We start from the raw sequence: 57,671 nt of genomic DNA, 5'->3' as shown, positions 1-57,671 counted from the left end.
CCAATTTTTCTAAAACCGAGCGGGCAACTATCACATTAAGCTCAATATCTTCTACCAATAATACCCTTAAATGGGGTGAAGGTAACTCTTCTTTCTGAGGCGCTTCTTTAATCGCTGCCGGTGCTTTAATAAATACGGTAAAGGTTGTTCCCCTACCCACTTCACTCTTAACAAAAATGTCTCCCCCCATCGCCTGAGCCAGTCGCAGAGATACCGCCAGCCCAATTCCGGTTCCGGTTGCCGGGCGACCACCGTGTTGGCTGGGTACCTGATAGTACATGGCGAAAATCTTATCGATCTCCTCCTGCGGGATACCAATCCCCGAGTCCTCCACTTCAAAATAGAAGCGGTCTTCCCCTTCATGACGTAAGCGAACGGTAATGCCGCCCTGACTGGTAAACTTCACCGCATTACCGATCAAATTCCATAGAATCTGTCTCAGGCGGGTACCGTCAGTCATAATAAATTCAGGTAGATGCTGGCTATATTCCAGAGTAAAGGTTAATCCCTTAGCTTCAACCAGCAGTCCGGACAGATTTTCCAGATCGGAAAGGAAGTTGATTAAATCAACCGGTGCCACTTCCAACTGGGTTTTTCGCCGTTCAATTTTGTCCAGCTCAATCACATCGTTAAAGATATAGCCCAATGTGGTGGCGCTGACATAAATCGTGCGCAGATATTTAAGCTGCTCTTGATTGAGTTCGGTATCCAGCAGAATACGGCTTAAGCCAACAATGCCGTTAAGGGGGGTTCTAAGCTCGTGGCTAATAGTAGAGATAAAGGTGGTCTTATCCCGGCTGGCTTTCTCCAATGCATCCTGATAGCGCTTACGCTCGGTAATATCGCGGCCAAACCCCATTAGGCCATGACGTTTTCCATCCAAAGCATAAAAGGGGACTTTTCGCACTTCAAAACAGGCTTTACGCCCGTCAGGGTAAACCAACCACTGTTCATAAGTGAGGGAAACATTATGACGAAAAACCTTATCGTCAGTTTCAATTACTTTTTCCGCTACGTCTTTGCTGTAAATATCATTGGGCGTCAGGCCAATAAGCTGTTTTTCACTGCGGCCGGTCAGTAATTCCATTGCTCGGTTACAGCCAGAGAATTGGCCGCGTTCGTCGCGGTAATAAACCAGATCTGGCGAAGAATCGAGGAAGGAGCGTAAAAAGACCGACTGTTGTTCATACTCAATTTGAGCCTGTTGGCGTTGAACGATTTCTATCTGTAAATCTTCAATGGCTTGTTCTCTCGCCTCTTCCGCCTTAATCCGTTCACCGATTTCCTGATTCAGTCGCTCGATATTATCCCGTAGTTGATGATTAAGCTGTCGATCGCGATCGCGCATTTCCTCCAGCTTTTCAACCAGATTAGCTAAACGTTGACGAGAGTCTTCCAGTTGCTCCACCACGATGGAGAGAAAATAAACCGCCCACGGCGTTACCAACAACCCAAAAAAGATGGAGCGAATAATATCAATACGCTCTATTTCACCGTGCAATAAGATAGTGACGGAAATCTGTACGATAAAGGCGAGAATGATAATAATCGACGCTAAAAGAAGAGAAAAGCGTACCAGCCCCAATTTTACCATCGCATCGACGTAGTATTGGGCCAGTTTTCTCAGTTGCTTCATTGTCACTCCCGAAATTTTTCTAACCGGATATCTTATTGCTGAGCCGGAATAATAGCGTAAAAATCACCGCCATCGCACCAAATGCGACCTGGCGATAAATAAAAATGTGAAGTACCAACACGACCAACAAGTAAAGCACACATCGGGAAGATCTGGCTATATCAATGTCATCAATCTGATTATGTATGCGGAATCAAAATCTGCCCAAGCGCAGAGCCTTGATTGCCCTTTGCAATCAAATAGTTTGCAATGGCGTTCATGGCATCCCAACGATATTCACACCACAGCGGTGCCAGTAAGGTTGGTTGTCGAGCAGTGGCAGAGATTCGATGATAAATAATCTCTGTCGGCGTATGTCTGATCATCTCCCCGGCAATCTGAACATATTCGTCCAATTCCAAAGCGGAAAGACGCCCGGCTAGCCATGCTTTTCCCATGATACTGCCAGTGACAATGTGCAACGGATGTAGCTTCACACCATCGGTACCGGTGTCGACCACACGAGCCATCGTCTCAAGGTTATCCTGAGCGTTTTCCCCCGGTAACCCGACAATAAGATGAGTACATACTTTAATACCGCGCTGACGCGCCGCAATCGCCGTAGCCTGATAGCAGGCAAAATCATGACCGCGGTTGATTCTCTTCAGCGTTTTATCATTGGCACTTTGCAGACCCAGCTCCAGCCATACTTCATACCCTTGCTCGCAATAGCCAGACAGTAAATCCAGCACCGCTTCAGAGACGCAATCAGGCCGGGTTCCCACACAGATTCCCACCATATTCGCCAAAGAAAGCGCCTGCTGATACATATCGCGCAGCAGACAAATTTCAGCATAGGTGCTGGTATAAGCCTGAAAATAAGCAAGATAACGTTTAGCCCGATCGGCCTTTTCCGCCTGCTGCACCAACTGTTCGGCAATACTTTGGTACTGCATGGTTTCATCAGAAAATGAAGCCACATTACAAAAAGTACAGCCACCACGCCCCACGGTCCCGTCGCGGTTCGGACAACTAAATCCGCCGTGTAACGTCAGTTTGTGAATTTTCTCACCGTAACGTCGCTGTAAATCAGCGCTAAACATATTGACATGTTGATGTAATTGCATGGTTTTTCGAAGTATTATCTGCTCTGGTAATCGTGTTAAATGCTGACAGACTACCTTTAATTCCGCCTTATCAGGGTGATAGAGATCAATTCGATCGCTCTGTTTGTTCAGTTCAATCTGCGATATAAGCCTAAATAAACTATTTGGCCGAATTATGATTTCTTTTCATACCGATGTTCGACCAACCGATAACATATTTATCACAAATAACACCATTAAATGCCAAATATAATTAAAAAATAAGGATATAACACCAGATTAAATCTATTAAGGAGGATATGAGATTAATTCCCACGCCAACTTATAGTGACTTAGCTCACACTTTAATGTGGCATAAAAATAAAACAATAATCTCATATACAAGATAAAATCATTTTATTTCATAATGATAACAACAAAACCCTTCAATATCGCATTTCAGACAACATATTTGACCTGAATTCTCTTTCTATATTAAGTTGAGTGAGTAGTCGTTTTCAGAACCAAAGGATCGGGTTCTGTTATCAAATAGCAATGACGAGATGTATTCAATCCGTGTATGAGCACACCGACGATACATTCCCTCTCCGGACAGGCTAATTAATGTTTTTTAGGCTAAACAATAGCGTGGTTGATTAACGCGCGTAAAACGAGTGCGCGCTATATTGGGCGTCATCAACAAACAACAAAAATAACCAGATAACAACATCAGAAACAGCACACACTGGGGTAATTGGGGAGCATCAACATGTTATACGACGCGTCGAAAGAACGTGACAACTGTGGTTTTGGCCTTATCGCCCACATCGAAGGTGAACCAAGTCATAAAGTTGTCAGAACGGCTATCCATGGCCTGTCACGCATGCAACACCGCGGCGCGATATTATCAGATGGCAAAACCGGTGATGGCTGCGGCCTGTTACTGCAAAAGCCCGATCGCTTTTTCCGTCTGGTGGCGGAAGAGCAGGGTTGGCGTCTGGCCAAGAACTATGCGGTGGGCATGTTATTTCTCAGCCAAGATCCAGAAGAAGCCGAAGCCAGCCGTAAAATTGTAGAAGAAGAACTACAGCGCGAAACCTTGTCAATTATTGGCTGGCGCGTGGTACCAACCAATCCAGATATGCTGGGTGAAATCGCCCTCTCTTCCCTACCGCGCATCGAACAAATTTTTGTTAACGCACCGGCCGGCTGGCGCTCACTGGATATGGAACGCCGCCTGTTTATGGCACGCCGCCGTATTGAAAAACGGGTGACGGACGACACGTTCTACGTTTGCAGCCTGTCCAACGTGGTCAGCATTTATAAGGGCTTATGTATGCCCGTCGATCTGCCGCGCTTCTATCTGGATTTAGCCGATCTGCGTCTGGAGTCGTCCATCTGTTTGTTCCACCAGCGCTTCTCTACCAATACCGTACCCCGCTGGCAGTTGGCACAGCCGTTCCGCTATTTAGCGCACAATGGCGAAATCAATACCATTACTGGTAACCGTCAGTGGGCCAGAGCCCGCTCTTATAAGTTTAAAACGCCGCTAATCCCCGATTTACAGGACGCCGCCCCCTTCGTTAATGAAACCGGCTCTGACTCCAGTTCATTAGATAATATGCTGGAGCTATTCCTCAGCGGTGGTATGGATCTGATTCGCGCCATGCGTCTGTTAGTGCCACCAGCATGGCAAAACAACCCAGATATGGATGAAGAGCTACGCGCCTTCTTCGACTTTAACTCCATGCATATGGAACCGTGGGATGGCCCAGCCGGTATCGTGATGTCAGATGGCCGCTATGCCGCCTGTAATCTGGATCGTAATGGCTTACGCCCTGCCCGCTATGTGATCACCAAAGATAAGCTGATCACCTGCGCCTCAGAAGTTGGCATTTGGGATTACCAGCCGGACGAAGTGGTGGAGAAAGGCCGCGTTGGGCCCGGCGAACTGATGGTTATCGATACCCGCACAGGAAAAATTCTGCGCACTCATGAAACCGATAACGACCTGAAAAGCCGCCACCCTTACCTCAGTTGGATGGATAAAAACGTTCGTCAGCTCACCCCTTGTGAAACCCTGCCTGATGAGCAAATCGGCGATCGTGAATTTGATGACGCCCTGTTGGAGACCTATCAAAAACAGTTTGCCTACAGCAATGAAGAGCTGGAGCAGGTTATCCGGGTACTGGGAGAAAACGGTCAAGAAGCCACTGGCTCCATGGGAGATGATACGCCGTTTGCCGTGCTGTCCAGTAAGCAGCGTATTATTTATGACTACTTCCGCCAGCAGTTCGCTCAAGTCACTAATCCACCCATCGACCCATTGCGTGAAGCCCATGTCATGTCACTGGCCACCAATATTGGTCGTGAAATGAATGTGTTTTGTGAAGCGGAAGGCCAAGCTCACCGCTTAAGCTTCACCTCTCCGGTGTTACTCTATTCCGACTTTATTCAGCTCACTACGCTGAAAGAGGAGTATTACCGCGCAGATACCGTTGATATCACCTATAACCCGGAAAAAATGGATCTGCAGGCCGCTATTGTGGCGATGTGCGAAGAGGCAGAAAAGAAAGTCCGTCAGGGAACTGTATTGGTTGTGCTGTCCGACCGTAATATTGCCGCCGATCGTTTACCGATTCCGGCGCCAATGGCGGTGGGTGCGCTGCAAACCCGTCTGGTTGAAGCCAACCTGCGTTGTGATGCCAACATCATTGTCGAAACCGCCAGCGCCCGCGATCCGCATCATTTTGCGGTCCTGCTGGGTTTTGGTGCCACCGCGATCTATCCTTATCTGGCCTATGAAACGCTGGCCAGAATGGTAGAAACCGAGGTGATTGAGAAGAGTCAGCGTGCCGTGATGCTGAACTATCGTAACGGCATCAATAAAGGACTGTACAAAATTATGTCCAAAATGGGCATCTCTACCGTCGCCTCTTATCGTTGCTCCCAGCTATTTGAAGCCGTTGGCCTGCATGACGAATTGACCGCCCTATGTTTTAAAGGCGTTTCCAGCCGAATAGGCGGTGCCAGCTTTAGCGACTTCCAGCAGGATTTAATCAACCTGTCTAAGCGTGCGTGGCTCAAGCGTAAGCCGCTGGATCAGGGCGGTTTACTGAAGTTTGTTCACGGCGGTGAATATCACGCTTACAACCCCGATGTGGTATCTACCCTACAAGCAGCGGTGAAATCCGGCAACTATCAGGATTATCAAGCCTATGCCGACTTGGTGAATAAGCGTCCGGTCACCACCCTGCGTGATTTATTAGCCTTAAAACCACAGGATGAAGCACAGGCTATTGCCATCGATCAAGTGGAGCCTGCCGAGTCGCTGTTTTCCCGTTTCGATACCGCGGCCATGTCCATCGGTGCCCTAAGCCCGGATGCCCATGAGTCGCTGGCGATTGCCATGAACACTATCGGAGGAAAATCCAACTCCGGCGAAGGTGGCGAAGATCCGGTGCGCTATGGCACTAATAAGGTGTCGCGTATCAAGCAAGTGGCCTCAGGTCGTTTCGGCGTTACGCCAGCCTATTTGGTTAATGCCGACGTGATCCAAATTAAAGTGGCACAAGGTGCTAAGCCCGGTGAAGGCGGTCAGCTTCCCGGCGATAAAGTGACGCCATATATCGCTAAACTGCGCTATTCGGTGCCCGGTGTCACCTTGATTTCACCACCCCCTCACCATGATATTTATTCGATTGAGGATTTAGCCCAGCTGATTTTCGATCTGAAGCAGGTGAATCACAAGGCGATGATCTCCGTCAAACTGGTGTCCGAGCCGGGTGTTGGCACTATCGCCACTGGCGTAGCGAAAGCTTATGCCGATCTCATCACCATCGCTGGCTACGATGGCGGTACCGGCGCCAGCCCGCTAAGTTCGGTAAAATATGCCGGTAGCCCATGGGAATTGGGTCTGGCAGAAACCCAACAGGCGCTGGTCTCAAACGGCCTACGCCATAAGATTCGCCTCCAGGTCGATGGTGGGCTGAAAACTGGTCTGGATATCATTAAAGCGACAATCCTCGGTGCTGAGAGCTTTGGCTTTGGTACCGGCCCGATGGTTGCGCTGGGGTGTAAATATCTACGTATCTGCCACCTGAACAACTGCGCGACTGGCGTAGCAACACAGGATGAGAAGCTACGGGCCGATCACTACCATGGTTTACCGGAACGCGTGATCAACTACTTCCAATTTATCGCTCAAGAAACCCGCATGATTATGGCAGAGTTGGGTATTCGCCAGTTGACCGATTTAATTGGCCGTACCGATCTGCTGATTGAGCTGGATGGTTTCTCAGCTAAACAGCAGAAGCTGGATCTGTCCTCACTGCTCTACAGTGCCCAACCTCATCCGGGTAAAGCGCTGTACTGCACCGAGAACAATCCACCGTTTGATAAAGGCATACTCAATCAAACGCTACTCAGTCAGGCTGAACCCTATATTCAGGCAAAACAGAGTAAATCCTTCTACTTTGATATCCGTAATACCGACCGCTCTGTTGGCGCTTCACTGTCCGGTGCCATTGCCGAAAAGCACGGCGATCAAGGTCTGGCTGGCGATCCGATTAAAGTCCATTTTAACGGTACTGCCGGTCAAAGCTTTGGCGTCTGGAATGCTGGCGGCGTTGAGTTGACCTTAACCGGTGACGCCAACGACTACGTCGGCAAAGGAATGGCCGGCGGTACTATTATTATCCGCCCACCAGTTGGTTCAGCCTTTGTCGGTCACGAAGCCGCCATTATTGGCAATACCTGCCTGTACGGTGCCACCGGTGGTAAATTATTTGCCGCTGGTCGAGCCGGTGAACGTTTTGCGGTGCGTAACTCTGGCGCGATTACCGTGGTTGAAGGAATCGGTGATAACGGCTGTGAGTATATGACTGGAGGTATTGTGTGTATTCTTGGCCGTACCGGTATCAATTTTGGCGCAGGTATGACCGGCGGCTTTGCCTATGTGTTAGATCAGGATGATGAGTTCCGTAAACGTGTGAATCCGGAACTGGTTGAAGTGCTGGCGGTCGATGAGTTGGCGATCCATGAAGAACATCTGCGTGGGTTGTTAACCGAACATATCCAACATACCGGATCCGCCAGAGCTGAAGATATTCTTGCCAACTGGTCTCAGTGGGCCAGCAAATTTGTGTTAGTTAAACCCAAGTCCAGCGATATCAAAGCGCTACTTGGCCATCGTAGCCGTTCCAGCGCTGAGCTGCGGATTCAGGCGCAATAAGAGGAAGATAAACCATGAGCCAAAATGTCTATCAATTTATCGACCTACAGCGCGTTGATCCGCCTAAGAAACCGTTAAATATTCGCAAAATACAGTTTGTCGAAATTTATGAACCGTTTCAGGATAGCCAAGCGAAAGCACAGGCCGATCGCTGTCTGGCCTGCGGTAATCCTTACTGTGAGTGGAAGTGCCCGGTACATAACTACATCCCCAATTGGCTAAAGTTAGCTAATGAGGGGCGAATTATGGAAGCGGCAGACTTGGCGCACCAAACCAACAGTCTGCCGGAGGTCTGTGGTCGAGTCTGTCCTCAGGATCGCCTGTGTGAAGGTTCCTGTACCCTGAATGATGAGTTTGGCGCCGTCACTATCGGTAATATTGAACGCTATATCACCGATAAAGCCCTCGAGATGGGCTGGAAACCTGATATGTCGCAGGTAAGAGCCACCGGCAAACGCGTCGCTATCGTCGGTGCAGGTCCCGCAGGTTTAGCCTGTGCCGATGTGCTTACCCGCAATGGCGTACAGGCGGTGGTTTTCGATCGTCATCCAGAAATCGGCGGGTTACTGACCTTTGGTATTCCTTCCTTCAAACTGGATAAAGAAGTGATGGTCAAACGCCGGCAAATTTTCACCGATATGGGCATCGAATTTCGACTGAATACTGAGATCGGTCGCGATATTTCAATGAACGATCTGCTGGCTGAATTCGACAGCGTATTTCTTGGCGTCGGTACTTATCAATCAATGTCCGGTAGCCTGCCAAACGAACAGGCTAAAGGGGTATTTAATGCCCTACCTTACCTGATCGCCAACACCAAACATCTGATGGGCTATCCGTCCACTGCCGATGAACCCTATCTCAATTTTGAAGGAAAACGCGTTGTGGTGTTGGGCGGCGGAGATACCGCAATGGACTGTGTGCGTACCGCTGTCCGTCAGGGAGCAACTCAGGTGATTTGCGCCTATCGACGCGATGAAGAAAATATGCCAGGTTCACGCCGGGAAGTGAAGAATGCGCGGGAAGAAGGCGTTGAATTCCAGTTTAATTTGCAGCCGGTCAGTATCGAAGTTAACGCAGCGGGTCAGGTCAACGGCGTTAAAGTGGTGCGTACCGAGCTGGGAGAACCAGATGCTAACGGACGCCGCCATCCTCAGATTATTCAAGGCTCAGAACATACCTTGAATGCTGATGCAGTGATCATGGCATTTGGCTTTAAACCGCACAGCATGCCATGGTTAGCAGAGCAACGTGTCACCATGGACAAACAGGGACGAATTACTGCCCCTGAGTTCGCAGACATCCCCTATCAAACCAGCAACACAAAAATCTTCGCTGGTGGTGATGCCGTCAGAGGTTCCGATCTGGTCGTCACGGCTATTGCCGAAGGGCGAAAAGCCGCGGATGGAATTATGACCTTCCTCGGCGTGTAATATTCTGGCTTTGATAGTTAATCAATACGTCAGACACAGGTTAAAAACAAAAAAGGCGGATTATGATATCCGCCTTTTTTAAGCCTGCATTTTAAACTCGATATGCCGATAAACCTATTTAACAACCCTCAGCGCCGGGCGACCCCGTGGCGGTTGAGGTGGTTCATCATCACCGGAATTATCATCAGAGACTTTCGCTTGCTCATCTGAAACCAAACGCATCGATGTTTCAGGTCTATCACTGCTGGTGACCTCGTCATCTTGTTCCAGCGCCGATACCAGATAATCTGGCTCCGGCTCAAACATGGTACCTGCACCATTTTCACGGGCATAAATGGCCTGTACCGCAGCCAAAGGAACCTGAACCTGACGAGGGATGCCACCAAAGCGGGCATTAAACCGAATTTCATCGTTACCCAGTTCAAGATTGCCAACGGCATGGGGAGCAACGTTTAAAATGATCTGTCCGTCACGGGCAAACTCCATCGGAACAGAAATCCCAGGGATGGAGACATCCACCACTAAATGTGGTGTTAACTGGTTATCGATCAACCAGTCATAAAAAGCCCGTAACAGATAGGGGCGTCGTGGAGTCATTTGTGTCGGCTCCATCACGCTTATCCCCGCATTTGCAGACGCATTTCACGCTCGGCTTCAGTCAGAGAGGCCAGGAATGATTCGCGTTCGAACACTCGGTTCATATAAAGCTTAATCTCTTTAGAACCTGCACCTGTCAGCTCAATACCCATTTGCGGCAGACGCCATAACAGCGGAGCCAAATAACAATCAACCAGACTGAACTCTTCGCTCATGAAATAAGGTGCATCATTGAACACTGGCGCAATAGCCAGTAACTCTTCACGCAGTTGTTTACGTGCAGCGTCAGCGTCCTGAGTCGTCCCGGTCAGAATAGTATTCAGCAGCGAATACCAGTCTTGCTCAATGCGGTGCATCATTAAACGGCTGGTTCCACGGGCAACCGGATAAACCGGCATCAATGGAGGATGAGGAAAACGCTCATCTAAATACTCCATAATAATGTGAGATTTATACAGCGTTAACTCACGGTCGACTAAAGTTGGTACGGAACCATAAGGATTCAGATCGACTAAATCCTGCGGCAGGTTATCCATGTCGACCTGCTCAATCTCGACACTCACACCTTTCTCAGCCAATACGATACGCACTTGATGACTAAAGATATCTGTAGGGCCGGAAAATAGCGTCATGACCGAACGTTTATTGGCAGCGACAGCCATGAAAACCTCCAAGTTTTTCTATAATAATGACCAATGGCGGGTGGCAGTTAAAAATAACGCCCCCTAATTTTTGCTATCAGTGATGGATTATCTATTTACAGTATTCATTACCTGAATCGATAAAACATACGAAGCGCCGGGTAGTTTAGCAGATTTTTAACCATCTTGATCAGATGACCATGATGATTTATTCAACATTCTTTGCGAAAGCTTATAATCCAACTAAATATAAGCACGCTTGTTTTATTAAGACATAAAAAAACCCGGTATAAAACCGGGTTTTTAACATTAACTGTTTGCCACCTAAGGGGCAAAAAATTAACGCTTGGAGAACTGAGGACGACGGCGTGCTTTACGCAGACCGACTTTCTTACGTTCAACCTCACGAGCATCACGAGTAACAAAGCCTGCTTTACGCAGTTCGCCACGTAGTGATTCGTCGTATTCCATCAGCGCACGAGTAATACCGTGACGGATAGCACCAGCTTGACCAGAAATACCACCACCTTTAACGGTGATGTACAGATCCAGTTTCTCAGTCATCTCGACCAGTTCTAACGGCTGACGAACTACCATGCGGGCAGTTTCACGGCCAAAATACTGTTCCAGACTACGCTGGTTAATAACGATGTTCCCGCTACCCGGCTTAATAAAGACGCGTGCGGAAGAGCTTTTGCGGCGACCTGTGCCGTAGTATTGATTCTCTGCCATTGCCTAATAATCCCGATTAAATGTCAAGAACTTGCGGTTGTTGTGCCGCATGGTTGTGCTCGTTACCTGCGTAAACTTTCAGTTTACGATACATAGCACGGCCCAGCGGGCCCTTAGGCAGCATGCCTTTAACCGCGATTTCAATCACACGCTCAGGGTGGCGAGCAATCATCTCTTCAAAGGTCGCTTGCTTGATACCACCAACGAAACCGGTGTGATGATAGTAAATCTTGTCAGAACGCTTGTTGCCGGTTACAGCAACTTTTTCTGCATTCAGAACAATGATGTAATCACCAGTATCAACGTGCGGAGTATATTCCGCTTTATGCTTGCCGCGTAGACGACGAGCCAGTTCAGTAGCGAGGCGACCCAGCGTTTTGCCAGTCGCATCTACAACATACCAGTCACGTTTTACTGTTTCTGGCTTAGCTGAAAAAGTTTTCATTTAAATAACTTACCCAATCTAAAGTTACACACGTTGGCGAACACCAAAACGTTAAAAAAACATATTGAGGCTCACACGACCAATCGAGTCCAGCAAACCTACCCCTTCGAGCAGTTAATGCCGGCACTATAAAGTTTCTGGGAAAAAAACTTTGTTGTAACGTGGGGTCGCAAGATTATAGAGAAGTCGACAGTAAAAATCGACCTGTTTTTGCTTTATTGTTGTTTTAAGGAAAATATAAAAATTTCGCCCGCGGATTATGCCGGCGGGCGAAATAGATAGTCATGTTAGCACTCAGCGTTAATCAAGCTTAAATGATACCCATGCTGATTAACATTTCCCACCAGCCCAAGCCGATGGTCATATGCACCAACAAGCTTAAGAAGGCGATAACACCACCGATAATCCACCAAGAGCGAATATCGTTATAACCAGCACCAAATACGATCGGCGCAGCGGCACCGCCATAATGGGTTAAACTGCCACCGTAAGCGTTGGAGAATAACAAACCTAACGCCAGCAGCATCGGAGGCGCTCCCGCCACCATACCAACAGTAGCAAATACCGGAACCATCGCCGCAACGTAAGCACCGCCGGAAGCAAACAGGTAGCGAATCGCCACACTGATAAACATAATCACAAAGAATGCCACCATCGAATGGTCACCAAAGGATAAGCCTTCACCCATCACATCAGCTAACCATTTGAAAAACCCGGCTTTGGTCAACACACCAGACATACCGATGATGCCGCCGTACCAAATCAAGGTGTTCCAGCCACCTTTGTTCTTTAATACGTCATCCCAAGTCACTACGCCCAGTAACAGGGTAATCGCCATAACGCAAAGCGCAACGGTAGATGCATTAATACCGATCATATCGGCGAAGATCCATCCTAATAAAGCCAGAATAAACACTACGCCTAATAGTTTTTCCCGCATGCTCATAGGACCAAGCTGAGCCAGTCCTTCTGCCGCAATCTCTTTATTATTTACTTTTTTCAGCTCTGGCGGATACATTTTATAAATCAGGTATGGCGTGATAGCTAACATAATCAGACCAGGCACCGCAGCGGCTAATGCCCAACCCGCCCAGCTTAGCTGAATATGTAGAATGTCTGCCATCATGGCCAATGCCAACGCATTAGGCGCCATAGCCGTCAGGAACATATAACTGGTGGTTTTAGTCACCATGTAAACGTTAACCATCAGGTAGTGACCGGCTTTGCGCGGACTATCATTAGGATCGGAACCTAAGGCCACCGATACACTGTTGATAATTGGGAATACGATACCACCCGCACGAGCGGTGTTGGATGGCGTTGCCGGTGCAATACACAGATCGAGAATCGCCGTGACATAACCTAAGCCCAGCGTGGTTCCGCCCAGTTTTCCAATCAAAATATAGGAGATTCTTTTCCCCAAACCCGTGATCACAAAAGCGGCACTCAGGGTAAACGCCGCAAATACTAACCATGTCGTCCCGGAGGAGTAGCCCTTTAACACTTCGGCGATTTTTATATCTTTGCCGCCAAACAGGCCTATCACTACTGCCGTAGCTGCAATAGTCGCCAACAATATCACCGGCTCTGAGTACGGTTTCAGCACCAAACCAACAATCGCCGCCAGGTAGAGACCAAACAATAGCCATGCTATTGGCGGTAATCCTGCCGGCGTTGGTATTAACGCGATAATGATGGGAATGGCTATTAATAATAATAGCTTCCACATTTTCTCTTTACTCATTCCTAACAATCTCCTTAAGATTAAAAAATAAAATCCGGCTTATGCTTAAGTTGATAAACGTAAGCATTAATAATTCTTTATAAGGATCGAGAAGCAGCACTAAACGCTAATAAAACCATCACCTAACTGTTATTAAATAAAGTTAAAAACCGAAGATAAATATCTTTCTTTTCTATTGCTGAGAATAATGCGTCAAAGAAAATAATAAATATGTGACCTAACCTAAATTGAAGTTATAAATTTAATGTTTTTAATTATTCTATTAAGCACAATAAATTTTATAAACTTAATTATCCATATAAATCAGCCTAAATAACGAAAATAGCGCTTATCCGAATGTTGATAAGCGCTATCATTAACAGTCCAATAAAATATATTTTATAAAAACGTCCGTATCGAATATGTTCTTTATAAAATTTTTAATAAAAAGGCTTAATTAACTAAATAGTTTTTTAAACTAACTCAGTTCAACATTTCCTTTCATTAATACCCGAGCCGTACGATATACAGTGCCGTTCAATGCCTGAATTTCACCGTGGTTATTTTCAACATTAGCGCTCACGGATAATACGCCGCTGCAATGGCCAATATTTAACTCATCCTTATCAGCACAGCGCTCCGTAATCTCATACACTAGCGTACCCGGGATTTTTGCCGCTACGCCGATACAAATGCCACCGGTAATTGCCAACACAGGATGTAACTTACCCATAGACAACATTCTGGCCAAAATATCAATCTGCTGTACCGGAACCTGCTGCCCTTGTAGGTTGGTATATTCAGCTGGCGGGGCGATAAAGCAGAACTTTGGTACCGCCTGACTGTTATGTCTGGCATCGTCCATATCCTTTGCCAAACCAATCAAGACAGCGGTAGCTTCACGAATCGCCAACATTCTTCTCAATAATTCAGGATCGCTATCGATTTGTGCCGGCAGTTCCTGTCCGGTTAAGCCAAGATCTTTCGCCCGGACGAATACCAGAGGATTACCCGCATCGACTACCGAAATTTCAACGGCGCCATAGCCGGGAACGTCGATAACATCTTTGGTATTGCCGGTCGGTAACAGCTTACCGGTCACCGCGCCTCCTGGAGACAGGAAATCCAATTGGATGCGAGCCCCAGTTCCTGGTACACCAGAAATGGCGAAATTACCGTCATAAACCACTTTGCCATTTTTCACTGGTACGTGTGACACAATGGTTTTTTGGGTATTGGTATTAAAAATGGTAACGTCGGTCATCGGTTCAGTAATCTCATCCACTAAACCATTTTCTATCGCAAACGGCCCTACCGCTGAAGAGATATTTCCACAGTTACCTTTACGATCAACGGCGTTAACCGAGGTTTCTACCTGACAAAAGGTGTAATTAACCGCGTTTTTTTCTCCTGGCCGCTTTCCGACAATCATGGCTTTACTGGTGGTTGATGTGCCACCACCCATTCCATTGATTTGACGCCCGGAAGGATCGTCGCTGCCATAAACACGACACAGGATATCATTCTGCTCGGCAACAGACTCAGGCAAGTCGGACTCCATAAAACATCCGGCCTTACTGGTTCCACCGCGCATCCAAAAACAGGGAATACTTTCCATCATGAATATCTCCAGCAATGATAATTAATTGGAATTTTTGCTATGGGATTCAGGAAACTGGGCTAAAAACCAAGTGACAATAAGCAGATCTGCACTACCACCCGGACTCAGATTCCGTTCAATACACAGCCGATCAAACTGTTTGAGCTGGCTGATATAATCCGACTGCATCACCCCGCCCAAATCGAGAAACTGTCGGGACATATTCTGTAACCAAGCCAGTCCTTCCGGACCGCCACGAGAGGCCACATTAGTATCACCGTTAACTGCCATCAAGCTCAGCAATGCCTGCAACAGTGCACGCTGAGGATCGACGCCTTGAGCAATCAACCGTTGGTAAATCGGTAAAGAAACCGACTGCACCAAATGGAATCCAGACTCAGCCTCTCCCCTCGCTCCCGTTAATCCGTACTGCTGATACAGCCGTTGACCGGCGGTTAGCGCTTGATTATTTTGTTCAAGTTCACGCTTCACCAGACCACGGCTCATCGCCTCCACTTCATAACACAGATTTTGTTGAGTCACGCCGCGCTGATTTGCCACTAAACGCCCCATGGCGGTAGCCAGTAATCCCAGCGAAAAGATGGTGCCTTTATGGGTATTAACCCCAGAAGTGGCTTTAAACATTGAGGCTTCACAAGCCAGTCCCAATGGTCTCAGACCACAAAGGATCTCACTACTGGCCTGCATATGGCTGCTCATGCCATATTCAATAAAGTAGGGGATCCAAACTCGTATGGCTTCCGCACTGCGATAAAAATCGGTGAGATCCATATCCTTATGGGCACCACTATTACGCATATCAACCAGACCAGGTTTTGGCGTCAGGTTAACTTCATTCAACATAGCACTGTTAGCCAGTTCAGCACAACGAATAACCCAAGGTAACTTATTGATTTCCAGACTGGATATGACGGTAGCGGAATCAGTTGATTTCAGCATCATGAAATAAGGCCTCCATCGCGTCATGTAACGCTGGTATGGAATGGGCTCGCTCCCGAGCGCAAATTCGAGCATCACGCTGGCAGACGAAACATTGACGCGGTGCCATACCGATCGCCTGACGGGAAATAATCCCCCGCTCACTGATAACGTCAATATCCCATAAGCGCCCTATCGGGCTATGCTGCTCGCACTCAACGCAGGCTTGTTTCACCACGTCTGCTGGCTGGTTAAGTGCCAACAATCCCTCTGGACCGGTAGGTAAACAGAATACTTCTCGGTCAATAACCTGCCAACCGCGAACGCGGCAAAGCGCCTCTAACGCCTGCCAGGCCAGATTAAAAGCTCGGCGAGCAATGGTGCTGTCTTTGACTTCTCCCGGCACCACCATCGTCAAAGAGACAATGGTGGTTTGGTAGCTGGCCAGCCAATTTTGCTGGCGTTTCTGACGCGATTCCCGACTTTGAAGAATCTCTGCCAATGACACCTTATGGTTGGTAGCCTGCTCCGGGAGAATATTCATCGGTTATGACTCTTTTATTTGATTAACCACATCAATCACTGAACCATCACGATAGCGAACCACTGCGACCACACGATCGGTGAATTCGATAGGCTTAGGTTTACCGGTCAACACAAGTGCGCGCTGATAAAGATCGTTGATGCTGACGATTTGCATCCCCGCTTTCTGTAACTTTTCAGCCAGTTCAGGGCGAGCAGGGTTAACCGCAATACCGTGATCGGTAACCAGAATATCAATACTGCTTCCCGGCGTGATCATGGTCGTCACTTGTTCAACGATGGTTGGAATACGACCGCGAACTAATGGCGCAACAATAATCGACAGCTTAGACGCCGCAGCAGTATCACAGTGACCACCGGAAGCGCCGCGAATCACGCCGTCAGAACCGGTTAATACGTTGATATTAAACTGGGTATCAATTTCCAATGCGCTGAGGATAACCACATCCAGATGATCAACTGAGGCACCTTTAGAGGTAAAGTTGGCATACTGGTTAGCACTAATTTCCACATGGTTAGGATTACGCGCCAGTGAAGCCGCGGCACCGCTATCAAAACTCTGTACGTCCAGCAGCTTCTCAATCAGCCCTTTCTCATGCAGATCCACCATCGCCGCAGTAATACCACCCAGCGCAAAACCGGCGGTGATATTCTGGCTACGCATTTTGTTTTCAAGGAAACGAACAACCGCCAATGAAGCGCCACCGGTTCCGGTTTGCAATGAGAAGCCCTGTTTGAAATAGCCAGAGTTAATAATCACTTCCGCTGCCCGGCGAGCAATCAATAGTTCACGCGGGTTAGAGGTCATACGCGTCGCATCAGCACCAATTTTATCGGCATCACCAACGCGATCAATCTGAATAATCAGATCGACCTGATCCTGACAAATGCTCAACGGATGATGTGGGTAAGGACGCAACTCTTCGGTCAGTAGCACCACAGTTTTGGCGTACTCGGCATCCACCCGGGCATAGCCCAAGGAACCACAGCAGGCTTTACCGGTAAAGCCATTAGCATTACCAAACTCATCACAGGCAGGCACACCGAGGAAAGCCACATCAATGCTTAACTCACCCGACTCCACCAGATTCACCCGACCGCCATGAGAGTGGACGTGTACTGGCTCTTTTAGTAAGCCACGGGAAATCTCTTCCGCCAACGGACCACGCAGCCCGGACGTATATATTTTGGTCACTACGCCATTGCGGATATGTTCGATTAACGGCGAGTGACATTCAGCCAATGAACTGGAAGCCAGGGTCAGATTTTTAAACCCCATTGCCGCAATTTGCGCCATCACCAGATTGACGGTTAAATCTCCACCGCGGAAGGCGTGATGGAAAGAGATAGTCATACCATCTTGCAGCCCTGAACGGCGGATAGTATCTTCCAAAGAAGAACAGAGCTTTTTATCACGCGGCTTTTTAGACTGAAGATTAGCCTTTGAAGTATCGCGAAAAGGTATCAGTTTTAATGCTGCTTTCAGTTCTTCTCCGTCCGCCGCTTCGGCTTGCTGAAGAAGACTGTTACATAAATTCGTTACACGTTGTTGACGAGCCATTTTGTTCACCTCATCTTATTCTTCACGGATGCCGGAAAGGGCAGCGCGTTGTACAACCAGACGAGCACGTTCAATAATCGGGCCGTCAATCATTTTGCCGTTCAGAGACACGACACCCAGTCCTTCAGCGGCCGCAGCTTCCGCGGCTTCAATCACGCGCTGGGCGTGTTCAAGCTCTTTAAGCGTTGGTGCATACAGGTTATGAAGAAGTTCTATTTGACGAGGGTTAATCAGCGACTTACCGTCAAAACCCAACTGCTTAATATGCGCGGCTTCATTCAGGAAACCTTGCTCATTGTTAGCGTCAGAATAAACGGTATCAAACGCAGCAATACCCGCCGCGCGAGCGGCCTGAAGAATTGAGCAGCGAGCAAACAGCAATTCAATTCCTTCCGGTGAACGTTCAGTGCGTAGATTGCGCACGTAGTCTTCAGCCCCCAGAGCTATCCCAATCAGACGCGGGGAAGACAGCGCGATCTCTACCGCATTATTGATCCCTTCCGCTGATTCAATGGCGGCTAACATGCCGGTACTGCCGACTTCACGACCGCACTCAGCTTCAATACGTGCGATCTCTTTTTCCATATCAATCACATCTTGTGCACTGTCGGTTTTAGGCAGGCGAACAATATCGACACCACCACGCACCACCGCTTCCAGATCCTTAATGCCAAACTCGGAATCCAACGCATTAACACGCACAACCGTTTCAATTTGCTGATACATCGGATGCTGTAAAGCATGAAATACCAGTAAACGTGCGGCATCTTTCTCTCTTAACGCCACCGAATCTTCCAGGTCAAACATAATGGCATCGGCAGAATAGATAAAAGAATTACTCACCATGGCCGCATTAGCGCCGGGAACAAACAACATGCTACGACGAACTCGCTGTTTTAACTCAACATTCATGATAAGGCCTCCCACGGTAATTCCTTGCTGTCGCTGGCTCTGAGCAACACCGTTTGTAAGCGAGCACGCAGAATGCAGTCCAACGCACCTTTGTCATCAATGATCAGTTGAACGCCGGTTACACCCAGCTTAGCCAGCGTGTCCAACACCGTTTCCCGGATAGCATCACCAAACTGCTTTTCCACACTACTGTGTAACTGCAAATCGATTTCAGCTCCGTCAATGGGGGCAATCCGCACCATAACATCGCTTGACTCAAGCGTGCCGGCGACGGCTTCTTTGATAATTTTCATAGTTCACCTACGGTAATAATAGATTCTTCAGCAGGGTTGCCGGCGTTTTTATGGCGGATGTTCGGATTGTTTATCAAATAGTTATATGTACAGTCCGGTACCAAATCGGTAATCACATCAAACTGTTTTTTAGCCAACAAACGACGTACCCATGAAGCTGAAATAGCCGTTCCTTCATGCTGTAAACGTTCTATTTCAACTAATTCAATCGGTGGAAAAGCTAATTCCGGCGTGTTCAACCAATAACGCATATCGGCGTTATATTTACTGGTGACTTCACAGAAAGGTTCAGTGCCAACAAACCGGTGCGTGACCCCCAACGCTGGCGCTAAATATTGGCGGAATATTTTGAGGTCTATCTCGGTATAGCAGTTATCAATAACGCCTTGCTCTTTAATGAAATAGCAAGGGAAAGTCGCCCGGGAAATCATATATTCCGAGCCGGGATGTACGGTTAAATTGGGGATCCCCGCCGTCCCTTCGCTAACCAATCGCAAACGATCAACGTAGGGGAAAGTCGAGGTATTTTCTTTGACCAAAAATAGGTGCAGCCAGTCGCACTGGGCCGCAGCCTGCTGAACCAGATATTGATGACCCAAGGTAAATGGATTGGCATTCATGATGATGCAGCCAATCTTCTCACCGGGCTGGCGGCTCTTGGCTAACCGATCGCTATAACGACTTAATCGGCAACAGCTGTTCTCCATCAGAACAATGATGCCCGGTACCGAAGCAATGGGAAAGAAGCCACACTGGCGAAACAGCACTTCATTTTGCGTCTTGGTGTAAATAAATAAGTGACTGTGGTTACGCTCATAAGCCAGATTAACCAACTCAGTAGCCAAAGAGAGCGCAATACCCTCTCCACGGAGGCTTTCATTGATTGCCACGCACTTAATAATATTATCCGCAATACCACCACAGGCAATAATCTGGCTATCACGAGTAACGGTAATAAATTCTTCAACGGTGGTATCAATATTCAAATCGTTTTGACGTAAAAACTTGGTGATATCAGCTATTTTTTTATACTCTGACCGCTTCACACGATTGAATATTGTTGAGTCATACATAATTTACTCTCTGTATAAGTATTTTATTCCGGACAATAAAATATGCTATCTGCTTTATTGTTGTGACACGGCAAATAAAATTAAAAACATGTCACTTCAAGGACATTCTTAAAATGTGTTCGTTATTAATTAAAGAAATAAGTCAGTTGACTAGTAACACCACGGCTTACATGATAGTAACTACCCTATGAGAGTTAATTGATCTGCTTCACAGTTAGCCTAATAAACATAAACATCTTAATGGTTTTAATTTTCTTAATTAATTAAATGCATTTTATAAATAAATTAATTATATTTATTCTCGCCTCTGGAAATAATAAAAAAGCGAATGTTACATGCATATTAAATTAACCAAAGAATATATGAAGAGTATGTTAAAAAACATGTCATTCCAATGGCGCGTCTTCTTATTATTGTTGGTCGTTTTTTCATTACTCTTAGGTGCTTTAAATAAATTCATGGAATATCAGTTAGATAACTACCTAACGGAGAAAGTGAGCGAGATAGCCATGAATCAGGCAAAAATTATTGCCTCTATTGATGATGTGATTGAAGGTGTCGAGCAGCGCAATACCGAGAAACTGAAAAAAATCGCTGACCGCCTGAGTATGGAGTCTAACTTTAGCTATCTGGTTATTGGCGATGAGAAATCCGTCCGCCTCTATCATCCTAACCCAGAGAAAATTGGCTATACCATGCAATGGAATAAACCTGGCGCTCTGGAGCGAGGAGAAAGTTATATCGTCAGTAGCGAAGGGTCCATGGGGCTGGCATTACGGGCAAAAACACCGATCTGGGATAAAAACGGTCAGGTTATTGGCGTGATTTCCCTCGGCTATCTCAATAGCAAAATAGATATCTGGCGTTCTAACCAAATCTTACCGCTAACCAGTGCGCTGCTGCTCATTCTGTTCCTGTTAATTCTGCTGTCTTGGCAATTTTCAACCCATATAAAAAAGCAGATGATGGGCATGGAACCACTAGAAATTGCTCGAGTACAACGCCAGCAAGATGCCTTATTCGGTGCAGTATTTGAAGGCTTATTAGCGGTCGATACGCAGGGAAAAATCACCGCCATTAACCAAAATGCGCAAAAAATGTTAAAGCTAACCGGCGCACCAAAGCATCTGGTGGGTCGCTTAGTTCAAGACCTGATCACGCCAGCAGATTACTTTATTGACCTCAGCGGCACCAACCGAATTGATGACCTGTTGATTATTAATGGACTCAAAATTATCGCCAACCGGGTCGGCATCTGGATTGACGGCGAGTTTCAGGGTTGGGTCATCAGTTTCCGCCGCCATGATGAAATGAATATTCTCAGTGCTCAGCTCACACAAATTCAACAATATGTAGAGAATCTACGTACGCTACGCCATGAACACCTTAACTGGATGTCGACGATTGGTGGCCTGCTGCAATTAAAAGAGTACGATCGCGCGTTGGAAATGGTGAAGTTTGAGTCATCCAATCAACAGTCGCTTATCGATAATATCAGCGGCATGTTTAAAAACCGGTTAATTGCCGGGTTACTCTTTGGCAAATATCATCGCGCCAAAGAGCTGGGGCTGGATATGGTCTTTATTCCTGGCTGTTCAATCAGTTCCCAACCTGCCCCACTAACAGAAAATGAGCTGGCCAGCATTCTGGGTAATCTACTGAATAACGCCTTCGAAGCGACGCTAAAAAATCCCGACAGTAACAAGCTCATTGAATTTTATATTTCTGATGAAGGCGAAGAGCTGGTTATTGAGGTTTCTGATAATGGCATCGGCATCGAACCGTCAATTCGAGAGAAAATTTTTACGCGGGGCGTCACATCTAAAAGCAGTAGCGATCACGGTATTGGCTTATATCTGGTAAAAACATACATCGACCAATACCATGGTTCGATAACCGTCGATGATAACGATCCCTGTGGCACCGTATTCTCTATTTTTATCCCCAAAGACAAAGGAAATTAATAAAAATGAAATATTTAAATATTTTGATAATTGAGGATGAAACCCCGCTCGCCGAAATGCACGCTGAATTCATTAAACGCCACAGTGCCTGCCGTCAGGTTTGGCTCGCCGGTAATCTTGAGCAAGGCCGAATGATGATCAATACCTTCAAACCCGACCTGATTATCCTCGATAACTATCTGCCAGATGGTAAAGGTATTGAGCTATTGCAGGAGCTTTCAGTGACTAAATATCATGGAGAGGTGATTTTCATCACTGCCGCCAGCGATATTGATACGGTATCGGAAGCCATCCGTTGCGGTGTTTTTGACTATCTGATTAAACCGGTTTCCTACGATCGTCTGGAACAAACGTTGGAACGACTCAGCCATTTACATAAAGTACAAAAACAAACTGAAGACGTCAGCCAATGGCAGGTCGATGAAATGTTTAATACCTTTGCACGTATTCAGGCCAAACCAACGATGCCCATTGGTATTGATGAAATTACCCTGAAAGTGGTTCAAGACGCTTTCAGCAATATAGAAGCGGGCTATACCGCCGAGGACATAGCGAAAAAACTGGGGCTAAGCCGCACCACCGCACGGCGCTATCTGGAATTTTGTACCAAAGAGCATTTTCTACAGGCTGAAATTATCTATGGTAAGGTGGGTCGCCCACAACGCATTTATCGACTCAACCCGCAAATCAATTAATATTAACTATATAATATATAAGAAATTATTAATTAAACTGAGATTTAATCTCAATTTAGATTTGAGGTTAAAAAATGCGTTTTATCATGGTAGGATATAAGGCAGCGTTGAACTAGGTTCCCCCGGACCATGATTTGCAGGTATAGTTGTCTGGTGAAATGCGTAGCGCAGGCCGATAAGAAGAACAGAGGAATATCAGTAACAGATGGTCTTACTCTGTGGTCTCGTTCCATTATTTGGGATCGCCCCCTCTGTAATTAGTGACCGTAAAAAGGAGTCAATATGACTTGGGAGTATGCACTTATTGTTGGCTTAGTCGTTGGCCTGGTTATTGGCGCACTAGCTATGCGTTTTGGCAACCGTAAACTACGCCAGCAAACTGCATTACAGCAAGAGCTGAATAAGAATAAAGCTGAACTGGAAGCTTATCGGCAAGAGTTAGTCAGCCACTTTTCCCATAGCGCGGAACTATTAGAAAAAATGGCTCAGGACTATCGTCAATTCCAGAAACATATGATTAAAAGCTCAACCACGCTGTTACCGGATATCGCCGGTAGTGATAATCCGTTTAGCTATATCAACTATAAACCAACCGTTTCAGAAGCCGATCAGGAACGTTTGTCAGCAGATATTCCGCCTCGTGATTACTCTGAAGGTGCATCCGGGTTATTCCGCCCCGATCGTAGAGACTAAATATTCAGCATGACGCCACCGTTTTGGTGGCGTCATTTTCAACGATTACAATAAATTACCTTTCTTTACGTTATCAGCCATTCCTACGTCGTTACTGTATTTGAAGACGATCACATTTCTTAAATTAATCGATATTGTTCCTTGCCAGGGCTAGAAGTGTGAACTTTTTATCCTCATATATACTCTTAGATTAGCTACACAATTTTAGACTGTTGATAAACCTCTTTAAATAAGGTGCTGTGGATATTACGGCTGTAAAAATTATGCATAAACTTTACTTTTGTGCGTAGCCGGAAAACTATCAGTACTTGGCTAAGGAGAGCGGCAGGCCTGGTTTGGTAAGTCGCCTTTTATTATCAGTCTGACTATTTGTCATCGTTTATTTAAGTAACCCGTTGGTATTGAGAGTAGATCATCCATGAAAAAAACAACTTTATTATTAAGTGCATTGACCGTTAGTTTAGGATTAACGTTTTCCTCAGTACCGGCTGCCAATGCAGCTCTCCCCGCTTCTGTTGCTGGGGAGCAAATTCCTAGTCTGGCGCCGATGTTAGACAAAGTCCTTCCTGCCGTGGTTAGCGTGTATGTTGAAGGAACTCAGGTTCAGCGTCAGCGGATCCCAGAGGAATTTAAATTCTTCTTCGGCCCGAATATGCCGTCAGAGCAACAAAGCACTCGCCCTTTTGAAGGACTCGGTTCAGGCGTAATTATTAATGTTGATAAAGGCTATGTGGTCACTAACAACCACGTCATCAACAATGCCGATAAAATTCGTGTCCAGTTAAACAATGGTAAAGAATATCAGGCCAAACTGATCGGCCGTGACGAACAGTCAGATATCGCCTTGTTGCAGTTAGTTGACGCCAAAGCGAAAGATCTCACATCCATTAAAGTCGCTGACTCCGATGCCTTACGCGTTGGTGATTTCGCTGTTGCCGTGGGCAACCCTTTCGGATTAGGTCAAACAGCAACCTCCGGTATTGTTTCTGCCTTGGGTCGTAGCGGCCTCAATCTGGAAGGTCTGGAAAACTTTATTCAAACGGATGCCTCAATCAACCGCGGTAACTCAGGTGGCGCATTGGTTAACCTTAACGGTGAGCTAATCGGTATCAATACGGCGATTCTGGCACCAAGCGGCGGTAACGTCGGTATTGGCTTCGCCATTCCAAGTAATATGGTACAAAGCCTGACTGAACAGCTCATTAAATATGGCGAAGTAAAACGCGGTATGTTGGGCATTAAAGGCAGTGAAATGACCGCCGAAATGGCTAAAGCCTTTAAAGTTGACGCTCAGCGCGGTGCTTTTGTCAGTGAAGTGATACCAAAATCAGCTGCGGCACTGGCCGGTATCAAGTCTGGTGACGTTATCGTCTCGCTGGATGGTAAAGCAATTAGTAGTTTTGCTGAGTTACGCGCCAAAGTTGCTACTGCCGGTGCAGGTAAAAAAGTGAAAATGGGTCTGCTGCGTGAAGGTAAACCGTTAGAAGTCTCGGTTGAACTACAAAACAGCGATCAATCCTCAACTAATGCTGAATCTCTGTTACCTGCGCTGCAGGGAGCAACCTTGAATAATGGTGAGGTTAAAGGTACCAAAGGTGTGGTAATCAAAGATGTTGCTAAAGGTTCTCCAGCCGCACAAGGTGGATTAAAGGCCGGTGACGTTATCATCGGCATCAATAGCGACCGAACCACCAATATTGGCGAACTGCGTAAAATTCTCGACAGTAAACCAAACGTATTAGCCTTTAATATCTTACGTGGTGAAGACAATATCTATTTAATCCTGCGTTAATCACAATTGCAAAAATGGATACGGCACTATGCCGTATCCGTTCAACTCATGATATCCTTACTTACCTTTTCTTTTCTTGAACATATGCATGCTTGCCAAACTGTTACGTCCAATAATTGTAGGCTTAATTATTGCCGCCGCTTTACTGATGATATTCCCGTCACTGCGTGACGCATCGGGGCTATCTGACAATTCCCTCAGCCTACCGCTGAGTGAATCTCCAGCAAGCTACAACAGTGCCGTCAGGCGTGCTGCTCCGGCAGTGGTTAACGTTTATAACCGCAGTGCCTTAAGTTCTTCCAGTCAGAATACGCTGGGGATCAATACGCTTGGTTCTGGCGTTATCATGGATAAAAAAGGGTATATCCTGACCAACCGACACGTTATTGTGAACGCGGATCAGATCATCATTACCCTACAAAACGGTCAGGTTTATGAAGCCTTGCTGGTCGGTTCAGATACCATGACCGATCTGGCGGTGCTGAAAATTCAGGAAGGCAACCTCCCCGTGATCCCCATGAACGTTAAACGCACTCCCCACGTTGGTGATGTGGTATTAGCGATTGGTAATCCTTACAACCTCGGGCAAACCGTTACACAGGGAATTATTAGTGCCACTGGGCGTACCAGTCTAAGCCCTTCCGGACGGCAAAATCTGTTGCAAACGGATGCCTCCATTAACCGGGGTAACTCCGGTGGTGCACTGATAAACACGCTTGGAGAGTTGGTGGGCATCAATACCAACACCTTATCATTGCTGGATAAACGCACCGATGGCGATCCGCCGGAAGGCATTGGCTTTGCCATTCCCCTTGAACTGGCCACCAAGATAATGGGTAAGCTTATCCGCGATGGTCGAGTTATTCGTGGTTATATCGGTATTGAAGGGCGAGAATTCAGCCAAACGCAAAATCAGGGCAGTCCATTCGATCGTTTGCAGGGCATATTAGTCCGCTCGGTCAGCGCTGGTGGACCAGCAGAACAGGCTGGTTTGGTGGTAGGTGATATTCTGTTAAGCGTCAATAATCAACCGGCAACTTCAGCGCGGGAAGTAATGGATCAGGTAGCTGAAATTCGCCCCGGCACCAATATTCCGGTAGTTGTACTGCGACAGGGCCAAAAGCTCACTTTCACCTTAAAGATTACCGAATATCCGACCCAGCAAGACTGATCATATCTATTTCAGTAATCAGACTAACCCATATAAGCAAGGGGCCAGAAAATCGCTTTTCTGGCCCCTTGTTTGAGTCATCAACGTTGGTATAACCGACAGTGATTACTCTTCTTTAACCCGCTGGATATTTGCACCCAACGCGTTCAGTTTTTCTTCAATACGCTCATAGCCACGATCGATATGATAAATACGATCAACCATAGTCACGCCTTCAGCAATACATCCCGCCAGCACTAAACTGGCTGATGCGCGCAGGTCGGTTGCCATAACCTGAGCCGCAGATAACTTATCTACGCTATGGCAAATAACGGTATTCCCTTCAATCTCAGCATGGGCTCCCATACGGATTAACTCAGGAATATGCATAAACCGATTTTCAAAAATGGTTTCGGTAATCACGCCAGTTCCTTCCGCCACCAGGTTAAGCAGTGAGAACTGAGCCTGCATATCAGTAGGGAAACCCGGATGCGGTGCCGTTCTAATATTAACGCTACGTGGACGTCTGCCTTGCATATCCAGACTGATCCAGTCGCTACCGGTTTCAATTTCTGCACCAGCTTCACGCAGTTTGGCTAATACCGCATCCAACATATCCGGGCAAGTATTGCGACAGATAACTTTACCGCCAGAAACTGCTGCGGCAACCAAGAAAGTCCCGGTTTCAATACGATCCGGCAGTACGCGATAAACACCACCACCCAGACGCTCAACGCCTTCAATGGTAATACAGTCGGTACCTGCGCCACTAATTTTCGCACCTAAGGTATTCAGAAACTCAGCGGTATCGACGATCTCTGGTTCACGAGCGGCATTTTCAATGGTGGTGGTACCTTCCGCCAAGGTAGCTGCACTCATGATAGTCACCGTTGCACCAACGCTGACTTTATCCATAACGATATGGGCACCTTTCAAACGACCATCAACCGACGCTTTAACGTAGCCTTCTTCCAGCTTAATTTCTGCACCTAGCTGCTCCAGGCCAGTAATATGCAGGTCAACAGGGCGAGCGCCGATAGCACATCCACCCGGTAATGAAACCTGACCTCGACCAAAGCGAGCAACCAGCGGCCCTAAAGCCCAGATAGAAGCACGCATGGTTTTCACCAAATCGTAAGGCGCGCACAGCTCAGTTACATGACTGGCATCAACAAAAATAGCGCCATTACGCTCAATTTTAACGCCCAGCTGACTCAGCAACTTAATCGTGGTATCAATATCTTTCAGTTTAGGCACGTTCTGCAATTCAACCGGCTCTTCCGCCAGTAACGCAGCAAACAAAATAGGTAGCGCCGCATTCTTAGCCCCGGAAATCGTCACTTCACCACTCAGTCGGGTTGGGCCTTGTACTCGAAACTTGTCCATAACCAATCTCTCTTTAAAACAATCAGTAAATAATTATCGCCGGCTCAGTTATTCTATTTTTATCGGTATTTTTCTGACCGGCCACAGAATAGAACAGCGGATTAAAGACCGCTTAACTTACGATCGCGTTCCCACTCAGCCGGGGTATAGGCCTTAATGGAAAGCGCATGAATACGGTTATCAGAAATATATTCCATTAGAGGCGCATAGACCGCCTGCTGTTGCTTAACCCGGCTCATGCCAGCAAACATCTCACCAATAGCGATTACCTGAAAATGGCTACCGTCTCCGGTGACGAGAACATCCTGCAGGTTTAATGCATTCATTAAAACTTGTTTAATTTCATTAATATCCATGGTCTTCACTATGTTGGTCAGAAATTCTCTACTTCTACGGAAAGGAGAAGCAGTCGGAGGCTAACGTTTTAGCACAGGGCCTGAATACCTCCCCTTATTATGCCAATACGATTATTAAATATAGAATAAAACATCGCGGAGATAGAGTTAATCCCTATCTCCGCGACTTATCTTACATCAGTCTGCGGACAATATTATCACACCACATCAGGTGTACTCACGAGATAAGGCTGAATTATTTGTTGCAGATTATATAATGCCGTTAACGTCTGTAGCTTCTCAGTCACCCCGGCCAGCTTAAACTGCTGAGGTCGCTGGGAAACTTCATCCAGAATATGCACTAACATGGCCAATCCGGCAGAATCCACCCGCACCAGTTGAGCCACGTTAATGGTATGAATATCAGAAGTTAAAATTTGCTGTCGTGCGTTCCAGAACGGCAATAACGTTTCGCGATCCAAATCACCGCTCAACGTTAATTCACCATTTTCAGCCTGCCAGTTCAGCGTGTTCTGCATTATTTGTCATCATCCAGCGTAATGTGTTGGTTCGCAGCGCTACGCAGCTGTTTGATTAAACCGTCTACACCGTCACGACGCAAAGTTTCAGCCCACTCATTTTGTTTAGTGGTAATCATGCTGATCCCTTCGGCAATCATGTCATAAGCCTGCCATTCACCCGTTTTACTGTTTTTACGCCATTGGAAATCCAAACGAATAGGTGGACGACCGTTGGTGTCGTTAATGGTAATACGGATGGAGATATTATCTTTACCATCCAGCGGTTGCTCCGGGGAGATTTGATAAGACTGACCATTATACATGGCTAATGCCTGACCATAGGCTTGCTCCAGATAAGCTTCAAAAGCAGGCATATAGGCATCACGCTGAGCAGGTGTCGAATCACGATAATAGCGGCCAAGAACCAGTGCTCCGGCATATTTAACCTGAACATAAGGAATAAGTTCCTGCTTTACGATAGTCCGCAAATAGTCAGGATTCTGCTTAATTTTCGGCTGTTCATTCTTCAGACGAGTAAATACCTTATCCGCAGCTTCTTTCATTTGCTGGTAAGGATTGGTTGCATCAGCTGCATTGACTGCGAAAGGCGCAATAACTAACAGTGCAGCCATCATTAAACGTTTAAACATATCGATTCCTCTTATCCTTATTAATGTGCTGCTGGAGCAGTATCTGCAGGTTTATCATCGCCACCACTCTTATATAAGAACTGGCCGATAAGATCCTCTAACACCATGGCAGATTTAGTATCTTTAATGGTATCGCCCTCTTTCAGGAGCTTGGTACCCATCTCTTCATCTTCAAAGCCAATATTCAGCGCCAAAAACTGCTCGCCCAACAAGCCTGAAGTACGGATAGATAAAGAACTGGTATCTGGAATGTGGTTGTAGCGTTGCTGCATATCAATAGCTACGGTTGGGAAATAGGTTTTATCATCAAGCGTGATATCTGCAACCCGACCCACTAATACGCCCCCCACCCTAACAGGCGAGCGCGCTTTTAAGCCGCCGATATTATCAAATGAGGCATATAACCGATAAGTCGGTTCATTACCTAACGATTTGACATCTGCAACTTTTAAACACAAAAATAGCAGTGAACACAGCCCAATTAGCATGAACACGCCGACCCAAATTTCCGTTTTTTTACTTTGCATCGATTTAATTCCCAAACATCATTGCGGTCAGTACAAAATCTACGCCTAATACGGCAAGAGAAGCATGTACAACAGTACGAGTAGTCGCCTGACTAATCCCTTCCGATGTCGGAATACAGTCATAGCCATTATAAAGCGCAATCCAGGTCACCGTGATTGCAAATACAATACTTTTAATTAAACAATTCAGCAGATCGGTATGCCAACTGACAGAGTCCTGCATGGCTGCCCAGAAGAAGCCATCGTCAATCCCTTTCCAGTCAACGCCAACCATCGCTCCGCCCATAATACCAACGGCAACGAAAATAGCGGTTAACAACGGCATACTGATAAAACCAGCCCAGAAGCGTGGTGTAATCACCCGACGCAGCGGATCGATAGCCATCATTTCCAGACTGGATAACTGTTCAGTGGCCTTCATCAAGCCAATTTCCGCCGTCAGGGCAGATCCTGCTCGACCGGCAAACAGTAAGGCGGTCACCACCGGCCCCAGCTCACGTAATAATGACAACGCCACCATCATGCCAAGGCTGGCCTCAGCACTGTAAGTTGTCAGAATAAGATAGCCCTGCAATCCTAAAACCATACCGATAAACAGTCCGGAAACCATAATAATCAGTAAAGATTGCACGCCAACTACATACAGTTGCTTCAGCAGCAGCGGCCACTGTTTACGAAACTCCGGTTTGCCAACCAAAGCCCCATATAACATCATGCCCGAACGGCCAAATGAGATGGAAAATTGAATACCACGGCGCCCAATAGACGCCAATGTCTGTAACAGCATTAGCTTAGTAACTCCGTTTTATAATCACCAGCAGGAAAACGGAAAGGAACCGGGCCATCCGCCACACCGTCCAGAAACTGTCTGGCTCGGGGATCGGGGTTGGCACGTAGTTCGTCAGGCGTTCCTTGAGCAATAACCCGATGTTCCGCCACTATGTAAGCGTAATCAGCAATGCTTAACACTTCCGGCACATCGTGTGAAACAACAATGCAGGTGATACCTAACGCGTGGTTTAGCTCATCAATCAGCTTAACCAAAACGCCCATGGTGATCGGATCCTGCCCAACGAAAGGCTCATCAAACATGATCAATTCCGGTTCCAACGCAATCGCGCGGGCTAATGCCGCACGACGAGCCATACCACCAGACAATTGCGCAGGCATAAGCTCCGCCGCGCCGCGCAGCCCTACCGCTTCCAACTTCATCAGAACGGTGCTACGCAATAGCGTTTCGGGTAACCGGGTATGCTCCCTCAGAGGGTAGGCTACGTTTTCGAACACGGTTAAATCCGTAAACAGAGCACCAGACTGAAACAGCATGCTCATTTTTTTACGAACTTCATAGAGGTTACGACGAGAAAGCTTCGGAATGTTATCCCCGTCGAACATGATATCGCCGCTATCCGGCGTCAATTGACCGCCGATTAGCCGCAATAATGTGGTTTTACCAATCCCTGAAGGCCCCATAATCGCAGTCACTTTGCCGCGAGGAACCGTCAGATTAATATCCTGAAAGATTGGCCGACCGTCACGGGAAAACGACATATCCCGAACTTCTACCAAATTCACTGCCGATTTGCTCATAATGTCCTTAAACTGTCAGGATGAATACTCATTCTATCCATAATAAGTATTAATATACTCTGGCTCAACACTTCACTTTATTCCCTGATATCTCAAGGTGGTGTTAACGCCGCGGTGTTGCTTTTCATCCAACGCGAATCAGAATTCGCCCGTAATCTTACCAAGATTATCTATCGTTGGCTGAAATATTCTTGCGATAATGCAGTAACCATCGCACCAAAACAACATCCATCTATTTTAGCAGCATGCTCTCACCATCCAACTAAACTGATGCAACAAAAGTATAAAATTACCGCTAAATATTACACAGGATTACACATGCTAATTGCTCTGATGTTCCTGTCTGTCGGCGTTATGTTGCTATTTTACGCAGCCGATTGTTAAGTTTTTGGTGCTATCGCCAACACCAATTCCTTCAACGCGCCCCGTTTTACTCTTGGTATGATAACAATCGGCCAGAGTAGTTCACTATCTGAGCAGGCATTTTCCATTACTCCCCGCATCAGCGGCAAAACGGAGATGATTATCGGCAATGAGTTGGGCTCAAACATCATTAACGTTTTGCTTATATTAGGATACATTGCGATAATTCAGTCGGTAAACTTACCTTGAAAACGCCCAAAGAGATAAGCCAGACCGTGGCTTTTTTATGGATAATCATCGGACTGCTCCCGTTACCCATACCGCCAGAATGAGGATGGATAACGCTACGGTGGTGGCGCGTTATTTAGGCTTGAGTGAATTGATAATAAGCCTCACAATTGTCGCTATGGGTACTAGCTTACCGGTGCTAGCAGCGCCAATCACCGATATGTATAAGCATGAAAATGACATCATGCTGGAAAATATTATCGCCGCGGCCAATTAATGCAACGATCGGGTATTGGATGACTGGCCGGTTTTATCTTTTATATTAGTGTACTGATGTATTCTGTGTACGCTTAGTATCCGCAGCGCTTATCAGATAGACGCTGTGGGATAGTTTATTGAATACAGTGAGACTGAGTAATGTCCAATTTTGATTTTCAGCAAGCAGGTAAACAGGTTCTTGATATCGAAAGAGCCGGTCTTGAACAACTCTATCAATATATTAATCAAGACTTCGAACGCGCTTGTAACATGATATTTGACTGCAAAGGCAAAGTTGTAGTGATGGGCATGGGTAAATCAGGGCATATTGGCTGCAAGATAGCCGCTTCATTCGCCAGTACCGGTACGCCCTCTTTCTTTGTGCATCCGGGTGAAGCCAGCCATGGCGATCTGGGGATGATTACCGCTGACGATATCGTCATTGCTATTTCGTATTCTGGAGAGTCCAGTGAAGTGATGGCGTTAATTCCAGTGATTAAACGCCTACAAATACCCCTCATCTGTATAACCGGTAATCCGAACAGTTCAATGGCTAAAGCGGCGAACGTTCACTTATGCATCAACGTTCCTCAGGAAGCATGTCCTTTGGGCCTTGCCCCAACTACCAGCACAACCGCCACTCTGGTGATGGGAGATGCTTTAGCCGTCGCCCTGTTGAAAGCCAAAGGGTTTACTGCTGATGATTTTGCCCTGTCCCATCCGGGGGGAGCGCTCGGCCGTAAACTGCTGTTACGCGTTAGTGATATTATGCATACGGGCGATGAAATTCCTCGAGTAACAAAAGAGGCGTCTTTGCGTGAAGCGCTGGTAGAAATTACCCGAAAAAATCTGGGTCTGACCATAATCTGCAATGATGACATGATTATTCAGGGTATATTTACCGATGGTGATTTACGCCGTGTGTTCGATCAGGGTGTCGATATCAGCCATGCTAAAATTGCCGACCTGATGACCAAAGGCGGCATTCGCGTTAGCCCCAATATGTTAGCGGTGGAAGCCCTAAACCTGATGCAATCACGCCACATTACCGCAGTTATGGTTGCCGAGGGTGACCGACTGGAAGGCGTTGTTCATATGCATGACATGCTGCGTGCTGGCGTAGTTTAAGGCAAAATAGCGGATTCCATTATTTTAGTGAAGCGTTTCAAAAGAGTATAAATATGATTAACACGTGCTATGGCGCTGTAAGCAAAGATGTTTTTCAGCGTGCCGCTAACATTCGACTGCTGATTTGTGACGTTGACGGTGTAATGTCTGACGGCCTGATTTATATGGGCAATCAGGGCGAAGAGTTAAAAGCGTTTAATGTGCGTGATGGCTACGGCATTCGCTGCCTGATCACCTCCGGTATTGATGTGGCTATTATTACCGGACGAAGCGCTAAATTAGTCGAAAACCGGGCGAAAACATTAGGAATAACCCACCTTTATCAGGGACAGTCTGATAAACTGATTGCATTCAGCAAAATACTCCGTGAATTAGCGCTGACACCGGAGCAGATCGCCTACATTGGGGACGATCTTATTGACTGGCCAGTGATGCAAAAAGTGGGTTTAGCCGTGGCGGTGGCCGATGCCCATCCATTGCTCATACCGAAAGCCCACTATGTGACTCATATTGCCGGTGGGCGTGGTGCGGTTCGTGAGTTATGCGACTTAATTTTACAGGCACAGGATAAACTCGACGGTGCGCAAGGGTTATCAATATGAGTAAAGCAAAGCTGAGCCTGACGATTATTTTGACGTTAATTGCCTTGGGATTGATTGGTTGGAATCTGACTGATTTTAAAGGAAAAAAAATAACTATTCCGCCAGATGATAAAGAGCCAACTTACCAGACCCAACAAATGGTCACTATAGTGTACAATCCAGAAGGTCAGCTCAGCTATAAACTGACCGCTGAGGATGTAAAATACTATGCGGCACCAGAAGATACCTGGTTCACCAAACCCGTAATGATTATGTACGATAAAGACCATGTCGCTACCTGGTCGGTGCGCTCAGATCGCGCTAAGCTGACAAAAGAAAGAATGCTCTATCTTTATGACAATGTGGAGGTCAACAGTCTGACAACCACATCGCAGCTGGAAAGAATAAAAACTAACAGTGCTGAAGTTAACCTGATTACGCAGGATATCAGCTCTGATGACAACGTGACTCTGTACGGAGCAAATTTTACCTCCGAAGGAATGAAAATGCGTGGTAACCTGCGCAATAAAACAGCGAAGCTGATTGAAAAGGTAAAAACCTATTATGAAGTTCAACCAAGAGCCGGTCATGCCACTAATCCATAACCGTAAAGGCATCGTTAATACTGTGATAGCCGGCGTTCTTCTGGTTTCCAGCGCCTCTGCTTTTGCATTAAAAGATGATACCAATCAACCCATTAATATTACTTCAGCCCAGCAATCGCTGGATATGAACGGGAATATCGTCACTTTCACCGGTGAGGTTGTTGTTAAACAGGGCTCCATTGATATCCGTGCGGATAAAGTGGTCGTCACTCGCTCTGAAGGCGATAAAGGTAAAGAAGTGGTGGAAGCCTTTGGTAATCCAGTCACCTTTTACCAAATGCAAGACAGCGGTAAGCCAGTCAAAGGGCATGGCGCTAAACTTCGTTACGAGCTCGCCAATGACTTTGTTGACTTAACCGGTAATGCCTATCTGGAACAATTGGATAGCAACGTTAAGGGCGACAGAATTACTTACAAAGTGAAGGATCAAAAGATGGAAGCGTTTAGTAATAAAGGAAAACGCGTCACTACCGTATTGGTACCATCTCAGCTCCAGAAGAAAGACTAATTATTTTTAACAGCAATCAGATAACAAGAGTAAACAACAGCGCATGGCAACATTAACAGCAGAGAATTTGGCCAAAGCCTACAAAGGTCGCCGGGTTGTAGAAGATGTCAGCCTGACCGTAAACTCCGGAGAAATCGTTGGTTTACTCGGTCCTAACGGTGCAGGTAAAACCACTACCTTTTATATGGTGGTTGGTATCGTTCAGCGTGATGCTGGTTCAATTTTCATCGATGGTGAAGATATTAGCCTGCTCCCTCTGCATGCTCGTGCCCGTCGGGGTATCGGTTATTTACCACAGGAAGCCTCGATCTTCCGTCGCCTGAGTGTGTATGACAATCTGATGGCCGTGCTGCAAATTCGCAACGACCTCTCCAGCGAACAGCGAGAAGATCGCGCTAACGAGCTGCTGGAAGAGTTCCACATTGAGCACTTACGTAAAAGCCTGGGGCAATCCCTCTCTGGTGGTGAACGCCGTCGAGTAGAGATCGCCCGTGCGCTGGCCGCCAACCCCAAATTTATCCTGCTGGATGAACCTTTTGCCGGGGTTGACCCCATCTCGGTCATTGATATTAAAAAAATCATTGAACATCTACGGGATAGCGGACTTGGCGTATTAATTACCGACCATAACGTGCGCGAAACGTTAGACGTATGTGAACGCGCTTATATTGTGAGTCAGGGTCACCTCATCGCTCACGGAACGCCATCCTCCATTCTGGAAGATGAGCATGTTAAACGGGTTTACTTAGGTAATGAGTTCCGGCTTTAGTCATCGAGATATCCACTCACGGTCGGAATAAAGGACAAGAAGTGTAATATGTCACTATGAAGCAAGGTTTACAGCTCAAGCTAAGTCAGCAGTTAACAATGACTCCCCAGTTACAGCAGGCGATCCGTTTGCTGCAACTGTCGACGCTTGAACTCCAGCAGGAAATTCAAATTGCGCTGGAAAGTAACCCCTTGCTGGAACAGGACGATAACCATGATGAAATCGACTCGCCTCAAGATGTAGACCGCGAGCAACTCGATACCAGCGAAGCCTTACAGCAGTCCGATATTCCTGAGGATTTACCCCTTGATGCCTCGTGGGATGAAGTCTATACCGCAGGAACGCCTTCCGGTACCCATAACGACTATGGTGGTGATGAACTGCCGGTATTTCAGGGCGAAACCGTACTGACATTGCAGGATCATCTCACGTGGCAAATGGATCTCACTCCGTTCTCTGACGTGGATAAAGCCATCGCCACCGCCATTATTGATGCGGTAGACCCTACGGGTTATCTGACTGTTCCGCTGGAAGATATCTTAGAGAGCCTGGGGCTTGATGATATCGAGATGGATGAAATTGAAGCGGTTCTCAAACGTATTCAGCGTTTCGATCCCATTGGCATCGCCGCTCGCGATCTACGCGAGTGCCTGTTAGTTCAGCTTTCTCAGCTTGATGCGAAAACTCCCTATTTATCTGAAGCGCGGCAAATTGTCGATCAACATCTGACACTGTTGGCCAGCCATGACTTTCGCACGCTGATGAAGCTCGGCCGTTTAAATGAAGAGTCGCTGAAAGAAGCTATGCAGTTAATTCAGCAGCTCGATCCACGACCGGGCCAATCGATCCACGCCAGCGAATCAGAATACGTTATTCCAGATGTTCTGGTACGTAAAATTCAGTGTAAGTGGAGCGTTGAGCTCAATACTGAAAGCATGCCCCGATTAAAGATTAATCAGCATTACGCCTCAATGGCGAACGGTGATAATGCCAGCGATAATCAATATATTCGCACTAATCTACAAGATGCCAAATGGCTGATAAAAAGTCTGGAAAGTCGTAACGACACGCTACTTAGAGTGACAGAATGTATCGTGGAGCGACAGGAAGAATTCTTTGAATATGGCGCTGAACATATGAAGCCAATGGTATTGGCCGATATTGCTCAAGCCGTTGATATGCATGAATCAACCATCTCGCGCGTGACAACTCAGAAGTACTTACATAGCCCAAGAGGCATATTTGAGTTAAAATACTTCTTTTCTAGTCACGTAAATACGGACAGCGGCGGAGAAGCTTCTTCTACCGCGATTCGTGCGTTGGTTAAAAAACTGATTTCAACTGAAAATCCCGGTAAACCGCTTAGCGATAGTAAAATCGCAGATATGTTGACCGAGCAAGGGATTATTGTTGCCAGACGGACGGTAGCAAAGTACAGGGAGTCATTATCTATTCCCCCGTCAAATCAACGTAAACAATTGATCTGACTCTATGGTTCCTACAATAATGAACACGCTATCTACCATGCAATTACGCTCTATTCTGAAACTGGACAGTACACGCAGCGCCGTTCACTGCACCAGCAAAAAACGTGCTTTGGAAATCGTGAGTGAATTGGCCGCCAGCCAGCTCAATATTCCTACTAGCGTAGTCTTTGAGGCGATCCTCAGTCGCGAGCGTATGGGCAGTACCGGTATTGGTGCTGGTATTGCTATTCCACATGGAAAACTGGAAGAAGACACCACTCGTGCTATCGGCGTGTTTATCACATTAGACGCACCGATTAGTTTTGATGCAGTGGATAATCAACCCGTTGATATTTTATTTGCTCTTTTAGTCCCCGCTGAAGGGTGCCAATCTTATCTGGAAACTCTATCAGCCATTGCCCAGCGATTGGCCGATAAAACGCTGTGCCGCCAGCTACGTATGGCAAAAACGGATGAAGAAGTTTATCAGCTCTTTACGAAAGAAACCTCAGACAATGATAATTCAATGCCTGAAAATCAATCTGTTTAAAAAACAGAGTTCATGATAACGTTTATTGCGTAAAGTGCGTATGAACAGAACAACACATAATGTGTTGTATCAAGATACTAACGGTAATAATTAATAATCGTACCGCGATGACGAAAGAGGAATAGCAACATGGTGCTGATGATTGTCAGCGGCCGTTCAGGCTCAGGTAAGTCCGTTGCGCTTCGTGCGCTGGAAGATATGGGTTTTTACTGTGTCGACAATTTACCGGTTGTTTTGTTACCACAATTGGCGGAAACGCTGGCTGAACGTGGTACTTCTGCAGCAGTAAGTATCGACGTACGCAATTTGCCTGAAACACCGGAAATTCTGGAAGAAGTTCTCAATAATTTACCGGGTGATTTCTCTCCGCAGCTACTGTTTCTCGATGCCGATCGCAATACGTTAATCAGACGTTACAGCGATACCCGTCGTCTGCACCCGTTATCCAATAAGAATCTTTCTCTGGAAAGTGCCATCGATGAAGAAGATAGCCTGCTTGAGCCACTCCGTTCCAGAGCGGATCTGATCATTGATACCGCAGAGATGTCGGTACATGAACTGGCTGAAATGCTACGTACTCGTCTGTTAGGCAAACGTGAACGTGAACTGACGATGGTATTTGAGTCTTTTGGCTTTAAACACGGTATCCCCATCGATGCCGACTACGTTTTCGACGTGCGTTTTCTTCCTAACCCACACTGGGATCCTAAACTGCGCCCAATGACGGGTTTGGACAAACCGGTGGCTTCATTCCTCGATCGCCATACGGAAGTACACAACTTTATTTATCAGACTCGCAGTTACCTTGAACAATGGTTACCGATGCTGGAAACTAACAACCGCAGTTACTTAACCGTGGCTATTGGTTGTACCGGTGGTAAACACCGTTCTGTTTACGTGGCAGAACAGTTGGCGGATTATTTCCGCTCCCGTGGCAAAAATGTGCAGTCACGCCATCGCACCTTAGAAAAACGTAAGAACGACGGGAAGAATAGTCACTGATGACAAATTGGCCTTCTGCTAAGTTTGCTGATATGATTCTCGTAACGCGTTATCAATATGATAACAGCCAAAAAATAAGATGTTATATAAAAACCGGAAGCAACAAAGCGTGATCTTGATCTCTTTAATTTAGCCAGTTTTTATTAATATCAGGAAATAAATGCTCTTAGCCCCCGCATATAATCTGCGGGGGTTTTATTTTGTTTGGTATTTTTAGATACGCCGCAGACAACGATATGGCTTTTACCAACGAGACCTGCGGAATGTGAACCCCAAAAATTAGATAGGGCTTTTCTAATCAAAGAAATTATCGGAGTGATGTATGCTTAAACCCGCCATAATCATTAATGAACTGGATGCAGAGCGTATCGATATGCTGCTTGAACACCCTGAATTCGCTTCATCTCCGGTGGCTCAGGCACTTAATTCAGAAATCGATCGGGCTGAAATTGTCTCGCCTGAAGAAATTCCCGCCGACGTCGTCACCATGAACAGTCGCGTGCGGTTTCTCGATCTCAGCAATCAGGAAGAACGGACCCGTACTCTGGTCTTCCCTCAGTCCCTAAATGACAGCAATGAACAGCTTTCTGTTCTGGCGCCTATTGGCGCAGCCTTGTTAGGATTGCGTGTAGGGATGGAAATTAGCTGGCACCTGCCAAACGGCACAGTGGCCCAAATTAAGGTTCTGGAACTGATATATCAGCCAGAAGCCGCTGGCGAGTTTCGTTAAGCTACCGCCAGGGCTAAAACGGAAACCGACTTCACTCAGGAAGTCGGTTTCAGATCGTTAACGTCTGTTGTGAAAACTACTCACCGGCAATTTTCATCTGCTCCAGCAGTACTGAACCACACTGAATATTACTGCGCGTTTCGATATCATCACCCACCGTCACAATACTACGCAGCATATCTTTTAAGTTACCGGCAATAGTAATTTCGCTAACCGGATACTGGATCTCGCCATTTTCTACCCAAAAACCAGCGGCGCCGCGAGAGTAATCGCCAGTTACAGTACTAACGCCCTGTCCCATCAGTTCGGTAACCAACAGACCGCGTCCCATCTGCTTCAGCATGGCGTTGAAATCATTACCCTGCCCTTTAATCCGCCAGTTATGTATCCCGCCGGCATGACCGGTGTTCGTCATGTTAAGCTTACGAGCGGAATAGCTGGTTAACAGGAAGGTTTCCAGTACACCCGCTTTCACGATATCCCGCTCTTGGGTACGAATACCTTCGCTGTCAAACGGCGTAGAAGCCATCCCTTTTAATAAATGAGGATGTTCACTAATAGTCAGCCAGTCTGGCAGAATCTGTTTTCCGAGATGGTCTAACAGAAATGATGACTTGCGATAAATACTGCCGCCGCTAATAGCAGAAACTAAGTGACCAAATAGCCCAGTTGCCACTTCTGCTGCAAACATAACCGGCGCTTGCATGGTTTGTAGCTTACGTGGATTAAGGCGCGATAAAGTACGACGAGCACACTCTTGTCCTACCCACTCAGCACTTTTTAAATCCGCCACATCACGAGCGATGGTATACGCATAATCTCGCTCCATATCACCGTTATGCTCGGCAATCACACAACATGACATCGAGTGACGGCTTGAACAGTAGCTTTGCAGCATACCGTAGCTATTACCGTAGACTTTGATGCCATAGTGGCTGTTATAGCTACCACCTTCACTATTGGTAATACGTGAGTCTGCCTGCATGGCCACGCGTTCAGCGATAGCCGCCTGCTGAATAAACTTATCCGCATCTAATTCTGTAGGGTAGAACAGATCCAAATCCGGCGCATCAAACGCCATTAACTCGCGTTCGCCCAAGCCGGCAAAAGGATCGGGAGAAGTATAACGAGCAATATCCAGCGCAGCCTGAACCGTACGGGCAATCGCATCCGGGCTTAAGTCGGTTGATGATGCATTACCTTTGCGCTGCTGGTGATAAACCGTAATCCCTAAAGCGCCGTCGCTGTTAAACTCTACATTCTCCACTTCACCAAAACGGGTAGAAACACCAATACCGGTAGATTTGGTAATGGCCACTTCGGCAGCATCAGAAGCCGCTTTAGCAAGATCCAGCGCCTGAGCGACTGCCTGCTCTAACATTTTACGTTGTTCCGCAACTTGAGTGACTATATTCATGGTCTAAGGCTCTGCTATCATCAGAAAAATTACGCCAAGTTTAACAGGATCTGCGTACGATTTCGCAGAAAGCCAACAACCTGTTAATATTAATTCCAGATTTCGTCCCTGATGTTAGCTTATTCGGGCTCTGTTTATCCTCGCGATTGGGGAAAAGCAGACAGAGATTAGAAAATTACCCACTTTAAGCACCCAGATTTAGGTTAAGTAATACTATGAATAAATTCGATAATGACAGCGAATGGCTTGATGACGATCTTCCAAAAGAAGAGCCAGAAGATGATGAAATCATCTGGGTCAGCAAAAGTGAAATTAAGCGGGATGCTGAGGTACTTAAAGATCTCGGTACCGAATTAGTTAAGCTGGGGAAAAATGCCCTGGAACGTATTCCTCTGGATGAAGATTTACGTGCAGCAATTGAATTAGCCCAGCGCATTAAGAAAGAAGGCTATCGCCGTCAGATTCAACTGATTGGTAAAATGCTGCGTTCCCGCGACGTTGAGCCGATTCAGACCGCATTAGATAAACTGAAAAACCGCCATAATCAGCAGGTTTCTTTGTTTCATAAGCTGGAAAGCCTGCGTGATAAGCTCATCGATCACGGTGATGAAGCTATTTCTGACGTTCTGGATCTCTACCCGCACGGTGACCGCCAACAGCTACGTTCTATGGTGCGCGCAGCCCAAAAAGAACGCGCCGGGAATAAACCCCCTAAGTCATCCCGTCAGATATTTCAGTATCTGAAAGAGTTGGCAGAAACAAATCAAGAATAATCTCTTGGCGATAACCAATAAATAGTCTGTGTTGCCATCCCGATGAATCGGGATGGTTTCTCTATCATCATCATTTGAGCTAAATATCAGGCATGGCCTTTCTTAAGGTATTTAATAATATTTAACCTTAATCAATGGGAAAATATTCAGCGAACAATAAACCACATAAATATTGTGGATTTATCATCTGGTTCTATAACCTATACCGAATAACATCACCTGAATATGTGTTAACGGCATCAAAACATCAGACCATCAATCAATCAGAATTAGATTTCACTGCTATCGAATGTTAATAGCCCATCCAGTTCCCTCTGTGCCTCTCTGAATAGCTTATATAAAGAAGCAAAGTCCAGAGATTGAGGGTCAAAATGCGTAAATTCAATCTGAACCGGTAAACGAATCCCAACGGTTAAGGCATCCCACAATGCATCAAGGTTATTACCAAACCAGTCGGGAAGTAAAAATATATCCGCAAACTGTAGATAAAAATCCGGCATTGAATGAATATTTGAGAAATCAAAAGTGACGCTTCTCATCTGTTTCTCACCTCCGTGAAACGTTTATAATGATCGTGAGTGACATATATCAAACCATCATTTGAATACAGTAATCTTTCCGCTCCGCGATGCCCACAGCGATAATTAATATCCGCTTCAAACCAGACTCGCCCGGAAGCATTTGGCAAAGCGCCTTCTCGATTAGAGAAGCGATCGCCACCAATCGCCTTGCCCGGCATCACTGAACAAAGATTACCATTTCGCGCATCCCAGCCTTGCGAACGAGCCTGTTTTTTTGTCACGTAATAGTCCGGCAGTCGCTTATTCTGGCGAAGATAGTTCGCCACAACGTCCTGCCGGGTTAAACCATCAATACTCAACGCAGACGAATGTGGTGCTGAATTCCGTCGGTTATTTATTTCAGGTTTCGATTGAGGGATCTGCGAAGATTCCGCTACCGGGCCAGAATCTTTAGTCGGATATAATTTTTTAAACCCGATGCCAACCACAATTAGTAAAGCGCAAAAAATCAATATCCCTAATGTATTTCTCTTCATATCACTCAATCACGAATTATTATAGTTAGCCCACTGATGGAATATTTTAATAACGCAGCGGATAATCAAATATTCAATAACCCTTCGGGTCGAGCTAAAAAAAACCATCAGCATATATAAAGCATAGACCAATAAAAATATTCTATATTCATTAATCCGTCAGCTTATTTTCGTTTTCTTTACGTTGGCTAAATAATTTTAATTCCGCGACAATCACAAAAGTAATCACCACCAGCAAACCCCATGAGCTAATTTTACCTAAATGCACAATATCCCAATTGCTAACTTGATTGGGATATTGCCAGCCGCCAAACAGCGTCGCGATGTTTTCTGCAATCCACACAAAAAAACCAATCAATAAAAAAGCCAGCGGTAGAGGCATCCAGAATTCACGAACCATTGGCTTAAAATGGACTTTGGTACGACAAAATATGGCAATCAAAATAAAGGTTAACGGCCAACGATAGTCACCAATAAAGTGATGGGTAAAGAAATTCAGATAAATCGCCGCAGCCAGTGCAATAGCAACACTATGATGGGGATATCCGGTTAAGCGTAATGAAAGATGACGCCAGGACTGCAGCATATAACTGGCCACCGCGGCATGCATAAAACCGCTGTATAACGGCGCACCAAATACCTTGGTATAAGCAAACTCGGGATAACTCCATGAACCAATGCCCGGCGCTGTTTTAAAAATTTCTAACGCTAGCCCTAACAGGTGAAACAGCGAAATCGCCATCAACTCTTTTTTAGTCTCTAATCCGTAATAGACCAGCGCAAACTGTACCGCCAACGCCACCAGCAGCACAAAATCATAACGAGGTAGACCACCTAGCGGTATCAGCTTTGACAACGCCAGCGTAAGAAAAAAAGAAACGGCAAAAATACAGCTGAGAGCCTCCTTAATACCAAAGCTCCAAAACTCCAGCAACGGTAAAGGCAGGCTACGCATCCAACGCGGCATATACCATGGATAAGCATAACCTGTGAGATAATGAGGAGAGTAAATATCAATGGCCGACATAGCAAAATCTCTGCTGATTTAAACAATGTCGGCAATATAGCAATGCTATGTGTGAAGTAAGTGAAGCTAATGTGAAGTCAAACGGCTAACCCACTTTTAGATTAACGATAAGACAGACATATTTCACTACAACAGAAAAATGAAAATGCAGAGCCTTGACCCCGCATCCAAATCTATTACGCAGTTCCACCCACGGTTAAATTATCCAGCTTCAACGTCGGCTGACCCACGCCTACCGGCACGCTTTGTCCTTCTTTACCGCATACGCCAACGCCTTTATCCAGCGCCAGATCGTTACCTACCATAGAGATCTGCTGCATGGCTTCAATACCAGAACCGATTAAAGTCGCGCCTTTTACCGGCTTAGTAATGCGGCCATTCTCAATCAAATAGGCTTCAGAGGTAGAGAAAACAAACTTACCGGAAGTAATATCAACCTGACCACCGCCAAAGTTAGGGGCATACAGACCATATTCAACGCTGGAAATAATCTCTTCACGGCTGGACTGACCCGCCAACATATAGGTGTTGGTCATACGCGGCATCGGTAAACTGGCATAAGATTCACGACGACCATTACCCGTCGGCGCCAATCCCATCAGTCGGGCATTCAGTTTATCCTGCATATAGCCTTTTAATATACCGTTTTCAATCAGCACATTGTATTGACCAGGCGTTCCCTCATCATCAACGGACAAAGAACCCCGACGCCCCATCATGGTACCGTCATCCACCACGGTACACAGTTCAGAAGCAACCAGTTCACCCATACGTCCGCTAAATACCGAAGCACCTTTACGATTGAAATCCCCTTCAAGGCCGTGACCAACCGCTTCATGTAACAACACGCCCGGCCAACCTGCACCTAATACTACCGGCATGGCACCAGCCGGAGCGGCAATAGCAGAAAGATTCACTAAGGCAACTCTGACCGCTTCCAGAGCAAAATCTTCTGCGCGGGTTCCCGTTTGGGTGGGCTCCAGAAAATAATCATAGCCAACCCGACCACCGCCACCGCTGGAACCGCGCTCACGCTTGCCATCTTCTTCCACCAACACGCTCACGGACAGGCGAACCAGCGGACGCACATCCGCAGCCAACGTGCCATCCGTTGCCGCAATCAGCACCGTTTCATAAACGCCGCTAATGCTGGCACTCACTTCTTGCACCCGCTTATCGGCGGCTCTGGCGACTTTATCTACCCGATGCAATAGTTCAATTTTGGCTTCACGAGTCAAGCTTTGTAGCGGATCCATGGCCGGATAAAACGCCGCATAATTTACCGCACCTAATACATGACTTTTACCATTACCCTGCTCATTCACAATACTGCGAGCTGCGTGGGCACTCTGGGTCAAAGCATTCAGGGTAATCTGATCGGCATAGGCAAAACCGGTCTTTTCACCGTTAACCGCCCGTACACCAACACCCTGATCGATGTTATAAGAGCCTTCTTTAATAATGCCGTCTTCAATCACCCAAGACTCATGGTAGCTGGATTGAAAAAACAGATCGGCATAATCCAGACGCCGTTCAGAGAGTTGTCCCAGTACATTAAACAAGTCCTGATGGCTTAATTTATTGGCAGCAAGCAGCTGCTCACTGACGAGCGTCAGATTCATAATGGTTATTCGCCTTTCTTCAATGGATTTTTCAGCACTGGCTGAAATCTGTTGTGTTTGACTACCGGCATCTGCTCACGCAGTTTTTGCATGCCGGAAGTATCCACATGAACTTTAATACCTTCTACCGCATCGGCATTAAGACCGACGATATTTCCCCATGGGTCGATAGCCATAGTGTGACCCCAGGTACGGCGAGTAGCGCCGTGACGGCCAACTTGGGCCGGAGCTAAAATCCAGCATTGGTTCTCAATCGCCCGAGCCCGCAGCAAAATCTCCCAATGCGCTTCACCGGTTACCCGAGTAAACGCAGCAGGTATAGCAATCAATTCGGCCCCTTTCTCTCTTAAGGCCTGAAACAAACCGGGAAAGCGTAAGTCATAGCAAATCGTCATTCCCAAACGCCCAACCGGCGTATCCACCACCGTCAAATGCTGGCCGTAATCATACGTGTCCGACTCGCAATAGTGGCCGTGACCATCGGCAACATCAACATCGAACATATGCATTTTATCGTAACGCGCCTTTAACTCACCTTGATCATCAAACAACAGGCTGCTGGCGGTCAATCGATTCGGGTCTTCACGGCTGATTAATGGCATTGAGCCAATCAGGATCCATACGCCATAACGTATCGCCATTTCTCTTATGGCATCCTGTAGAGGACCGCTTCCTTCTGTTTCTGAATGTTTATAATAAGTTTGGGTATCAGCAAACAGTAAGGCATTTTCTGGAGTCATCACCAGCTTTACATGTGGTTTCAACTGCTTAATCTGTTGTTCAATTTGGGCCAGATTAGCCCGGATATTGTCACCACTGCATAGTTGCAACAAAGCAACGTTGGCTCGTCTCATTGACTATCATCTCCCTTAGGTTGACGTAATACTTCATTTACGGCAGGATTTTCAAGGCTTCCATCAATTCTATAACGGATCAACGAAATCTTATTCCATAGCGGCGCCAAGACTTGGCTGGCAGCAAAAACCGCCGCGCCGGCAATCGGGTTAACGACAAACGCCGTTGCCACACCAACCGTCGCCGAAATTTCAGGTGCGACCACCGCATTGAGGTTAAGCTTCTGGTTAACGAGATCCACCGAACCATCTATCGCAATATCGGCGGATAGACCATCGACCAATAAATCATTGGTCGTGGCGATCCCTTTAGAGAACTTCACGCTGCCAGTGATAGTATCAAAGTAAAAGCCTTTACCAAACGTATCACTAAAATCAAACTGCAATTTACGCAGTAACGCATTAAAGCTTAGCAGCCGCAAAATCTGGCCGGTATGTCCCCCCACATTATCTACCTGCCCTTTACCCAATTGAGCCGTCATCTGACCATTCAACGTATTTATTTGAGGTGACCAAGGTTCACCTTGCCAGGTCAGGTCAAAATCCAGATTAAACGGTGCCCCTTTCAGTGGAGTAAACACGCCGAAATAGTCCATACTCTGGTCAATATCTTGTCCTGATAACTTACCATCTATCCTCGTAGCCGAACCGGCAGAAGAGCGCAGCCAATCACCGGTAAAGTTGAGTTTGGCCATACCGGTATCAATCAACCCCTTGGTTAAGCTCATATTATCGCCACGAAACACCAAATCGGCCTGAACAACGCCCAAGCGTTGCCCCATTGCCCAACACTCTTTACAGCGCACCACCATGGCCGGTAGCTGAGAGAAATTTATCCCGGATGAAGCTCTGGATGCTCTACTGCCTTTAGCCAACTGATTTTTACCGCTTGGCGCGTTATTAGCACCACCCAACAGGCGACTTGGCTGCGGGTTGAAATAGAGATAGTCAATATCCGCACGCCACGGCTGATTACTGCGCACCGCTACGTTCGCGTTGATCTCTTTTCCTTTCAGCGCCACATTCATATTGCCCGGGCGGTTATCAACGTTCACGTTCAAGTCTCGCCAGTATTGTCCGGCTAAATCCACCTGAGGCGAATGAAATACCCAACGTTGTGGCATCACCAATTTACTGGCTACGCTACGGCTGGTCCCTGAACTCAAGAGCGGCGCTAAAATGGTCATTAAGTTATTGCCATCCAGCGCCGGGAGTTGAATATCCAGACGTTCGTCAGACGGCAATGACGGAATTTTGCTGCTGTTGGTCTGCCAGGCCAGGCGCGACAGCTTGGTTTGATCTTTAGTAAACGCCCACTGACTATTGATCGCTTGATTACCGGCAATCAAACCATCCATGTTAAAGCCGTTCAGGTCGCCGCTGGCTTTAAGATTAAGCGGCATTGCCACTCCGGCTGACTTATTCAGCGGAGCAGGTAAGCGACTGCTTACTCCTTTTAGATCGCCATCCAGCGTCACATCATAAGTGGCACTACCTTTGGTTGGCAGTGTAATCAGTACACGACTTTTCCAGTTGGCATTACCTGAAAACTCAGAAGTCATGTTTTGCGGTATCCACGGCATTTTTGCCACTGCCCAGTTGCCATCAACGTCGACATTAACCCGATAATCTTTGGCATTCTGACGAGTCGAGAAATTCAGTTTAACCGGTTGATTAAACCACTCGGCACTTAATGGACCGCTGACCAAATCGCCATTATCAAAGCTAAATGTACCGCTCACGTTTTCCATCACTGAAGCGATGGGTTTGATATTTAGCTGATTATTTTTCAGCGTAATATCCCCTTTGGCGATGGCATCTTGACCATTTAAAGGAATATCCAGATGTAAGCGCCCGCTAACATTACCCGTTACTTCCACTTCATCTAACGCGGAACCCACTGAAGATTTCAACGGTGAATTGTTCATATAATCCCGCACATCCAAACCTTCACCGCTCACATCGGCAGCAATCGTCAACTGTTGTTTAGCAAAATTGGCAATCACCGCCTCAATATTGTTACCATCAACCTTACCCAGCTTGGCCGTCGGGGCATCCATCCATAAACCGTCATTAATAAAATCCAGATTGATGGTCATATCCGTCAACGGTTGCCAGGTCGGCTGAAATTTAAAGGTGGTTTCTTTTAACGGTGCATAGACTTCAAATAAACCGTCTTTTTCCGGGTAAGGGAATTTGCGCGGATTACCGGCAAAAATCAGTGTGGCGTCGTCCGCTGATTTTCCAGCAATAATCGCAGATGAAAGGTAATCAACCAGATTTTTGCCCATCAACGGCTCAGGGAAATAGCGCCACGCATCGCCAGCATCCGACACGCGAATCCCCGCCAGAATACTCAGCCACGGCTGCTCCCCTTCTGGCTGGGTGAAATCAAAATTACCGTTAGCCCACAGCGATTTAGCCTGTACATCGATACCGTCGCTCCACAGGCGAAACTCATTTTGGTTATTCAGCCAATTAACCGTGGCATTAGCCTGACTCACTTCCAGCGGAGCCTTAAACATATCGCTATAAGGCAAGGTACTTTGTTGCAACGAGACACTCACCGTCCCACTACTCAGACTCCCCTGAATAGCACCGTCGGTGTGGTTACTGCCGGGAATGTGTTTCCACGGCTGCCAACTGGCATTTTTCCACTGGCCTTGAAAACGAATCTGTTCCGGCTGCTTCAAGGGAATATCCAAAGCCAGAAGCGGTAGATTCCCCTTGGGCTGCAAATTAAACCAAACGTCTAAACTCTCCGGCGTCAGGAAACTGAAAATAGGTAGCAAGGGATTGATATAATCGAGGTCTAAGCCATTAGCACGAATGCGTAACAGCGCTTCCAGCTTCTCGCCAGAAGCCGTCATTCCTTCCGGCTGCCAGAATAGACTAACTTTACCCTGTGGCCATTGCTCACCGTCAGTCTTTAAATTCAGTGCAGGCACATCCAATCGCCAACCGTTGGTTTGTCGACTCATGTGTATGCCAAGCTTATCGACGTCCAATTGATGCTGATAATCACCATTATGCCAGTTAGCGCTACCCTCAGTGAGTAACACATCGCCGCCATCAATCTCACCACGCTTAATATATAGCCACGAAGCTAAACTAAATTTGGCGTTTTCAAAACCGGAGTTGTCTTTAAACCAAAGGCTTAACCAAGGCAGCATATTGACGTTATCGGCCTGTAGATAAACAGTGCCATTATCCAATAGCCCCTCTTCATCCCTTAAATCTAGCCGTACCTGTAACAGCCCATGTGGGCCATCTTGGGTAGTAACGTTGACCTGTCCTTCTGCCCGATGACGATTTCTACCGTTCATCCACGTTAAACGGGGAATATCCAGTGAAATTCTCTCACCCGATAAGCCCAGAAAGGAAATTTTGCTGTCGCGCAGAATAAAATGGTCAAACTGCTTTAAAAAAATATTCTCCAGCGTACTGATTTGAGAAGAGCCCTCGCTCTTTTCTGCATTGCCAACCATATAGTTGAGATCGCCATTGACCCGATAAAAGGTTAAATCGCGAAACTGCCAGCGTAAGTGAATCAGGGTATCCCAAACATCAAGGGCAAGGGTAACGCGGGAAATATCGACTTTTCCCATGGAGGTATTTAAGGTGATATCACGTAATTCGAGCGTGGGGCCAAATATTTCCCATTTTCCTTCCATATAACCAACGTCCGTTGGAATACCGGAAAAACGGGAAACGCGGTCCAGAATGGGTTGGCGATACTCATTAAGATGGGGTAAAGCAAGCCTTAAACCACCAACGGCCAGTGTAAGCAGTACCAATAGCGCGATCGCTATTTTTAACAGCATGCGGCTGGTTCGCCTCATCCTTCCTCCTATGCCTACCGCTGGCCAGCGGCAAAATGGACGCTTTGTTATATCAAACTACATCATAACGACGTCGAACTGTTCCCTGTTATACAGTGGCTCTATCTGAATTTTAACCTGTTTTCCAACAAACAACTCGACTTCCGCCACAGAATACGACTCTTCGCTCTTCAGCGCCTCACCAACGGCAGGCGAGGCATAAACCAAGAATCGATCCGCATCATAGGCATGATGCACTCGAACAATTTCCCGTAGAATTTCATAACAAACGGTTTCCACCGTTTTCACCCAGCCACGACCACGGCAACTTGGGCATTCACTGCATAAAACATGTTCCAGACTTTCCCGCGTACGTTTGCGGGTCATCTCCACCAAACCAAGGGCGGAAAAATCATTAATACTGGTTTTGACCCGATCTTTGGAGAGAGCCTGTTCTAAAGAGTGTAGAACACGACGACGATGGTCCTCATTGGTCATATCGATAAAATCAATGATGATAATACCGCCCAAATTACGTAAGCGAAGCTGGCGGGCAATGGCCTGCGTGGCCTCGATATTGGTATTGAAAATGGTCTCATCAAGATTACGATGACCAACAAAAGCACCGGTATTAATATCGATGGTGGTCATGGCTTCAGTCTGATCGATAATCAGATAGCCGCCCGACTTCAACTCCACTTTACGATCCAGCGCCCGTTGAATTTCATTCTCAACGTCATACAGATCGAAAATAGGCTGCTTTCCAGTATAGCGCTCAAGTTTAGCCGTCATCTGTGGCATAAACTCGGTGGTAAATTCCGCCAAAGAATCATAAGTTAGACGAGAATCGACGCGAATGCGGTCTAATGATTCACCAACAAAATCACGCAGCACCCGCTGAGTCAGGGCTAATTCACCGTACAGCATATTTTTGGTGCCGCCACGGCTCTTTCTTTCAATCACTTTGCCCCACAGGCGCTTCAAAAAAGCAGCATCCTGTGCTAATTCTTCGGAACAGACCCCTTCTGCCGCGGTACGAATAATAAAACCACCGGTTTCATCACAGTATGCAGCAACAATCTGCTTCAGACGCTCACGCTCTTCTTCGCTTTCAATGCGTTGAGACACCCCAACATGAGAAGCGCCGGGCATAAAAACCAGATAACGAGAAGGTAACGTAATATCCGTGGTCAATCGCGCACCTTTAGTCCCCAGCGGATCTTTCACCACCTGAACCACTAAATCCTGCCCCTGACGAACCAGTTCGGTAATATCGCGTACATGAAACTGTTTTTGTTCATTATCAGCAATGCACTCTGTATGCGGCATGATATCTGATGCATGAAGAAAAGCAGCTTTATCCAAGCCAATATCGACAAAAGCAGCCTGCATTCCCGGTAGTACACGGCTAACGCGGCCTTTATAAATATTACCCACAATACCGCGCTTGGACTCACGATCGATATGGATCTCCTGCAGAATGCCGCCAGCAATAAAGGCGACTCGCGTTTCCGAAGGTGTGACGTTAACTAAAAGTTCCGCTGTCATTGTTGTTCCTTATTTATGCGCATCGCCTGAGCCTCAAGAAATGCAGCGAGAAGCTCGCGGGTTTCAACCAACGGTAAGCCGACAACCGCATGGTAACTACCATGAATAGCGCGAACAAAACTACCGCCAAATCCCTGAATACCGTAAGCCCCGGCCTTATCCATCGGCTCACCGCTAGCAATATAAGCGGTAATGTCCTGCTCCGTCAGTTGGCGAAAAATCACTTCGGTAGTCACAGAATAGCACATCACATCCTGTTGATTAGCAAACGCAATTGCAGTAATAACTAAATGTCGTTGACCGGATAGCGCAGTTAATATTCTGGCCGCATCATCTGCGTCTTTCGGTTTTTCCAGAACTTGATCGCCCAACACCACAATAGTGTCGGCTCCCAAAACAGGATAGTCCCGCTCTGCCACTAATACGCCGGCCTGAGCTTTACTCTTGGCTAAACGACAAACGTATTCCTCGGCGCTTTCTCCCGACATCTGCTGCTCTTCCACATCGGTAACCAGACGTTCAAAAGGAATCTGTAATAATGTGAGCAATTCACGACGGCGGGGGGAGGCAGAAGCCAGATAAATAGGCTGCATATCAGGTCTCATCTAACGGCAAGGCGCCGGCGTATTTTACGCATTAATAAAAATAGCCATGGCCACAATAAACCATTAATAATGCTATTCCATAAGATTTCTGGGCGAAAAATCACATTATGAACCAGAAATTCTGCCCAAAAGACAATAACATCCATAACCAGAGAAAGCAGAACCACAACCAGCGCCTGCTGCCACAGCGCCATATTGCGCAGTAGCTGACAGCGAAAAGCGACAACATACACCACAATACTTAATGCCAACCCGCGAACGCCTAGCGTGGCACCTAAGGTTAAGTCCCAGATCAGCCCTAAAATAAACGCGGTGCCAACATTAATTCGATGGGGTAATGCCATCACCCAATAGACCAGAATCAGCATCACCCATGAAGGCCGGTACAAAAAAAGCTCCTCCGGCCACGGCATGATTTGCAATATCAGCGCCAGCAGAAAAGAGAACCAAATAATCCAAAGGCCGGAGCTATTATAATGACTCATTGCCTACCCCGAGTGGCCGGCGCAACGACTGGAGGGGGTGGTGGAACCGCTGGCGCAGTCGAATTCACCGTCGGATTCGCTGGCACCGTTGATGGCGGGGTGTTCTCAGGCGGTAAAACCTGCGGCATCATTTTGCGTAAACGCTCTCGGGCAATCCGCCTGACTTCTTCTGAAGGTAACGGTTGGAGGCCTTCTCGATCGCTTGGCCAAAGCAGCAGTAAATAGCGTAAACGCTGTAACGCTACGGTAGGATGCGCCTGAATAACGGTATTGGCTCGCTGATCGTCAATGGTCACCGATGAGACAACGGCAACCGGATAACCTTCTGGGAACCGCCCGCCTAAGCCGGAAGTCACTAAAACATCCCCCACCCGAATATCCGTATCGCGCGGTAAATATTCTAGCTGCAAATCTTCGGTACAGCCGGATCCAACGGCAATCACCCGAATATCGTTACGTAGCACCTGAATAGGTAAAGAATGGGAAGTATCACAAATCAACAATACTCGGCTGGTATTACGGGCCACGGCAACCACCTGCCCCACCACACCTCTATCGTTAATAACCGGTTGTCCTTCATAAACGCCGTCTTGAAAGCCTTTATCAACAACCACCTGATAACTGTATGGATCGGACTCAGTGGAAAGCACCTGAGTAATCATTTTATGTTCATCACCGCGCAACGGCGAACCCAGCAGCTCACGCAGGCGGTCATTTTCCTGCTTAAACTGACCAAGCAACTGTAGATCGCTGTTTTTTAGCAGCAGTTCATTGCGCAGAAGATCGTTTTGTTTCTGCAGTTCCTCACGAGAAACCAATGAGTCCGATACGCCATCTAAGACATCTCGCGGCCCATTAGCCATGAAGAAAAAAGGACTCACCGCAGTATCCAGATAGCTGCGTACCTTGGAAAAAATACTCAATCGGCTATCGGCAATAATCAATACGATAGCAAAGATAACGCCGAGACAAAGACGGAGCTGCAGGGATGGTCCCCGACTAAAAATAGGCTTCATAAATCGCATTATCCTTGTCGATAACAAGGGGCCACAGCCCCCCATGGCAGGGACAACTTATTTCTATCTGTGCTTACACTACAGCAACGCTCCATGGGACAAAACCGGCAGGCACCAAAACTAGCGGAACCTAAAAAACCAGCAATATCTCAAAGAGCGTAGGCTGTTAGAGAACAAAACGAAATTAGTCCTCGCTGAATAAATCGCCACCGTGCATATCGATCATTTCTAACGCTTTACCACCACCGCGGGCAACGCAGGTCAGAGGATCATCGCCAACCACAACAGGAATTCCCGTTTCTTCCATCAGTAAGCGATCTAAATTACGCAGTAAAGCACCACCGCCGGTCAGCACCATACCGCGCTCAGAAATATCTGACGCCAGTTCTGGAGGACACTGTTCTAACGCAACCATCACCGCACTCACGATGCCGGCTAGTGGTTCTTGTAATGCTTCAAGAATTTCATTGGAGTTCAGTGTAAATCCGCGAGGTACACCTTCAGCCAGATTACGACCACGAACTTCAATTTCACGCACTTCATCACCCGGATAAGCCGAACCGATTTCATGCTTGATACGTTCTGCCGTGGCTTCACCAATCAGTGAGCCATAGTTACGGCGCACATAATTAATAATCGCTTCATCGAAGCGGTCACCACCAATACGCACGGAAGAGGAGTAAACCACACCATTCAGGGAGATAACGGCAACTTCAGTGGTACCACCACCGATATCCACCACCATTGAACCCGTTGCTTCTGAAACCGGTAAACCGGCACCGATCGCTGCGGCCATTGGCTCTTCAATCAGGAACACTTCACGAGCACCAGCTCCTTGAGCTGATTCACGAATTGCACGGCGTTCTACCTGAGTCGCGCCAACCGGCACACACACCAGCACGCGCGGGCTTGGACGAAGGATGCTGTTGCTATGCACCTGACGAATAAAGTGCTGTAACATTTTTTCGGTCACAAAGAAATCGGCAATCACGCCGTCTTTCATTGGGCGAATAGCTGAAATGTAACCCGGTGTACGGCCAAGCATTTGCTTAGCTTCATGACCAACGGCAGCCACACTCTTTTGAGTACCTACGCGATCCTGACGAATCGCAACCACTGAAGGCTCATTCAGTACGATGCCCTGCCCTTTTACATAGATCAGGGTATTTGCAGTACCCAAGTCAATGGACAGGTCGTTAGAAAACATGCCGCGAAATTTCTTAAACATTCTAGAGAGTAATCCTGAAAGCTGAGGCGGTATATAAATCCACCTACTTTACCAACCACGAAGGACGGCCACAAAGCATCCAAAAGCGTTAACTTAATAAACGCACCCAACGTGAGCTCAATACGCATGTTGCACTTAACATCAGCCAACACACGCGACATAAACTTTTAACTTGATTATATCAACTTACCTGTCATGTCATATGCAGGTAAACGAACATAGATAAGCAAGACTCGCTATTCTACGTGAAAATCATCCATATTTCAGAGTTAAAAATGACGTTTTTGCCGACTATTTTTTTCTTTAAGAAACGGAATCGGCGTCGGCCGGGCAAAAAACTCACCCTGACCACCGCTAACTCCGCGAGAACGCAAGGTTTCCCACTCATGCTGCGTTCTTACACTCGCCGCCATCACCACCACATGGGTTCCTTCACAAGCGCTAACCAGACTATCGACAAACAACTGGTTTTCTGGACGACGATCGATATTACGTACTAATCCTGGATGCAGTTTGATCACTTCAATCGGCATGGTTTTGATATAAATGGTACTGACCACTGTCAAACCGGCCTGAACAATCCCCAAACGACAGCCTAATGCGTGTAGTAACCGAATCACAGGACGTAGACGATCGCTATATTGACACACATCAGCCTCTGCAAGTTCAAATATTATTCGTTTTCGATATGATTTTGCTTTTTCCAACAGCTGATCGCGTAACCAAATCTGAAATGAGTGTTTCAATAAAGAATCTACCGTAACCGAAACCGCAATCGTATCCGTCGGCCAGCGATCCAATAGCGGTAGCGTTTTGCTCAACACCAAGCGGTCAAAACGTTCGGATAAACCAAACTGCTGAACCAGCGGCATAAACTCCGACGGCTGTAGGACATCGTTGCCATCATGAATACGAATTAAGATCTCTCGGTGATTAAGATCGCCATTTACCATTACCGCGGGTTTGTAATAAAGATCCGGCCCGCCCTGCGATAACATTTTTTCTAATAGCGTCCGCCAGCGTACGCTACCTCTGGCGACGTTGGTGACCTGATTCTCATCAATAAACCAGCCATTACTCCCCTGCAATACTGCGGTACGAGCAGCCTGCTCCGCATTATCCATAATTTGCTCTGGAGTTTGCCCCTGACGATAGGCACAAATACCGATATGGATCAGCGACTCTTTGGCAATATTCGGCAGCAGCGGCAGTGTCCCAATCGCATTGACCAGTTGAGCGCCTATCGCATCCGCTTCTTTTAAAGAGCGATGCGGTAGCATCACACTGAAATCATTGCTGAAATAACGAGCCAACAACGCCGCTGGATGACGCATAATGAATGTCGATAGCATGTTGACCAGCATATAAAGCAGCTCATCAACCGACTCTTTACCGTACTCTTCGACCATCAACTCTAATTCCGGCAGGCGAATCATCATCACCACCCCATGAGCATTCGGTTCTTCAAGTTGAGTGGCCAGATGGTTATCAAAAAACAGTCGATTACTCAGCCCGGTTTGTGCATCTTGCGCGGCAAAAGCACGGATAAGTTTATCCATACGCACGCGCTCATCACTCATATTTTTCAGATCGGATAACAAACTATCGATAGCTGCGCTAGTGTTCACCGGCCATTCATGCACATCCGCGGTGGTTACCCCTTCCCGCTCACCGGACAAAATTCTCAGTGACCGTTCCTCTAATAACAACAACCCACGAAACTGTTGTTTGAGCCAGTGTACCCACCAGAACATCACCAAAGAAATAAACACAATAACCGTGACAATCGCCAATAAAATAGGCAGAGAAAACAAAGTACTTAGAATCGGATTAGCATAGGTAATACTCATGCTATAGCCCGGATGCTGCTGCAAGATTAATTCGGTACTGCTCAGGTTATGAAAACGCTCCCAGAAATCAGGCTTACTCTCACTGGTATGGGTATAGATAATCTTGTCTTTTTCATCGGTGATTGTCAGTTGATGAACGCCCGTTGCGAACATCACGACCGGAAGCCAGCGGTCATAAACCGCGGGTGATTGATAAATTAACGCCTGATCAACCGTCGAGGCCAGCGCATGCCAGTGTTTCTCCATTTTGTTCTCACCTACAAAATAGATACTCACCATGCTGGTGAGTAGCGCTAAAATCATAGTAAGAAACACTAATAGAGAAATAAAAATAGACAATCTAGCGGTAAATCTCATTCCCATAATGATTTATTCTGAACAGTATAATAAATGGACATTAATTGTTTTAATAACGTCACCCACGCGTTGGGGCAGCAAAGCAACATTCTAGC

The 57,671-nt window shown here is 46.7% G+C and carries 53 protein-coding genes (1 of these 53 only partly in view); 19 read left to right on the top strand and 34 right to left on the bottom strand.

Going from position 1 to position 57,671, the window contains the following annotated elements:
- Positions 1–1,636 carry the 5' portion of an aerobic respiration two-component sensor histidine kinase ArcB gene (gene arcB / locus BMZ28_RS06290; protein WP_074821630.1) on the bottom strand. The gene continues 689 nt to the left of window position 1, outside the view, so 1,636 of the gene's 2,325 nt are visible here — the first part of the coding sequence; its start codon is at positions 1,634–1,636; its stop codon lies off the left edge, out of view.
- Positions 1,637–1,815: 179 nt separating this feature from the next.
- Positions 1,816–2,742 (bottom strand): tRNA modification radical SAM protein MnmL/YtqA, encoded by a 927-nt coding sequence (gene mnmL, locus BMZ28_RS06285; RefSeq protein ID WP_047781975.1) that lies wholly within the window; start codon positions 2,740–2,742, stop codon positions 1,816–1,818.
- Between the two features lie 727 nt (positions 2,743–3,469).
- Between mnmL and gltB the strand changes: the two genes are divergently transcribed.
- Positions 3,470–7,933, top strand: coding sequence for a glutamate synthase large subunit (gltB, locus tag BMZ28_RS06280; protein WP_074821629.1), 4,464 nt, complete (start codon positions 3,470–3,472; stop codon positions 7,931–7,933).
- A 14-nt stretch (positions 7,934–7,947) separates the two neighbouring features.
- Positions 7,948–9,366, top strand: a complete 1,419-nt coding sequence (locus tag BMZ28_RS06275) for a glutamate synthase small subunit (RefSeq protein ID WP_074821628.1) — start codon at positions 7,948–7,950, stop codon at positions 9,364–9,366.
- A 114-nt stretch (positions 9,367–9,480) separates the two neighbouring features.
- Here BMZ28_RS06275 and sspB read toward each other — a convergent pair whose 3' ends face one another.
- From sspB to citC, 12 genes are all read right to left on the bottom strand, one after another.
- Positions 9,481–9,978, bottom strand: coding sequence for a ClpXP protease specificity-enhancing factor (gene sspB / locus BMZ28_RS06270; RefSeq protein WP_047781978.1), 498 nt, complete (start codon positions 9,976–9,978; stop codon positions 9,481–9,483).
- A 5-nt stretch (positions 9,979–9,983) separates the two neighbouring features.
- Entirely contained in the window at positions 9,984–10,625 is a 642-nt protein-coding gene (sspA, locus tag BMZ28_RS06265) for a stringent starvation protein SspA (RefSeq protein ID WP_047781979.1), read from the bottom strand.
- 318 nt (positions 10,626–10,943) lie between these two features.
- Positions 10,944–11,336 (bottom strand): 30S ribosomal protein S9, encoded by a 393-nt coding sequence (gene rpsI / locus BMZ28_RS06260; protein WP_047781980.1) that lies wholly within the window; start codon positions 11,334–11,336, stop codon positions 10,944–10,946.
- 16 nt (positions 11,337–11,352) lie between these two features.
- The gene (gene rplM / locus BMZ28_RS06255; protein WP_047781981.1) at positions 11,353–11,781 is read right to left on the bottom strand and encodes a 50S ribosomal protein L13; all 429 of its coding nucleotides are present in this window, start codon (positions 11,779–11,781) and stop codon (positions 11,353–11,355) included.
- 310 nt (positions 11,782–12,091) lie between these two features.
- On the bottom strand, positions 12,092–13,525 hold the full coding sequence (locus BMZ28_RS06250) for an anion permease (RefSeq protein WP_047781982.1): 1,434 nt from the start codon (positions 13,523–13,525) through the stop codon (positions 12,092–12,094).
- 457 nt (positions 13,526–13,982) lie between these two features.
- Complete coding sequence (locus tag BMZ28_RS06245; protein WP_074821625.1) at positions 13,983–15,125, bottom strand: 2-methylaconitate cis-trans isomerase PrpF family protein; 1,143 nt, start codon at positions 15,123–15,125, stop codon at positions 13,983–13,985.
- Between the two features lie 21 nt (positions 15,126–15,146).
- Positions 15,147–16,067, bottom strand: coding sequence for a triphosphoribosyl-dephospho-CoA synthase CitG (citG, locus tag BMZ28_RS06240; protein ID WP_248296109.1), 921 nt, complete (start codon positions 16,065–16,067; stop codon positions 15,147–15,149).
- Positions 16,048–16,587, bottom strand: a complete 540-nt coding sequence (gene citX, locus BMZ28_RS06235) for a citrate lyase holo-[acyl-carrier protein] synthase (RefSeq protein WP_074821622.1) — start codon at positions 16,585–16,587, stop codon at positions 16,048–16,050. Before citX ends, citG begins: the two co-directional genes overlap by 20 nt.
- Before the next feature lie 3 nt (positions 16,588–16,590).
- Complete coding sequence (citF, locus tag BMZ28_RS06230) at positions 16,591–18,147, bottom strand: citrate lyase subunit alpha (RefSeq protein WP_083399646.1); 1,557 nt, start codon at positions 18,145–18,147, stop codon at positions 16,591–16,593.
- A gap of 15 nt (positions 18,148–18,162) precedes the next feature.
- The gene (gene citE, locus BMZ28_RS06225; RefSeq protein ID WP_047781985.1) at positions 18,163–19,059 is read right to left on the bottom strand and encodes a citrate (pro-3S)-lyase subunit beta; all 897 of its coding nucleotides are present in this window, start codon (positions 19,057–19,059) and stop codon (positions 18,163–18,165) included.
- Positions 19,056–19,352 (bottom strand): citrate lyase acyl carrier protein, encoded by a 297-nt coding sequence (citD, locus tag BMZ28_RS06220; protein WP_047781986.1) that lies wholly within the window; start codon positions 19,350–19,352, stop codon positions 19,056–19,058. The genes citE and citD overlap by 4 nt, the downstream gene beginning before the upstream one ends.
- Positions 19,349–20,425 carry a [citrate (pro-3S)-lyase] ligase gene (gene citC, locus BMZ28_RS06215; protein WP_074821618.1) on the bottom strand — a complete coding sequence of 359 codons (1,077 nt, stop codon included), beginning with the start codon at positions 20,423–20,425 and terminating at the stop codon, positions 19,349–19,351. The genes citD and citC overlap by 4 nt, the downstream gene beginning before the upstream one ends.
- 335 nt (positions 20,426–20,760) lie before the next feature.
- On the opposite strand from citC, the gene dpiB reads away from it, so the two are divergent.
- The 5 genes from dpiB (at position 20,761) to degS (ending at position 26,740) form a co-directional block, all read left to right on the top strand.
- Entirely contained in the window at positions 20,761–22,389 is a 1,629-nt protein-coding gene (gene dpiB / locus BMZ28_RS06210; RefSeq protein WP_282569597.1) for a sensor histidine kinase DpiB, read from the top strand.
- 5 nt (positions 22,390–22,394) lie between these two features.
- A complete protein-coding gene (gene dpiA / locus BMZ28_RS06205) occupies positions 22,395–23,084 on the top strand; it encodes a two-component response regulator DpiA (RefSeq protein ID WP_047781988.1) in 690 nt (229 codons plus the stop codon).
- A gap of 282 nt (positions 23,085–23,366) precedes the next feature.
- Positions 23,367–23,777, top strand: coding sequence for a Z-ring associated protein ZapG (gene zapG / locus BMZ28_RS06200; RefSeq protein WP_047781989.1), 411 nt, complete (start codon positions 23,367–23,369; stop codon positions 23,775–23,777).
- 418 nt (positions 23,778–24,195) lie between these two features.
- Entirely contained in the window at positions 24,196–25,569 is a 1,374-nt protein-coding gene (gene degQ, locus BMZ28_RS06195) for a serine endoprotease DegQ (RefSeq protein ID WP_074821616.1), read from the top strand.
- Between the two features lie 88 nt (positions 25,570–25,657).
- A complete protein-coding gene (gene degS / locus BMZ28_RS06190; protein ID WP_047781991.1) occupies positions 25,658–26,740 on the top strand; it encodes an outer membrane-stress sensor serine endopeptidase DegS in 1,083 nt (360 codons plus the stop codon).
- A 105-nt stretch (positions 26,741–26,845) separates the two neighbouring features.
- On the opposite strand, the gene murA is transcribed toward degS, so the two are convergent.
- The 7 genes from murA to mlaF all read right to left on the bottom strand — a co-directional run bounded on the left by murA (position 26,846) and on the right by mlaF (position 31,728).
- A complete protein-coding gene (gene murA / locus BMZ28_RS06185; protein WP_074821613.1) occupies positions 26,846–28,105 on the bottom strand; it encodes a UDP-N-acetylglucosamine 1-carboxyvinyltransferase in 1,260 nt (419 codons plus the stop codon).
- A gap of 101 nt (positions 28,106–28,206) precedes the next feature.
- Positions 28,207–28,461, bottom strand: coding sequence for a BolA family iron metabolism protein IbaG (gene ibaG / locus BMZ28_RS06180; protein WP_047781993.1), 255 nt, complete (start codon positions 28,459–28,461; stop codon positions 28,207–28,209).
- Between the two features lie 197 nt (positions 28,462–28,658).
- Positions 28,659–28,979: a lipid asymmetry maintenance protein MlaB gene (mlaB, locus tag BMZ28_RS06175; RefSeq protein WP_047781994.1), complete on the bottom strand. Its 321-nt coding sequence runs from the start codon at positions 28,977–28,979 to the stop codon at positions 28,659–28,661.
- The gene (mlaC, locus tag BMZ28_RS06170; protein WP_074821611.1) at positions 28,979–29,611 is read right to left on the bottom strand and encodes a phospholipid-binding protein MlaC; all 633 of its coding nucleotides are present in this window, start codon (positions 29,609–29,611) and stop codon (positions 28,979–28,981) included. The genes mlaB and mlaC overlap by 1 nt, the downstream gene beginning before the upstream one ends.
- Before the next feature lie 20 nt (positions 29,612–29,631).
- Entirely contained in the window at positions 29,632–30,138 is a 507-nt protein-coding gene (gene mlaD, locus BMZ28_RS06165; RefSeq protein ID WP_074821608.1) for an outer membrane lipid asymmetry maintenance protein MlaD, read from the bottom strand.
- A 4-nt stretch (positions 30,139–30,142) separates the two neighbouring features.
- Positions 30,143–30,925: a lipid asymmetry maintenance ABC transporter permease subunit MlaE gene (gene mlaE, locus BMZ28_RS06160; RefSeq protein WP_047781997.1), complete on the bottom strand. Its 783-nt coding sequence runs from the start codon at positions 30,923–30,925 to the stop codon at positions 30,143–30,145.
- Complete coding sequence (gene mlaF, locus BMZ28_RS06155) at positions 30,925–31,728, bottom strand: phospholipid ABC transporter ATP-binding protein MlaF (RefSeq protein ID WP_047781998.1); 804 nt, start codon at positions 31,726–31,728, stop codon at positions 30,925–30,927. The genes mlaE and mlaF overlap by 1 nt, the downstream gene beginning before the upstream one ends.
- 396 nt (positions 31,729–32,124) lie before the next feature.
- Between mlaF and BMZ28_RS17680 the strand changes: the two genes are divergently transcribed.
- The 11 genes from BMZ28_RS17680 (at position 32,125) to rnk (ending at position 39,916) form a co-directional block, all read left to right on the top strand.
- The gene (locus BMZ28_RS17680; RefSeq protein WP_367889029.1) at positions 32,125–32,340 is read left to right on the top strand and encodes a calcium:cation antiporter family protein; all 216 of its coding nucleotides are present in this window, start codon (positions 32,125–32,127) and stop codon (positions 32,338–32,340) included.
- 37 nt (positions 32,341–32,377) lie between these two features.
- Positions 32,378–32,596, top strand: a complete 219-nt coding sequence (locus BMZ28_RS06140) for a calcium:cation antiporter family protein (RefSeq protein ID WP_074821606.1) — start codon at positions 32,378–32,380, stop codon at positions 32,594–32,596.
- A gap of 140 nt (positions 32,597–32,736) precedes the next feature.
- A complete protein-coding gene (gene kdsD, locus BMZ28_RS06135) occupies positions 32,737–33,705 on the top strand; it encodes an arabinose-5-phosphate isomerase KdsD (RefSeq protein ID WP_047782001.1) in 969 nt (322 codons plus the stop codon).
- 53 nt (positions 33,706–33,758) lie between these two features.
- Positions 33,759–34,307, top strand: a complete 549-nt coding sequence (gene kdsC / locus BMZ28_RS06130) for a 3-deoxy-manno-octulosonate-8-phosphatase KdsC (protein WP_047782002.1) — start codon at positions 33,759–33,761, stop codon at positions 34,305–34,307.
- A complete protein-coding gene (gene lptC / locus BMZ28_RS06125; protein ID WP_047782003.1) occupies positions 34,304–34,891 on the top strand; it encodes an LPS export ABC transporter periplasmic protein LptC in 588 nt (195 codons plus the stop codon). Before kdsC ends, lptC begins: the two co-directional genes overlap by 4 nt.
- Complete coding sequence (gene lptA / locus BMZ28_RS06120; RefSeq protein WP_047782004.1) at positions 34,875–35,399, top strand: lipopolysaccharide ABC transporter substrate-binding protein LptA; 525 nt, start codon at positions 34,875–34,877, stop codon at positions 35,397–35,399. The genes lptC and lptA overlap by 17 nt, the downstream gene beginning before the upstream one ends.
- A 43-nt stretch (positions 35,400–35,442) precedes the next feature.
- Positions 35,443–36,168 carry an LPS export ABC transporter ATP-binding protein gene (gene lptB / locus BMZ28_RS06115; protein ID WP_047782005.1) on the top strand — a complete coding sequence of 242 codons (726 nt, stop codon included), beginning with the start codon at positions 35,443–35,445 and terminating at the stop codon, positions 36,166–36,168.
- A gap of 56 nt (positions 36,169–36,224) precedes the next feature.
- The gene (gene rpoN, locus BMZ28_RS06110) at positions 36,225–37,655 is read left to right on the top strand and encodes an RNA polymerase factor sigma-54 (protein ID WP_074821603.1); all 1,431 of its coding nucleotides are present in this window, start codon (positions 36,225–36,227) and stop codon (positions 37,653–37,655) included.
- 19 nt (positions 37,656–37,674) lie between these two features.
- Positions 37,675–38,184 carry a PTS IIA-like nitrogen regulatory protein PtsN gene (gene ptsN / locus BMZ28_RS06105; RefSeq protein ID WP_074821601.1) on the top strand — a complete coding sequence of 170 codons (510 nt, stop codon included), beginning with the start codon at positions 37,675–37,677 and terminating at the stop codon, positions 38,182–38,184.
- A 129-nt stretch (positions 38,185–38,313) separates the two neighbouring features.
- Positions 38,314–39,186, top strand: a complete 873-nt coding sequence (gene rapZ / locus BMZ28_RS06100; protein ID WP_047782007.1) for an RNase adapter RapZ — start codon at positions 38,314–38,316, stop codon at positions 39,184–39,186.
- Positions 39,187–39,508: 322 nt separating this feature from the next.
- A complete protein-coding gene (gene rnk, locus BMZ28_RS06095; RefSeq protein ID WP_047782008.1) occupies positions 39,509–39,916 on the top strand; it encodes a nucleoside diphosphate kinase regulator in 408 nt (135 codons plus the stop codon).
- 76 nt (positions 39,917–39,992) lie between these two features.
- Here the strand turns inward: rnk and pmbA are convergent, their stop codons facing one another.
- Positions 39,993–41,333 (bottom strand): metalloprotease PmbA, encoded by a 1,341-nt coding sequence (pmbA, locus tag BMZ28_RS06090; protein ID WP_074821600.1) that lies wholly within the window; start codon positions 41,331–41,333, stop codon positions 39,993–39,995.
- A 215-nt stretch (positions 41,334–41,548) separates the two neighbouring features.
- Between pmbA and yjgA the strand changes: the two genes are divergently transcribed.
- Entirely contained in the window at positions 41,549–42,106 is a 558-nt protein-coding gene (gene yjgA / locus BMZ28_RS06085) for a ribosome biogenesis factor YjgA (RefSeq protein WP_047782010.1), read from the top strand.
- 269 nt (positions 42,107–42,375) lie between these two features.
- Here yjgA and BMZ28_RS06080 read toward each other — a convergent pair whose 3' ends face one another.
- The 12 genes from BMZ28_RS06080 to csrD form a co-directional block, all read right to left on the bottom strand.
- Positions 42,376–42,645: a barstar family protein gene (locus BMZ28_RS06080; RefSeq protein ID WP_047782011.1), complete on the bottom strand. Its 270-nt coding sequence runs from the start codon at positions 42,643–42,645 to the stop codon at positions 42,376–42,378.
- Positions 42,642–43,163 (bottom strand): ribonuclease domain-containing protein, encoded by a 522-nt coding sequence (locus tag BMZ28_RS06075; RefSeq protein ID WP_074821598.1) that lies wholly within the window; start codon positions 43,161–43,163, stop codon positions 42,642–42,644. Before BMZ28_RS06075 ends, BMZ28_RS06080 begins: the two co-directional genes overlap by 4 nt.
- Before the next feature lie 151 nt (positions 43,164–43,314).
- Positions 43,315–44,190, bottom strand: coding sequence for a DUF817 domain-containing protein (locus BMZ28_RS06070; protein WP_197723510.1), 876 nt, complete (start codon positions 44,188–44,190; stop codon positions 43,315–43,317).
- Positions 44,191–44,366: 176 nt separating this feature from the next.
- The gene (tldD, locus tag BMZ28_RS06065; RefSeq protein WP_047782013.1) at positions 44,367–45,812 is read right to left on the bottom strand and encodes a metalloprotease TldD; all 1,446 of its coding nucleotides are present in this window, start codon (positions 45,810–45,812) and stop codon (positions 44,367–44,369) included.
- Positions 45,813–45,817: 5 nt separating this feature from the next.
- A complete protein-coding gene (nit1, locus tag BMZ28_RS06060) occupies positions 45,818–46,666 on the bottom strand; it encodes a deaminated glutathione amidase (protein WP_047782014.1) in 849 nt (282 codons plus the stop codon).
- Complete coding sequence (gene yhdP / locus BMZ28_RS06055) at positions 46,663–50,508, bottom strand: AsmA2 domain-containing protein YhdP (RefSeq protein WP_074821595.1); 3,846 nt, start codon at positions 50,506–50,508, stop codon at positions 46,663–46,665. The genes nit1 and yhdP overlap by 4 nt, the downstream gene beginning before the upstream one ends.
- A gap of 57 nt (positions 50,509–50,565) precedes the next feature.
- Positions 50,566–52,035 (bottom strand): ribonuclease G, encoded by a 1,470-nt coding sequence (gene rng / locus BMZ28_RS06050; RefSeq protein WP_047782016.1) that lies wholly within the window; start codon positions 52,033–52,035, stop codon positions 50,566–50,568.
- Positions 52,032–52,628, bottom strand: coding sequence for a Maf family protein (locus BMZ28_RS06045; protein WP_074821594.1), 597 nt, complete (start codon positions 52,626–52,628; stop codon positions 52,032–52,034). Before BMZ28_RS06045 ends, rng begins: the two co-directional genes overlap by 4 nt.
- 8 nt (positions 52,629–52,636) lie before the next feature.
- Positions 52,637–53,125: a rod shape-determining protein MreD gene (gene mreD / locus BMZ28_RS06040; protein WP_047782018.1), complete on the bottom strand. Its 489-nt coding sequence runs from the start codon at positions 53,123–53,125 to the stop codon at positions 52,637–52,639.
- Complete coding sequence (gene mreC, locus BMZ28_RS06035) at positions 53,122–54,141, bottom strand: rod shape-determining protein MreC (protein WP_074821591.1); 1,020 nt, start codon at positions 54,139–54,141, stop codon at positions 53,122–53,124. The genes mreD and mreC overlap by 4 nt, the downstream gene beginning before the upstream one ends.
- A gap of 184 nt (positions 54,142–54,325) precedes the next feature.
- Positions 54,326–55,369, bottom strand: coding sequence for a rod shape-determining protein MreB (mreB, locus tag BMZ28_RS06030; RefSeq protein WP_047782020.1), 1,044 nt, complete (start codon positions 55,367–55,369; stop codon positions 54,326–54,328).
- 269 nt (positions 55,370–55,638) lie between these two features.
- Positions 55,639–57,576 carry an RNase E specificity factor CsrD gene (gene csrD / locus BMZ28_RS06025; protein WP_047782786.1) on the bottom strand — a complete coding sequence of 646 codons (1,938 nt, stop codon included), beginning with the start codon at positions 57,574–57,576 and terminating at the stop codon, positions 55,639–55,641.
- Positions 57,577–57,671: the final 95 nt, after the last annotated feature.

This window comes from Pragia fontium DSM 5563 = ATCC 49100 (genome assembly GCF_900112475.1).
In the GTDB taxonomy this organism is placed as follows: Bacteria; Pseudomonadota; Gammaproteobacteria; order Enterobacterales; family Enterobacteriaceae; genus Pragia; species Pragia fontium.
This window is presented reverse-complemented; position numbering and strand designations above follow the sequence as displayed.

Bases quoted from the DNA above. Each gene is read 5' to 3' on its own strand.
- dpiA (WP_047781988.1), top strand. From the start codon at position 22,395: ATGAAATATTTAAATATTTTGATAATTGAGGATGAAACCCCGCTCGCC.
- sspB (WP_047781978.1), bottom strand. From the start codon at position 9,978: ATGGAGCCGACACAAATGACTCCACGACGCCCCTATCTGTTACGGGCT.
- citF (WP_083399646.1), bottom strand. From the start codon at position 18,147: ATGGCTCGTCAACAACGTGTAACGAATTTATGTAACAGTCTTCTTCAG.
- citD (WP_047781986.1), bottom strand. From the start codon at position 19,352: ATGAAAATTATCAAAGAAGCCGTCGCCGGCACGCTTGAGTCAAGCGAT.
- mlaF (WP_047781998.1), bottom strand. From the start codon at position 31,728: ATGAGCAAATCGGCAGTGAATTTGGTAGAAGTTCGGGATATGTCGTTT.
- BMZ28_RS06245 (WP_074821625.1), bottom strand. From the start codon at position 15,125: ATGATGGAAAGTATTCCCTGTTTTTGGATGCGCGGTGGAACCAGTAAG.
- ibaG (WP_047781993.1), bottom strand. From the start codon at position 28,461: ATGGATATTAATGAAATTAAACAAGTTTTAATGAATGCATTAAACCTG.
- BMZ28_RS06070 (WP_197723510.1), bottom strand. From the start codon at position 44,190: ATGTCGGCCATTGATATTTACTCTCCTCATTATCTCACAGGTTATGCT.
- rpoN (WP_074821603.1), top strand. From the start codon at position 36,225: ATGAAGCAAGGTTTACAGCTCAAGCTAAGTCAGCAGTTAACAATGACT.
- citC (WP_074821618.1), bottom strand. From the start codon at position 20,425: ATGTATGACTCAACAATATTCAATCGTGTGAAGCGGTCAGAGTATAAA.
- BMZ28_RS06275 (WP_074821628.1), top strand. From the start codon at position 7,948: ATGAGCCAAAATGTCTATCAATTTATCGACCTACAGCGCGTTGATCCG.
- citX (WP_074821622.1), bottom strand. From the start codon at position 16,587: ATGAATATTCTCCCGGAGCAGGCTACCAACCATAAGGTGTCATTGGCA.
- BMZ28_RS06250 (WP_047781982.1), bottom strand. From the start codon at position 13,525: ATGAGTAAAGAGAAAATGTGGAAGCTATTATTATTAATAGCCATTCCC.
- BMZ28_RS06140 (WP_074821606.1), top strand. From the start codon at position 32,378: ATGGATAATCATCGGACTGCTCCCGTTACCCATACCGCCAGAATGAGG.
- rapZ (WP_047782007.1), top strand. From the start codon at position 38,314: ATGGTGCTGATGATTGTCAGCGGCCGTTCAGGCTCAGGTAAGTCCGTT.
- lptB (WP_047782005.1), top strand. From the start codon at position 35,443: ATGGCAACATTAACAGCAGAGAATTTGGCCAAAGCCTACAAAGGTCGC.
- mlaC (WP_074821611.1), bottom strand. From the start codon at position 29,611: ATGTTTAAACGTTTAATGATGGCTGCACTGTTAGTTATTGCGCCTTTC.
- nit1 (WP_047782014.1), bottom strand. From the start codon at position 46,666: ATGAGACGAGCCAACGTTGCTTTGTTGCAACTATGCAGTGGTGACAAT.
- mreC (WP_074821591.1), bottom strand. From the start codon at position 54,141: ATGAAGCCTATTTTTAGTCGGGGACCATCCCTGCAGCTCCGTCTTTGT.
- rpsI (WP_047781980.1), bottom strand. From the start codon at position 11,336: ATGGCAGAGAATCAATACTACGGCACAGGTCGCCGCAAAAGCTCTTCC.
- murA (WP_074821613.1), bottom strand. From the start codon at position 28,105: ATGGACAAGTTTCGAGTACAAGGCCCAACCCGACTGAGTGGTGAAGTG.
- kdsD (WP_047782001.1), top strand. From the start codon at position 32,737: ATGTCCAATTTTGATTTTCAGCAAGCAGGTAAACAGGTTCTTGATATC.
- BMZ28_RS06080 (WP_047782011.1), bottom strand. From the start codon at position 42,645: ATGAGAAGCGTCACTTTTGATTTCTCAAATATTCATTCAATGCCGGAT.
- citG (WP_248296109.1), bottom strand. From the start codon at position 16,067: ATGATGCTGAAATCAACTGATTCCGCTACCGTCATATCCAGTCTGGAA.
- csrD (WP_047782786.1), bottom strand. From the start codon at position 57,576: ATGAGATTTACCGCTAGATTGTCTATTTTTATTTCTCTATTAGTGTTT.
- degQ (WP_074821616.1), top strand. From the start codon at position 24,196: ATGAAAAAAACAACTTTATTATTAAGTGCATTGACCGTTAGTTTAGGA.
- citE (WP_047781985.1), bottom strand. From the start codon at position 19,059: ATGAATGTTGAGTTAAAACAGCGAGTTCGTCGTAGCATGTTGTTTGTT.
- rng (WP_047782016.1), bottom strand. From the start codon at position 52,035: ATGACAGCGGAACTTTTAGTTAACGTCACACCTTCGGAAACGCGAGTC.
- mreD (WP_047782018.1), bottom strand. From the start codon at position 53,125: ATGAGTCATTATAATAGCTCCGGCCTTTGGATTATTTGGTTCTCTTTT.
- mlaB (WP_047781994.1), bottom strand. From the start codon at position 28,979: ATGCAGAACACGCTGAACTGGCAGGCTGAAAATGGTGAATTAACGTTG.
- tldD (WP_047782013.1), bottom strand. From the start codon at position 45,812: ATGAATCTGACGCTCGTCAGTGAGCAGCTGCTTGCTGCCAATAAATTA.
- mnmL (WP_047781975.1), bottom strand. From the start codon at position 2,742: ATGCAATTACATCAACATGTCAATATGTTTAGCGCTGATTTACAGCGA.
- sspA (WP_047781979.1), bottom strand. From the start codon at position 10,625: ATGGCTGTCGCTGCCAATAAACGTTCGGTCATGACGCTATTTTCCGGC.
- BMZ28_RS06045 (WP_074821594.1), bottom strand. From the start codon at position 52,628: ATGCAGCCTATTTATCTGGCTTCTGCCTCCCCCCGCCGTCGTGAATTG.
- mreB (WP_047782020.1), bottom strand. From the start codon at position 55,369: ATGTTTAAGAAATTTCGCGGCATGTTTTCTAACGACCTGTCCATTGAC.
- kdsC (WP_047782002.1), top strand. From the start codon at position 33,759: ATGATTAACACGTGCTATGGCGCTGTAAGCAAAGATGTTTTTCAGCGT.
- yjgA (WP_047782010.1), top strand. From the start codon at position 41,549: ATGAATAAATTCGATAATGACAGCGAATGGCTTGATGACGATCTTCCA.
- pmbA (WP_074821600.1), bottom strand. From the start codon at position 41,333: ATGAATATAGTCACTCAAGTTGCGGAACAACGTAAAATGTTAGAGCAG.
- degS (WP_047781991.1), top strand. From the start codon at position 25,658: ATGCTTGCCAAACTGTTACGTCCAATAATTGTAGGCTTAATTATTGCC.
- gltB (WP_074821629.1), top strand. From the start codon at position 3,470: ATGTTATACGACGCGTCGAAAGAACGTGACAACTGTGGTTTTGGCCTT.
- dpiB (WP_282569597.1), top strand. From the start codon at position 20,761: ATGCATATTAAATTAACCAAAGAATATATGAAGAGTATGTTAAAAAAC.
- BMZ28_RS06075 (WP_074821598.1), bottom strand. From the start codon at position 43,163: ATGAAGAGAAATACATTAGGGATATTGATTTTTTGCGCTTTACTAATT.
- ptsN (WP_074821601.1), top strand. From the start codon at position 37,675: ATGAACACGCTATCTACCATGCAATTACGCTCTATTCTGAAACTGGAC.
- rnk (WP_047782008.1), top strand. From the start codon at position 39,509: ATGCTTAAACCCGCCATAATCATTAATGAACTGGATGCAGAGCGTATC.
- mlaE (WP_047781997.1), bottom strand. From the start codon at position 30,925: ATGCTGTTACAGACATTGGCGTCTATTGGGCGCCGTGGTATTCAATTT.
- zapG (WP_047781989.1), top strand. From the start codon at position 23,367: ATGACTTGGGAGTATGCACTTATTGTTGGCTTAGTCGTTGGCCTGGTT.
- yhdP (WP_074821595.1), bottom strand. From the start codon at position 50,508: ATGAGGCGAACCAGCCGCATGCTGTTAAAAATAGCGATCGCGCTATTG.
- lptA (WP_047782004.1), top strand. From the start codon at position 34,875: ATGCCACTAATCCATAACCGTAAAGGCATCGTTAATACTGTGATAGCC.
- mlaD (WP_074821608.1), bottom strand. From the start codon at position 30,138: ATGCAAAGTAAAAAAACGGAAATTTGGGTCGGCGTGTTCATGCTAATT.
- rplM (WP_047781981.1), bottom strand. From the start codon at position 11,781: ATGAAAACTTTTTCAGCTAAGCCAGAAACAGTAAAACGTGACTGGTAT.
- lptC (WP_047782003.1), top strand. From the start codon at position 34,304: ATGAGTAAAGCAAAGCTGAGCCTGACGATTATTTTGACGTTAATTGCC.